Here is a 55,753-nt window from a genome sequence, read left to right on the forward strand (position 1 = left end):
GGCCTATTCCTATCGACGTTCGGGCGCCCCGGCGCCCGGCAAGGACAGTGGCGCGGTGTTGCGGGAACGTCCCTTCCTCGGCCACCTGGTGCTGCGCGGCGGAGCCATCGTCCTCGATGAGGCGCTGCGCTCGGTACTCGACATGCCGTTGCCTGGTGAACCGCAGGGGCTGGTCGTCGACGCCAGTGGCGAACGTAGTGTGCAGTGGATATCGCCCGACGAATGGCTGCTGATCGTGCCCGGCGGCGAGGAGTTCGAGCTGGAAAACCGCCTGCGTGAAGCCCTGGGCGATGCGCATTTCGCCATCGCCAATGTCGGCGGTGGTCAGACCCTGCTCGAACTGGAGGGGGCGGCGTCCAGCGAGTTGCTGATGAAATCGGTGATCTATGACGTACACCCGCGCCATTTTCCGGTGGGCAAGGCCGTGACCACGGTGTTTGCCAAGACCTCGGTGATCCTGCGTCGTCCTTCCGAGGAGCGCTGGGAGCTGGTAGTGCGGCGTAGCTTCGCCGACTACGTCTATCGTTGGCTGCTGGATGCCGGGGAAGAGTACGCCATCGGCGTCGAGCGTTAGGCAACGCGTGCGCGAGCCTGGTTCGACGTGCGCCGGACTGCCCTTCGTGCCGGGTCCCGTGAGGCTGGCACATTGTCCCGCGTGACGCTGGCATCAGTGTTTCCATCATCACGTCGTGATACGAGGCCGGGGCTTGCCCCGGCCTGTTTCGTCAGGAGATTTCACCATGAGCCGTAGCGCCGATACCTGGATCTTGACTGCCCAGTGCCCCAGCCGACTGGGCACCGTGGATGTGGTCACCCGTTTTCTCAAGGAAAGTCGCTGCTACATTACCGAGCAGCAATCCTTTGATGACAGCCTGGCTGAGCATTTCTTCATCCGCACCGAGTTTCGGCCTCTGGATGCCGATTTCGATCCCGAGGACTTCCATGCCCGTTTTGCGAATCGGGCGGCGGAGTTCGAGATGGCGTTCGACCTGACTGCGCCGGATAGCCGTGTGCCGGTGGTAATCATGGTCTCCAAGGCGGATCATTGTCTGAACGATCTGTTGTATCGCTATCGCACCGGGCAGTTGCCCATCGAGATTCGCGCGGTGGTGTCAAACCATCCGGACCTGAAGCCGCTCGCTGACTGGCATGGCCTGCCGTACCATCACTTGCCGGTCACGCCGGAGACCAAGGCCGAGCAGGAAGCGGAGGTCTGGCAGGTGATCGAGGAGACCGGCGCGGAGCTGGTCATCCTGGCGCGTTACATGCAGGTGCTCTCCAGCGAGCTCTGCGAGCGGCTCGCGGGGCGGGCGATCAACATCCATCACTCGCTGCTGCCCGGCTTCAAGGGCGCCAAGCCCTACCACCAGGCTTATGCCAAGGGCGTCAAGCTGGTCGGCGCTACCGCTCACTACATCAATGACGACCTGGACGAGGGGCCGATCATTACCCAGGGCGTGGAAACGGTCAGCCATGTCGACTACCCGGAGGATCTGGTCGAGAAGGGGCGTGATATCGAACGTCTGACCCTGGCGAGGGCGGTGGCGTACCACGTCGAGCGCCGAGTGTTTCTCAACGACCAGCGTACGGTGGTCTTCACGCGGTGAGGGGCTTTGTCTGGATTGATTCATGCGGGTAGTTACAAACTGTTACTGTTTTGTCTGAACTCGCCTGGATGGGTGGCGTCACAGGGAAGCGCAATCACGAAACGCACCCAATGAATGACTGGAGATCTTCATGCAACGACTCACTACCTTGCTGTCTGCCGCCGTACTCACCACCGGGTTGATGGCAGGCGTTGCCCAGGCTCAGGACTCCTCCACCGCGACCAATCAGGCGCAGACCCAGGCCCAGACTCAGACCCAGAACTTCTCCGATGAGCAGCTGCAGAAGTTCGCCGATGCCTCCAAGGACATCGCGGCGATCTCTCAGGATTACACCAAGCAGCTGCAGGGTGCTGAGGGTGAGGAAGCCCAGCAGTCCATCCGCGAGGAGGCCAACAGCAAGATGATCGAGGCAGTCGAAGGTAGTGGCCTCGAGGTGGAGACCTTCAACGCCATCGGTCAGGCGGTCCAGCAGGATCCCGAGCTGATGCAGCAGGTTCAGGAAATGACCCAGGGTCAGTGAACCGTGTGACATCCTTCCCGCAACGGCGGGGACCAGCGAATGGGCCACCTTCGGGTGGCCTTTTTTCGTAGGGTTGAAGACCCGTGCTTTACAGCGCATGCCAGGCCTTTCAGACTAACCAAACCTGTCTCTTGCGGAGTCTGGACATGGATGTGGAATTGCTGGAAATTCGCCAGCACATGGGGCGTTTTCCGCCCTTCGAGACGCTGTCCGACGCCTTGCTCGACGAGGTGGCGAGCCGAGTCGAAGTGTCGTACTTCAAGGCCGGCGAGGAGATTCTCGCCCTGGACCAGGAACTCCATGAGCTGTGTTACATCCGCAGCGGTGCGGTGGAGGTGTTCCGGCGCGGGGGAGAACTTCACAACCGGCTCGGCGAGGGCGATATCTTCGGCCAGCTGAGTCTGCTGCGTCATCATCGGGTGCGTTATCCGGCCAGGGCCATGGAAGACACCCTGATCTACTTCATTCCCGAGGATATGTTCCAGCGCCTTTGCGAGGACGACGACGAATTCGCCGATTTCGTCGAACTGCAACGGCCGCGCCTGGAAAGTGCGGTGGAACAGCAGCGGAAGAACAACGACATGATCATCACGCGGGTGCGCAAGCTGCTCACCCGTTATCCCGTGATGGTCGAGGCCTCCACCACCGTACAGGAGGCCGCCCGGCAGATTGGCGACTTCCAGGCATCGGCCGTGCTGGTACTGGACGAGCCCGGCGACAATCCCCGCTACACCTTCCGCGACAGCGAGGACCGTGCCTGGCAGGTGCGCGGTATCCTGACGGATAGCGATTTTCGTACCCGGGTGGTCGCCGAGGGGCGCTCACCGGATACTCCGGTGGGCGACGTGGTCGTCAACAAGATGATTGCCGTGCAGTCCGACGAATCGGTCCACGAGGCCATGCTGTGCATGCTGCGCAACAATATCCATCACCTGCCGGTCATGCATCGGCGCCGGCCGGTGGGCATCGTGCACCTCTCGGATATCATTCGCTACGAGACACAGAGCAGCCTCTATCTGGTCAGCAACATCTTTCACCAGCCCAATGCGGAAGGTCTGGCGCGCCTGGCGCCGGATGTCAGTGCCGCCTTCGTGAGGATGGTCGAGGAGGGGGCAGATTCCCGCATGGTCGGCAGTGCTCTGTCGACCATCGGGCGCAGCTTCACCCGCCGTCTGCTGGAACTGGCCGAGGAGACGCTCGGGCCGCCGCCGGTACCGTACTGCTTCATGGCCTTGGGCTCCATGGCCCGCAACGAGCAGTCGATCGTCACCGACCAGGACAATGCCCTGGTCCTGTCGGATGACTTCGACCCCGAGCAGCACGATGCGTACTTTCTGGAGATGGCGCGCATCGTCAGCGATGGTCTGGACGCGTGTGGTTATCCTTATTGCAAGGGTGACATCATGGCCACCAATGAGCAGTGGCGCCAACCGCTGGCGACCTGGAAACGCTATTTCAGTGAGTGGATCGAGGAGCCGAACCCCGAGCGCCTGCTGCACAGCTCGATCTTCTTCGATCTGGATAGCGTGCATGGCGATAATGTCATGGTCGAGCAGCTCCAGGATCTGGTGGCCGAGAAGGCGGCCCAGAGCCCGCTCTTCCTGGCGGCCATGGCCCGCAACGCCCTGAACCGCACGCCACCGCTGGGATTCTTCCGTACCTTCGTCATGGAGAAGGATGGCAAGCACAACAACTCGATCAACCTCAAGCGGCGTGGTACCGCGCCACTGGTCGATCTGATCAGAGTCCATGCCCTGGCCTGCGGCTCTCGTTCCCAGAACAGCTTCGATCGCCTCGATGATATCGACCGGACATCCCTGCTGGCGCCTGGCGTCAGCGACCGCTTGCGTTACTCCCTGGAACTGATGTCGATGTCGCGCATTCGTCATCAGGTCATCGACCTCGAGCATGAGCAACCGCCGGACAACAACATCGAGCCGGAGAATGTATCGAGCCAGGAACGCCACAACCTCAAGGAAGCCTTCCAGGCATTGAGCCATGCCCAGAAGTTTCTCAAGTTCCGTTATCCGATGCCGTCATCAAGGTCTCGCTAGATGACGATGCTCGTTCCCCGCCGCCCGCAGGTCCCCGATTGGCCCGCTTACCTGGCCGATCGGGCCGAAAAGGCGCGTGATCCAAGGCTTGCTCGTTTCTTTGCCGCCGGCACTGCATCACCCGACACGCCGATCGGCGAGGCGCCAATGGTGGCGCTGGACATGGAAACGACCGGGTTGGATGCACGTCGTCATGCCATCGTCAGCATCGGGGTCGTGCCGTTCACTCTGGGGCGCATCGCCTTGAGCGAGCGACGCTACTGGATCGTCAGACCCCAGCGCACCCTGCATGCCGAGTCGGTGACCTTTCACCACATCACGCACAGTGATATCGAACGGGCGCCCGAGTTCGGAGAGATTCTCGATGACTTGCTGGAAACGCTCGCCGGCCGGCTGGTGGTGGTGCATTACCGGCACATCGAGCGACTGTTCCTCGATGATTCGGTGAAGGCGCGTCTGGGCGAGGGGCTGATATTCCCGGTGATCGACACCATGGCGGTCGAGGCGCGCTTCCATCGTCAGTCCTGGCTGGCGCGGTTCAAGCGCTGGGTGGGGCGGCCGCCTGCCTCGATTCGTCTCTATGACAGTCGGGGCCGCTATGGCTTGCCGCTCTATCAAGGCCACCACGCCTTGACCGATGCCCTGGCCACGGCGGAACTGTTGCAGGCCCAGGTCGCCCATCATTATCAGCCGGAGATGCCGATCGGCCAGCTCTGGACCTGAGAGCCCTCAGTAGTCGATACCGCGTCGGGCCTGCAGCCCGGCGTTGAAGGCGTGGCGCACCTCGCGCATCTCGCTGACGGTATCCGCGGCATCGAGAAGCCGGCGGTGGGCGTTGCGCCCGGTGACGATCACCGTCTGCTCGGCCGGACGGTTGTCCAGGGCCGTGGTGACCTCGTCGATGTCCAGGTAGCCGAACTTGAGCATGTAGGTGATTTCGTCGAGCACCACGAGGTAGACGTTCGGATCGGCGAGCAGGCGTCGCGCTTCGGCCCAGACCGTCTGGCAGGCGCGGGTATCGGCGTCGCGGTTCTGGGTCTCCCAGGTAAAGCCGGTCCCCATGATCGCCACTTCGAGATTGGCATCCTCAATGAGTCGCTCGCGTTCGCCGCATTCCCAGGTGCCCTTGATGAACTGCACCACGCCGACACGGTAACCGTAGCCCAGCGCACGGGTCACGGTGCCCCAGGCGGCGGTGGTCTTGCCCTTGCCGTTGCCGGTGAAGACCAGTAATTGGCCCCGTTGTTCGTTGGCCTTGGCGATGCGCTCGTCGACATGGGACTTGAGCTTCTGCATGGCCTGGCGGTGGCGGTTGTCACGATCCGTCATGCGCGGTGTCCGAGCCTGGTAGGAAAGAGTTGGGAAAGGAAAGGCACGATAGAGGAAGTCAGGTTACGTGACGCGGCAGACAACGTCGATGCTTTCATGCAGCCTTCGAATTCCATGAACAACCTTCACGTCCGCATGGCTGACAGCGCCATGACGGCCCGCCACAATCTGGGCCAGAATTCTCGGACGCTACATCATGACACCGACCTTGCGCCTCGCCTCGGGCCATGACCTGCCTTCATTGTGCCAACTTGAACAAGTCGCCCTGAGTGGTGATCGCTTCAGCCGACGGCAATTTCACCATCTGCTGTATCGTGCTCATGCCCTGACGCTGGTAGCGGAGGGGGACGCCAGGCGCTTGCTGGGTTACGGGACCCTGCTGTTGCGGCGTAACAGCACCCAGGCCAGGCTCTATTCGTTCTGCGTGCATCCCGGCGCTCGGCGGCATGGCGTGGGGCGAGGCATGTTGCAGTGGCTGACCTCGGCGGCGATGGCGCGTGGCTGTGACCGGCTGGTGCTGGAAGTGCGCGTCGACAATCCTGTGGCGCTCGGGCTGTATCGCAGCGAAGGCTTCCTGCCCGACGCTTGGCTGACGGATTATTATGAGGATGGATGCGCCGCCTGGCGGATGACGAAGGAACTGAGCGCATCACCGGGCGGGTGAAGCGGTTTCCCATAGCCGTTTATGACCTGGCGTCATTGAGGATGTCGATTGGCAGTCCGCTTGGCGATGCGCTTCAATGGGAACATAGTCTTCACCGCCACAGGGAGTGAGCGCCGCATGTCACAAGCACGCCGTGTCGCCTTCATGACCCTGGCCGGTATCAGTTTCGTTCTCGGAGTGATCGGTGCCTTCCTGCCGATCATGCCGACGACCTGTTTCATGTTGCTGGCGGTCTGGTTCGCGTCGCGCAGTTCCCCGCGATTCGCCGCCTGGATTCGTCGCCATCCACGTTTCGGGCCCACGGTCACGGCCTGGGAAGCCGAGCGGGCGATTCCTCGCCATGCCAAGTGGCTGGCAGGTATCATGCTGATCGTGTCGATGGTGATACTGGCCTTCACCGTCAGCCTGATGTGGCTCAAGCTGCTGCTGATCCTGGGGCTGGCACTGCTCGGTGTCTGGATCCTGACGCGGCCGGAGCCGGTCACCAGTTCCGGAACCTGAACCGGACAGGGTCATCACGCTTTGAGGTTCGGGCTCGCCGAGCCGTACAATGGTTGGCAATTTTCGACAGGAGCCATCCTCGATGTCCCAACCTCAAGCGATTTACCTGAGCGACTATCGACCGCCCGCCTACCGCGTTACCCATACCGAGCTGACCTTCGATCTCGATCCTGCCGCCACCCGCGTCAAGGCGCGGCTACATGTCGAGCGTCACCCCGAGCGCGAGGCCGGCGAGGCCCTGGAACTCGATGGCGAGCAACTGACGCTCAAGTCCATCGCCATCGATGGTCAGCCGCTGGAGGAGGACGAGTACCAGCTCACCGAACAAGGGCTGCGGGTGGCACGGGTGCCGTCACGCTTCCTGCTGGATACCGAGGTGGAAATCGCCCCCGAGCGGAACACCGCCCTGGAAGGGCTCTATCGATCCGGCGGCATGTTCTGCACCCAGTGCGAGGCGGAAGGCTTTCGTCGCATCACCTTCTATCCGGACCGCCCGGACGTCATGGCCACCTTCTCGACCACGGTGATCGGTGATGCCGCCAGCTTGCCGGTGCTGCTTTCCAACGGCAATCCGGTGGAGAAGGGCGAGCTGCCGAATGGGCGTCATTTCGTCACCTGGGAGGATCCGCATCCCAAGCCCTGCTACCTGTTCGCCCTGGTCGCCGGCGATCTGAAGAAGGTCGAGGACCACTTCACGACCATGAGTGGCCGTGACGTCACCCTGCAGATCTGGGTCGAGGAGGAAAACCTCGGCAAGACCGACCATGCCATGGCCTCGCTGAAGCGCGCCATGCGCTGGGACGAGGAGACCTACGGTCGTGAGTACGATCTCGACCTGTTCATGATCGTGGCGGTCAACGACTTCAACATGGGCGCCATGGAGAACAAGGGCCTCAACATCTTCAACTCGGCCGCGGTGCTGACCCATCCCGATACTGCCACCGACGCCGCCTTCCAGCGGGTCGAAGGCATCGTCGCCCACGAGTATTTCCACAACTGGTCCGGCAATCGAGTGACCTGCCGTGACTGGTTTCAGCTCTCGCTCAAGGAAGGCTTCACCGTCTTCCGCGACCAGAGCTTTTCCGCCGATGTGAACTCGGCGCCGGTCAAGCGTATCGAGGACGTTTCCTTCTTCCGCACCGCCCAGTTCGCCGAGGATGCCGGCCCCACCGCGCACCCGGTGCGTCCGGATCACTACATCGAGATCGGCAATTTCTACACCCTGACGATCTACGAGAAGGGCGCCGAGATCGTGCGCATGTTGCGCAACCTGGTGGGCTGGGAAGCCTTCCGTCGTGGTTCGGATCTTTACTTTTCGCGCTTCGATGGTCAGGCGGTGACCATCGAGGACTTCGTTTCCTGCATGGCGGAGGCTTCCGGCCACAACCTGGATCAGTTCATGCTGTGGTACTCCCAGGCCGGCACCCCGGAAATCGATGCGCACGGCGAGTATGATTACGCCCGGGCCGAGTACCGGTTGATCCTGCGTCAGCGCACCCCGGCGACGCCGGGCCAGCCCGACAAACAGGCCTTGCACATTCCGATACGCCTGGGGCTGGTGGGCACCAAGTCCGGCCGCGACCTGGCGCTGACGCTGGACGGTGAATCCCTGGGCCGCGATGCGGTGATCCATCTGCGCGAAGACGAGCAGGAGTTCGTTTTCACCGATCTCGCCGAGGCGCCCGTGCCGTCGCTGGCCCGTGGTTTCTCGGCACCGATCAAGCTGAACTTCCCGTATTCCCGCGAGGACCTGGCCTTCCTGCTGGCCAACGACAGCGATGGCTTCAATCGTTGGGATGCCGGTCAGCGCCTGTCGCTGCTGGCGCTCGACGACCTGATCGCCGCGCATCGCAACGGGGTGGAAAAGGTCATGGACGGACGTGTCATCGAGGCCTTCCGCACCCTGTTGACCGGCGATACCGATGACAAGGCCGTGCTCGCGGAGATGCTGACGCTGCCGTCCGAGGCCTATATCGCCGAACAGCAGCCGCTGGTCGATGTGGATGCCATCCACGCGGCCCGACAATTCGTCAAGCAGTCCCTGGCCCGGACCCTGCGCGACGAATTCCTGGCGGTCTACCAGGCCAATCGCGACGACTCGCCCTATGCCCCCGAGCCCGACCAGATTGCCGCGCGCAGCCTGAAGAACGTGGCCTTGTCCTATCTGATGAGCATCGAGGACGAAGAGGGCGTGGAACTGGCTCAGCAACAGTTCGAGGCCGAGCACAACATGACCGATGTGCGCCATGCCCTGACGTTGCTGACGCACAGCAGTCGCGATGATCTGGCCGATCCCGCGCTCAAGGCATTTGGCCGGAAGTGGGCCCATGATCCGCTGGTCATGGACCAGTGGTTCAGCATCCAGGTCTCGCGTCCCCAGGCGGATGCCCTGGAGCGGGTCAAGTTCCTGATGGATCATCCGGCCTTCTCGCTGACCAATCCCAACAAGGTGCGTGCCCTGATCGGTGCCTTCGCCCAGAACCGCGTCAACTTCCACCGCCTGGACGGCGAGGGCTACAAGCTGCTGGCCGATGTGGTCATCGAGCTCAATCGTCTGAACCCGGAGATCGCCGCGCGCATGATCACGCCGTTGACGCGTTGGGCGCGTTATGACGAAACCCGCCAGGAGCTGATGAAGGCCGAACTGGAGCGCATTCGTGCCGAGGACCTGTCGCCGAATGTCTATGAGGTGGTAGAAAAAGCACTGGCGTGAGCCGATGTGAGTGCTGCAAACAGAAAGCGCCGCCCTGACGGGCGGCGCTTTTTTCGTGCGTTGCGCTGCTTGCTGAATGACGGTGATCTAGTTGATCAGCCAGCCGAGCACCAGCAGCCCCAACAGCCACCAGAAGAGGGTGGCGATGATGGCACGTTGCATCAATGCGCGCAGGCCGCGCCACAGCATCCAGAGGCCGAGCACCAGGATGGCCAGGCTGAGCAGTGACGGCGAGATGCCGAGCGAGCCGGACAGGCCGTTCAACAAGCCGTCGACGGCATCGTCGGCATGCGTGAACAGGCCGGTCAGGAGGTCGACGATCAGGCGAATGCCCTCGCCTATCAGGCTCCCGATGAGGGCAAAGAAGTCTTCCATGAGGATTCCGTCGCTGGTCTGAACCGGGCATCAGTATCGCGGTTCATGGGGGAGCGGGGCAAGGCGGCACGAGACGTCCGCCATCAGCCTAGCTGGCCGATCTTCGAATCGATGCCTGCCTCTTCGGCGGCGCTGTCGGCCAGTGCCCGACCGGCCTCGTCATAGACGTGGAAAACGGCGTGGGCGCCGAGTTCGCGGATCGGCTCGATCTCCTCGGGATACTCCACCACGGCGGTGATGTGGCCCGGGAATTGGCGCGAACGGAGCTGCTTCAGTGCCGCCAGGTTGCCGGCATGGTGGGGCATGGCCAGCACGACCATGCGTACCTCGGGGGACATCAGCAGCTTGTCCCAGAAATCGGAGTCCACGGCATCTCCTTCCAGTATGTTGAAACCGCGTTCGCTCAGCTGGGCAACGCTTCTGGGATTGCTGTCGATACCCAGTACCTGGAGACCATATTCCTTCTGAAGGCGACGGTAGGCGCTGCGTCCGATGCGCCCCATGCCCAGCACCACGGCCTCGGCATTCCCCACTTCGATAGGGCGGTCGCTGGGGGAAAGGGTATCGGTATCGATGGCCGGCAAGCGGGCTTCGATGTGACGGTAGAGACGCTCGTTGAACGCATTGAGCAGGGAGGACACGGCAAAACTCACGGCCACTGCCAGGGACAGGGTCACCAGCCACTTGGCAGGCAGCCAATCGGCGCCCACGGCGATGGCACCGACGATCAGGCCAAACTCCGAGTAGTTGGTCAGGCTCAGCGATGCCAGCAGGGACGTGCGGTGGCGCATGCGAAAGCGCATGAAGACCAACTGATAGAGGATGCCTTTCAGGGGCAGCAACAGGACCAGCAACATCGCCATGCCCATCTGTTCCCAGGTCGGCAGGGCCGTCAGTCCCAGGCTCAGGAAGAATCCCACCAGCAGGAGTTCCTTGAGACTGAACATGGAACGTGCCAGCGTCTGGGCCGCCGGATGAGGGGCCAGCAGCAGGCCGATGATCAGGGCGCCGAGATCGCCCTTGATGCCGACCGCCTCGAAAAGCGCATAGCCCAGCACCAAGGCCAGCAGGATGCCGAACAGCATCTGCATCTCTCCGTGGCCGAGCCGGTCGAGCAGGGCGCGCATGGCGGGTGCCAGAGGGATGAGCAGCACCAGGCCCAATGCCCAGAGGCTGGGCAGGGTGCCGCTGGAAAGGGTCAGGAAGGCGACCGCGAAGATGTCCTGCATGATCAGCACACCGATGGCCAGGCGACCATAGGCGGTCTGGGTCTCGCTACGTTTCTCCAGTACCTTCACCACGAATACCGTGCTGGAGAAGGACAGGGCAAAGGCCAGCAGCAGCAGAGTGGTTGGGGCGACCCCGGCCAGCAACGGCAATCCCAGTGCCTGGAGGGCCGTGAACATGGCCACCAGCATCAGTGTCGAGACAAGCATGTGCAAGCTGGCGCCGCCCCAGACATCCCGGCGCAGTAGCGTGCGGATGTCCAGCTTGAGTCCGATGCTGAACAGCAGCAGGGTCACGCCCACGTCGGCCAGAACACCGAGCAGCGGCGGTGGTGCGATGCCCAGAAAGTTGAGTGCGAAACCGCCGGCCAGAAAGCCCACCAGGGGAGGAAGGCGTAGGCTCAGGGCAACGAGACCACCGAGGAAGGCGGCGATGATGATGGCCGGGTCGATCATGAAGGCTCCGCGGTACCGGGAAGACGTGCAGGCAAATAGTGTAAGGAAGTCGTAAAGTGAATGGCATTCATCATTTCAGCGTAGCGGGACGTCGTGAAGCGAGCGTGACGTATCCAGGTGCCATCAAGGAGGTGGGGTGGGCATGACCAGGCTGATTCTCAATGGCCAGGCAGCGCAATTGCCGCAAGTGCGAGATGCCGTCTTCGCTAGCCGAGAGGCGGGTGCCGACCTGGAAGTGCATGTGACCTGGGAGGATGGGGATGCCGCCAGGCTGGCCGAGCAGGCCGGACGTGCCGGGCGGTCGCGAGTGATCGCCGGCGGTGGCGATGGCACGGTCAACGAGGTGGTCAATGGCCTGATGCGCCTGCCGCGCGAACGTCGCCCGGTCCTGGGCATCCTGCCGTTGGGTAGTGCCAACGACCTGGCGACCTCACTGGGCTTGCCCCTGATGCCCGCGGAGGCACTGGAGGCAGCGTTGTACCTGCCGTCGCATTCCGTTGACGTGGCGCGGCTGGATGATCGCTACTTCCTGAATATGACCACCGGCGGGTTCGGGGCTGAGGTCACGTCTTCCACACCCAAGAGTCTCAAGCGATTGTTGGGCGGTGGTGCCTATTCGTTGATCGGTGCGCTCAAGGCCTGGCAGTACCGCCCCTATCCCGGACGCCTGAGCTGGGCGGAGGGGCAGCGCGATGCCTCACTGTTCGTGCTGGCCATGGGCAATGGCATCCAGTCCGGCGGTGGCCAGCGCCTGACGCCGGAAGCTCGCCTCAACGATGGCCTGCTGGATATTCTGCTGGTACGCGATTTTACCTCGTTACGGGAAATGGTGACGATGCGCCGCGAGCTGCTGGACCGTCCCGCCAGGGGCGAGTTCGTCGAAACCTTTCGTACTTCCTGGGTGACGTTCGAGAGTGAAGGTGACCTTCCGCTGACGCTGGATGGCGAGCCGTTGCGTCGCCGGGGCTTCCATGTCGAGATCGATACCGGGGCTCTGGAACTCGCGGCACCGAGAGAGTGTCCTTTGCTCGAGCGTCATGCGCCAAGGGTGACGGAGTCGAGGACCACGCGGCATCATGAAGGAGTCGATGCCACCAATTCATAGAGGATCCATCATGCTGACGCCTTTTCATCTCGCCGTTCAGGTGCGCGACCTGGCCGAGGCCCGACGCTTCTATGGCGAGTTGCTGGGTTGCGACGAAGGCCGCTCCAGCGATACCTGGGTCGATTTCAATCTCTATGGGCACCAGTTCGTCTGCCATCTCAATCCTGCCCTGGGCGAGGATGCTGGGCTCGAGGGACATCGTAATCCCGTGGATGGTCATGGCGTTCCCGTGCCGCATTTCGGGGTAGTGCTGGAAATGGAAACTTGGGAAGCCTTGGTCGATCGCTTGACCGCGGCGGGTATCCGCTTCGAGATCGAACCCTACGTACGCTTTCAGGGAGAGCCCGGCGAGCAGGCCACCATGTTCTTCCGGGATCCCAGTGGCAATGCCATCGAGTTCAAGGCATTCCGAGACATTCAGGGACAACTGTTTGCGACATAGCTTGCGATGGGGCAGGGGCTCTGGTGCAATGTCGCTTCGTTTCTTGGGAGGCAACGATGGCGATGAAATTCTGTGTGCCGCTTGCACTGGCATTGGCGTTGGTGCTTGCCGGGTGTGGTGACGACAATGGCACGCCCGCGGGCGAAGAGAACGTGACGCAGGAAGCCGACGCGCCACAGCAGCAAGACACTGAAGCGGCCACCACGGACGACGAGGCGACGCAGAGCGAGCGGGTTGCGCGTGATGCCGAGAGTGCCGACCCGGAACAGGCAGCGAGCGAAGCCGCGTCTACGGAGAGCGCCGAGTCGTCGTCGGAGAATGGCGCCGAGTTCGCCGACGAACCATCGGCTCTCGAGTCCCCGCAGGACGGCAATGCTGCCGGCGTCCTGGAGGAGTCGGAAGCGATGCCCGGCGAGACCAGCAGTGACGACGTCGACGCCATCATCGAAGAGACCGAGCGGCGCTTCGAGGAAGCCAGCCAGAAGATCGACGAGCAGTTCAAGGAGGCCGAGCAGGAGACACCTGAGCCGACAGCGGCGCCGGAATCCGAGACCTCCGTGGATCTCGACACCGCGCTCGAGTCAGACGCCGGATTGCCCGAAGACGCTGCCACCCTGGAAGAGGCCAGTTCCGATCCGGAGGTCCAGGCGATCCTGGAGGAGACGGAGCGGCGCTTCGAGGAGGCCAGCCAGAAGATCGATCAGCAGTTCGAGCAGGCCGAACGTCGGGTGCCCGACGAAATCAGCGATGCGACCGAGGAGCCGGGCGGGGCAACGTCTTCCACGGACGATGACACCACGCCTTGACCGGCCATCAAAAAGGCCCACCTGCTGGTGGGCCTTCGAGAAGGTGTCGCGTCGGATGACGACGACGCCGGGGCGGAGGTCGTGGACCTCAGTCGGTGACCCGGACGTTGGAGGCCTGAAGGCCTTTCTTGCCCTGCGTGACCTCGAAGGAGACCTTCTGGCCGTCCTGCAGGGACTTGAAGCCTTCAGCCTGAATCTCGGAGAAGTGGACAAAGAGGTCATCGCCGCCGTCTTCCGGAGAGATGAAGCCATAGCCCTTGGTGTCGTTGAACCACTTGACAGTGCCAGTTGCCATTGTCGATTTCCTTAACTAGCTAAATGATGATGCTGGGTCGAACGGCCCTCAACCGCGCCGTGACCCAAGTGCGTGGGCAAGACAAGAAAGAAGTGCGCACTGGGTGTATCGAAGGGATCGACGTACAACTGACGACTTTTCTACTTGCTGACCAACGCAATGGATGGTGCACCAGCACCAAGGTTGCGTCAACAGAGTGCCGCGGGGAGACTGGTGCTTCCCACCCTTGGTCACTGTAGATCGAAAGCTCCGGGGCGTCCAGCGGCTCGGTGCAGTGCAACAGCTCAATGGCGAGACAGGCTCATGAACCATACGCACATTTCCTCGAAAGACACGCACAGCAAGCTGATCGGCTATCTGCTCTGGTTGTTCGGCTTTCTCGGGGCACACCGCTTCTACTATGGCAAGCCGGTCACCGGCACGATTTGGTTCTTCACGTTCGGCCTGCTGGGCATCGGCTGGTTGATCGACCTGTTCCTGATCCCCGCCATGGATCGTCAGGCGGACCTGCGCTTCCAGGCTGGTCCGATCAACTACTCCCTGGCCTGGTTGCTGCTGACTTTTCTGGGGGCCCTGGGCATTCATCGTTTCTACCAGGGCAAGTGGCTCACCGGTATCCTCTATCTCTGTACCCTGGGGTTGCTCGGTCTTGGCGTGCTGTACGATTTCTGGACCCTCAACGACCAGATATCCATGCGCCATACCGAGCGAGGCATCTTTGGCGGCTGAGGAACGGCGATGTTCTTCGATTCACAGTTCTGGCCCTTTCTGGTGGCGATTACCCTGCTCAGCATCACGCCGGGCGTCGATACTCTGCTGGTCATCCGCAATACCGCCCGCGGCGGGATTCGGGACGGCGTTCTGACCAGCCTGGCGATCTGCAGCGGGCTCTTCGTGCATGCTGCCGTCTCGGCCCTGGGCATTTCACTGATCCTGCTGCAGTCGGCCTGGGCGTTCGGCGCGCTCAAGCTGGCTGGTGCGGCCTATCTGGTCTGGCTGGGCATCAACAGTTTGATGGCGGCGCGGCGCGGCCAGGGACTGCCCGTGTCCGGCGTCGAGGAGGCAACCCGTTCGGTGCCCATGTGGCGGCCGTTGCGTGAGGGACTGCTTTCCAATGTTCTCAATCCCAAGACCGTGGTCTTCTACATGGCCTTCCTGCCGCAGTTCATCTCGCCGGGAGACCCGGCGCTGGCCAAGTCGCTGTGGTTGGCCGGCGTGCACTTCATCGTCGCCAATCTATGGCAGATCGGCGTGGTCTTGATGGTGGGCAGCGCCAGCCGCTGGCTGGCCAGCCCGGCCTTCTCGCGCTGGTTGAATGGCCTGACCGGCGGTGTCTTGATCGGCTTCGGCATCAAGCTCGCGTTGACACGAAGCCCCAGCTGACAGGGCTTATCCTCTTAAAGGCGCGGAGCGCCGTACTGCCCCCTTCTAGCGGCATTAGCCGCGCTTCAGCCCCCGGTGAAACCGGGGGCGTGCTTCTCTGTACTCAATTCCTCGCCTGCAGCGATCCATCATAACGCCCCTGGCGCTCCGCGGGGGTGAGCAGCGCCACACCGCGGGTGTCGCCGCCCTTGGCGAGGCTTTCGAAGATCACGCGGTATGTCATCACGGCCTGCACGTAATGGCGTGTCTCGCGGAAGGGGATGCTTTCGACGAAGAGGTCGAAGGCTTGGGGAGCGTCACGCAGCCAGCGGTCGACGCGATGCGGGCCGGCGTTGTAGGCGGCCGTGGCGGCCAGGCGGTTGCCGTGGTAGCGGTCGAGCATCTCGTCGATGTAGGTGCTGCCCAGGCGGATGTTGAGTGCAGGATCGAGCACGCCATAGGGCCCTGGGTCCGACAGGCCCAGCTTGCGGCTGACATTGGCCGCGGTGCCCGGCATCAGCTGCATCAGGCCTCGGGCGCCGGCCGGTGACAGGGCGTTGGGGTTGTAGGCGCTTTCGCGACGCGCAATGCCCATCAGCAGATAAGGGTCGACGCCGGTGCGCTCGCCCCAGTGCATGAACTGGTCGCGATAGGCCTCGGGGAATCGCCATGGCAGTGCATCCCACAGTTGGGCGGCGATGGTGGTTTGTACCAGGCGTGCATGCCAGCCGCGCTGGTGAGCGTAATCGGCCAGGGCGCGCGCTTCCTCGGTCGAGGCGCGGGCGGCGGCGGCGTACCACTCGCTGCTGGCCAGGCCGGGCTCGTCGATACGCAGCAGGGCTTCGGTACGGCGCACGGCTGGCCAGTTGGCGACGCGCTGACGCAGCCCCGGATCGACCTGGGTGGGAGCCATGTTGAGGGCATAGGGCTGGCCCAGGCGGTCGGCGGCGGCAAACCCATAGAAATCGCGTTCGGTGGCGGCACGCGCATAAGCGGCTCGGGCCGTGGTGTCGTCACCGAGTTGTGCATGGGCGCGGCCCAGCCAGTATTGCCAGCGTGCCTTGTGGCGTTGCTCGGCGGCCATGCTGTCGATCCAGCCGATCACGCCGCGCCAATCGCGATCCGCCAGGGCGACCCGGGTGCGCAATTCGAGCAGTTCGGCGTCGGCCAGACGCGGCAGGGCCTCGTCGACCCAGGCGCGATTCTGACGGATGTCGCGAACCAGCGAATAGAAGACAAGGTCGTGCTCGATCGAGCGTCGATGGGCCTCGTCGATCGACAGGTGTGGCGATATCCTGCGCCAAGCCTCCAGGGCTGCCTCGGTATCGGCTCGCGTGAAGCCGTGCATGCCTGCGGAGAACAGTGCACCGCTGCCTTGGCAGCCGGGGCCGATGCAGGTCGGTATCGTGGTAATGGCCGCGTAGTCGGCTTGCAGGCGCGCCATGGCGGCCTTGCCGTCGCCCCAGTCGGGACCGAGCATGCGGCCAAGGTATTTGGCGAGCCCCGTTTCCCCGTTGCGCCAGGCCAGCATCATGCGCTCCCAGATTTCCAGAGGGCCGATTTCGCCGCGGGCGCGCAGGGTATTGAACAGTGGATTGCAGGCCTCCGGCTGGGAATGTCCCTTGTGCCATAGCTCGCGCCCGCCTTGTGCCGCCGTGGCGGGTGCGGTATCAAGCAAGGCGGCATAATAGTGACATTGGCGCTCGGTACCGTCGGGAACGCCGTCGGCCACTGCCAGGAGATCGCCGTAGCGTCCTGCCTCGCCGTAGGCCGAGATAGCCTGGCCGCGCATCCAGCCGGCCAGTGGCGAATCACTGTGCGTCTCGATGAAGTGCAGTACGCGATCGGGGCTGGCCGCGGGGAGACGTGCCTTGAGGCGGTGGTAGTCGATGTAGCCGGCCAGGACGTGGTTCTCGATGGCGGCCTGGTCGATGGCGTGCCATTGCTGGCTCCGTGCTGCCTGCAGGGCGTCGTGCATGGCACGATCGTCGGCCGGGGCGGCCATTGGCCACCACAGCAGGGCCGCAGTCAGCAGGGCTTTCCAGTAGGCGAAGGACGGGGACCGGAGCATCTGAATATCTCGCTGGTTCGCCGGCGTGAGCCGAAAGTGAATGAAACGCATGATGGCCGCATCATATCGACGTCGTCGACAAGACCGGAGTGTCTCGTTGAGGATATCCTATCGTCTGGCCGTGTGCTGCTTCCTCAGGAGATCATGATGGCACTATTCAAAGGATTGTCGTTGTTCCAGCGCTTGAAGCACCGCTCCCGCGCCCTGGGGCGGATGGGCCGTGCCTTGCAGCTGTTCGTCCCGATGCTAGTCGACGTGGTACGTGGCCGCTACCGCCCCGTCCCCTGGAGCGCGATGGCGTGGATGCTGCTGGCGCTGGTCTATCTGGTGTCTCCGCTGGACTTGATTCCCGATTTTCTGATGCTGATTGGCCTGGTCGACGATGTGGTCGTGGTCGGCTGGCTGCTGACGAAGGTGGATCGCTCCCTCGACCCGTATCGGATCTGGAAGGAGGGGGAAGATATCGAGCAGGTCTGACGTATTGGCGGATGGGCGCGGAATGCGCTAGCTTGTTGATCAAACGTTTGTTCGTCATGAGTCAACCATGTCTTCCGATACTCCCGACGCTGCGGCCTGGCGGCGCGCCATCACACGCTTCGTCACGGTGATTCCTCATACACGAGGATTCGGCCTGACGGTGCTCGAGGCGGGGCCCGAAAGGGTGTTGCTGCGTCTGCCTTGGGACGATGATCTGCTCGGTGATTCGACGCGAGGCCTGTTGCATGGCGGCGTGGCCACCATGCTGCTGGATACGGCCTGTGGCTCGTCTGTGTTGCCGGCACTGCCCGAGCCTGAGGTGTGTCCGACTCTCGATCTGCGGGTCGACCACTACCGGCCCGGCGTGACAGGGCAGGATCTGCATGTCGAGGCTCGGGTGGTCTCGGTCACGGCTTCGGTGGTGTTCACCGAGGGACGGCTGTGGCAATGCGCCGAGCGACCGATAGCGCGAGGTATCGCCAATTTCATGCGTCTCGGCGCGCGCAATACGCCGCCGGGGTTCAAGCAGGCCCTGTTCGCCGCGGAGAACGACCATGACTGATGCCTTCCATGATGCTGAGTGGCTGGCGCGTACCCGACAGCAGGGCGATGTGACGGCCTGGCTGGAGCGGATGCCCTACGCTTGTCGGATCGGCGTATCCGTCGAGAGCGCGGAAGAGGGCGATGGCCTGCTGTTTCGTCTGGCCCCACGCGAGGACAACATCGGCAATGTGTTGCTGCCGGCCCTGCATGGCGGTGTGGTCTCGGCCTTCATGGAAACCGCCGCGACCCTGGACCTGATGCTGGCAGCGCGAGAACCGCGCTTGCCGCGTGTCGTCGATGTCTCCATCGACTATCTGAGCACGGCCAGGGTGGTACCGACGCTGGCTCGTTGCGAGTTACTGCGCGAGGGGCGGCGCATGGCCAATGTGCGTGTCTGGGCCTGGCAGTCGGACGAAGCGTCTCCAGTGGCCACGGCGCGTCTGCATTTCGCGTTGGCCGAGGTGTCGGCACAGGACGCTTGAAAAACGCGTGGCGAGCCCCATATCGACGACAGTTATCCGCTGGTGGCCGTTGCCACCGCCACCACTGTCATGTCGAGAAAGGGGTCCAAGATAGATGACCACTGCCACCCATGAGGAAACCCTTGGCTTCCAGACCGAAGTCAAGCAACTGTTGCACCTGATGATTCACTCCCTGTACTCCAACAGGGAGATTTTCCTGCGCGAGCTGATCTCCAACGCTGCCGATGCCTGCGACAAGCTGCGCTACGCGGCGCTGGACAACGATGCCATCTTCGAAGGCGACAGCGACCTGCGCATCGAGATCGAACATGATCAGGATGCCGGGACCATCACGCTGCGCGACAACGGCATCGGCATGAACCGCGACGAGGTGATCGAGAACCTCGGGACCATCGCGCGCAGTGGCACGTCCGAATTCCTCAAGCAGCTGTCCGGCGAGCAGCAGAAGGATGCCAAGCTGATCGGCCAGTTCGGTGTCGGCTTCTATTCTGGCTTCATCGTCGCCGACGACATCACGGTGCGCACCCGCAAGGCAGGCACCGATGCCAGCGATGGTGTCGAGTGGCGCTCCCAGGGCGAGGGCGAGTTCAGCGTGGCGGATATCGAGCTCGAGCGCCATGGCACCGAGATCGTACTGCACCTCAAGGAGGATGCTCGCGAATTCGCCGATGACTTCCGGCTCAAGAGCCTGGTACGCAAGTACTCCGATCACATCGACGTGCCGGTGCGCATGCCCAAGGTCGAGAAGGCCCACGACGAAGAGGGCAACGAGATCGAGGGCAGCGAGACCACGACCTGGGAGACCGTCAACGAGGCCACTGCACTCTGGGTTCGGCCCAAGTCGGAGATCGATGACGACGAGTACAAGGCCTTCTACAAGCATGTGGCCCATGACTTTTCCGATCCGCTGACCTGGAGCCACAACAAGGTCGAGGGCAAGCTCGAGTACACCAGCCTGCTGTATGTGCCGGGTCGCGCGCCCTTCGACCTTTACGAGCGCGATGGCGCCCGGGGCGTGAAGCTCTACGTGCAGCGCGTCTTCATCATGGACGACGCCGAGCAGTTCCTGCCGCTCTACCTGCGCTTCATCAAGGGGGTGCTGGATACGCGTGATCTGTCGCTCAACGTCTCCCGCGAGCTGCTGCAGCAGGATCCCCAGGTCGACAAGATCAAGTCGGCGCTGACCAAACGTTCTCTGGACATGCTCAAGAAGCTGGCCAAGGACGACGAGGCCTATCAGACGTTCTGGAATACCTTCGGCAGCGTGCTCAAGGAAGGTCCGGCGGAGGATCACGCCAATCGCGAGAAGATCGCCGGTCTGCTGCGCTTCTCCACCACCCATACCGACAGCGCTACCCAGGATCAGTCCCTGGCCGATTACATCGGGCGCATGAAGGAAGGCCAGGAGAAGATCTACTACATCGTCGCCGACGGCTTCAATGCGGCCAAGAACAGCCCGCACCTGGAGATCTTCCGCAAGAAGGGCGTCGAGGTTCTGTTGCTCCACGACCGCATCGATGAGTGGCTGATGAGCCATCTCACCGAGTTCGAGGGCAAGTCCTTCGTCGACGTGGCCAAGGGCGAGCTCGATCTCGGCGAGGTCGAGGACGAGGAAGAGAAGAAGGCCCAGGAAGAGACCGCAAAGGCCAAGGAAGACCTGGTCAAGCGTGTCAAGGAGGCGCTGGGCGAGGCAGTGCAGGAGGTCAAGGTGACCCACCGCCTCACCGACTCCCCGGCCTGCGTGGTGCTGCCCGAACACGAGATGGGCTACCAGATGCGGCGCATCATGGAAGCCGCCGGTCAGCCGTTGCCCGAGGTGAAGCCGATCCTCGAGCTCAATCCCGAGCATGCCCTGGTGACGCGCCTGGAGGGTGCCGACGATGCGGCCTTCGGGGACCTGGCGCACATCCTGCTCGATCAGGCGATCATCGCCGAGGGTGGCCATCTCGACGATCCGGCAGCTTACGTCAAGCGACTCAATGCCTTGCTGAGTGCTTGACGTCCACGTCAAGCTAGAAAATTTTCAGCCATGCACGACCCCGCCTCGGCGGGGTCGTGTCGTGTCTGGACGGCGGTTAGAGCGATCATTCGGAAGCGTCGTCGACGATGGCATCGGCGGCATGCGCCTTGAGAAAGGTTCCCGTCTCAGGTAAAGATAGCCGGTTCGAGTCGTGGATAACGATAAACCTGCAAGGGGAGATCCAACGTGAAGATTGGTGCACCCAAGGAGTGCGCTGAAGGGGAAGCGCGTGTCGCGCTGACCCCGGAGAGCGCCCAGCATCTCCAGAAGCTTGGACACGAATGTTTGGTAGAAGCCGGTGCCGGAACGGCGGCCGGGTTCGACGATACGGCCTATCGCGAGGCCGGCGTCGAGGTGATTGAAGGAGCCGAGGCGTTATGGGACGCGGCTGATGTCGTCATCAAGGTGCGCGAGCCTTCCGATGAGGAAGCCGGGCGCCTGCGGCAGGGCAAGACGCTGATTTCCTTCTTCTGGCCGGCCCAGAACGAGGAACTGCTGGAGCGTTGCCGGGCGACCGGCGCCAATGTCATCGCCATGGACATGGTGCCGCGGATTTCCCGTGCCCAGAAGATGGACGCTCTGTCTTCCACCGCCAATATTGCCGGTTATCGAGCGGTGATCGAGGCGGGTAACCAGTTCGGACGCTTCTTCACCGGTCAGGTGACCGCGGCCGGCAAGGTACCGCCGGCCAAGGTGCTGGTGATCGGTGCAGGCGTGGCGGGGCTCGCGGCCATCGGTACCGCGACCAGCCTGGGGGCGGTGGTACGTGCCTTCGACGTGCGGCCCGAAGTGGCCGAGCAGATCGAGTCGATGGGGGCCGAGTTCCTGTTCCTCGATTTCGACGATGCTGAAGACGGCTCGGAAAGCGGTGGCTATGCCAAGCCTTCCAGTCCCGAGTTTCGCGAGAAGCAGTTGGCGCTGTTCCGTGAGCAGGCACCGGATGTGGATATCGTCATCACCACGGCTCTGATTCCGGGCAAGCCGGCGCCCAAGCTTTGGCTGGACGACATGGTCAAGGCCATGAAGCCGGGCTCCGTGATCGTCGACCTGGCTGCCGAGCGGGGCGGCAACTGCGATCTTACCGAGCCCGATCAGCGCATCGTGACGGACAATGGCGTGGTCATTGTCGGCTATACCGACTTCCCCTCGCGGATGGCGACGCAGGCTTCGCTGCTCTATGCCACCAACGTTCGCCACATGCTTGCCGACCTCACGCCGGAGAAGGATGGCCAGCTCCATCACGATATGGAGGACGATGTCATCCGCGGGGCTACGGTTGCCTACGAAGGCGAGATCACTTTCCCGCCGCCGCCGCCCAAGGTACAGGCCATCGGCGCGGCCAAGCCGAAGCCCAAGGAGAAGGAGCCGACACCGGAGGAGAAAAAGGCTGCCGAGCATGCCGCCTTCGTCGGCCAGACCAAGCGCCAGGTGGGCATGCTCGCCGTTGGCGGCGCCTTGATGCTGCTGCTCGGCCAGGTGGCGCCGGCGTCCTTCATGCAGCACTTCATCGTCTTCGTGCTGGCCTGCTTCGTCGGCTTCCAGGTCATCTGGGGGGTGAGTCACTCCTTGCATACGCCGCTGATGGCGGTGACCAACGCGATCTCGGGCATCATCGTGCTAGGTGCGATATTGCAGATCGGCTCGGGGAGCTTCCTGGTGGGGCTGCTGGCGGCGATCTCGGTACTGATCGCGACCATCAATATCGTGGGTGGCTTCCTGGTGACACGCCGGATGCTGGCCATGTTCCAGAAGTCCTGAACCGCGGGGAGACACTATGTTGAGTCAAGGATTCGTGTCCGCCGCGGCGATCGCGGCGAGTGTGTTGTTCATCCTCTCTCTCGGGGGACTGAGCAATCAGGAGAAGGCCAAGCGAGCCGTCTGGTACGGCATCGTCGGCATGGCCGTGGCCGTGCTGTTCACCGCCTTCGGGCCGGGGATCGGCGGCTACTGGTGGATGGTGCCGATGATGATCATCGGGGCCGTGGTCGGCGTCTATCTGGCGAAAAAGGTCGACATGACCGAGATGCCCCAGCTGGTGGCCGCGTTGCACAGCTTCGTCGGCCTGGCAGCGGTGTTCGTCGGCTTCAATGCCGACCTGGAACGCCGTCGCGTGCTGGCCGCCGAAGGCAGCCAAGAAGGGTTCTCGGCATTCGCTGCCCTGGTTGCCGAAAAGACCCCGGCAGAGTTGACCTTTTTGCAGATCGAAGTGGTGCTTGGGGTGTTCATCGGCGCGGTGACCTTCACCGGGTCGGTGATCGCCTTCGGCAAGCTGGCCGGCAAGGTCGATGGCAAACCTCGCCAGCTGCCTGGCGGGCATCTGCTCAATGCCGGCGCGGCTGCGCTGTCGCTGCTGCTGGCCATTCTCTATCTGAACGGTGCCGGCTTCTGGACGCTGTTGCTGCTGGCGGTGCTGGCCTTGTTCATCGGCTATCACCTGATCATGGGCATCGGTGGTGCCGACATGCCGGTGGTGGTATCGATGCTCAACAGCTACTCCGGCTGGGCGGCGGCGGCCATCGGCTTCACGCTCTCCAATGACCTGTTGATCGTCACCGGCGCCCTGGTGGGCTCCTCGGGTGCCATCCTCTCCTACATCATGTGCAAGGCGATGAACCGCAACTTCATCAACGTGATTCTGGGAGGCTTCGGTGGCAGCCAGGGGCCGGCCGCTGAGATTGAAGGCGAGCAGGTGGCGATCGACACCGGTGGCGTGGCCAGTGCCTTGAACGATGCCGACCGGGTGATCATCGTGCCGGGCTATGGCATGGCGGTGGCTCAGGCGCAGAATGCGGTGAGCGAGCTGACTCGCAAGCTGCGCAGCGCCGGCAAGGACGTGCGGTTTGGCATCCATCCGGTGGCGGGCCGTCTGCCGGGGCACATGAACGTGCTGCTGGCCGAGGCCAAGGTGCCCTACGACATCGTGCTGGAGATGGACGAGATCAACGACGACTTCGCCGAGACTGATGTGGTGATCGTCATCGGTTCCAACGATATCGTCAATCCGGCTGCCCAGGAGGATCCCAACAGCCCCATTGCCGGCATGCCGGTGCTGCGGGTCTGGGAGGCCAAGCAGGTCTTCGTCTGCAAGCGCGGTCAGGGCACCGGTTATTCCGGTATCGAGAATCCGCTGTTCTTCAAGGAAAACACGCGAATGCTCTATGGCGATGCCCGTTCGAGCATCGATACTCTGGTTCCGCTGATCGAGTGAGTCGTCGGGCCGGCATTGGCCGGCCCGATTCAGCATGCTATCAAACGCCCCGAACCGGGGCGTTTTTCGTTACAATTTCCCCATCATTCTCAGGCTCGGGGCGACCATGTCCGACGATTGCAACAGGGTGGCGGTACTCGGCGGCGGCAGTTTTGGTACCGCGCTTGCCAGCATCGCCGCTGACAACGGCTTCGAGGTGCGTCAGTGGCTGCGTGATCCCGAACTCGCCGCGCAGATCAATCGTGAACACCGCAATGGCCGTTACCTGCCCGATTACGACATCAATCCTGCGGTATCGGCACATACACGGCTGAGCGACGCACTGGACGGCGCCGGCCTGGTATTGGTGTCGATTCCGTCCAAGGGCTTTCGCGATGTGGTGCGTCAGGCGCGCCCCTGGCTGGACCCTGAGCGCATCCTGGTCAGTACCACCAAGGGGATCCAGGAAGAAGGCTTCAAACTGATGAGCCAGATTCTGGAAGAGGAAACCGGTGGCCGGCACATCGGGGTGCTCTCGGGGCCCAACCTGGCCTCCGAGGTCGCCGAGCGCCAACTGACTGCCACAGTGATCGCCAGCCATGATCCCGTGACCCGAACCCGGGTCCAGACCGCGCTGGGATGCGACTACTTTCGCGTCTATGCCAGCAACGACCGCTATGGCGTGGAGCTCGGGGGTGCCCTGAAGAATATCTACGCCATTGCCGCGGGAATGGCGGCAGCACTGGGCATGGGCGAGAATACTCGCAGCATGTTGATGACGCGCGCGCTCGCCGAGATGAGCCGCTTTGCCGTGGCCCAGGGGGCCAATCCCATGACCTTCCTCGGCCTTGCCGGCGTGGGCGATCTCATCGTCACCTGCTCGTCGAGCCTGTCGCGCAACTATCGCGTGGGTTTTGCTCTCGGCGAGGGACGAAGCCTCGATGAGGCGATCGAATCGCTCGGCCAGGTGGCCGAGGGCGTCAACACGGTGAGGTTGGTACGCGACATGGCGCGCCATGAAGGCGTCTACATGCCGCTTGCCGAAGGACTCTATCAGGTGCTGTTCCGCGAGGTTCCGGCCAGGGAAATGGCGCGCTTGCTGATGCTGGGGGAACAAAGCAGCGACGTCGAGTTCGTGTTGTCACGGGAGAACGTGCAGCGCGATCACCGGGACTCGGGAGGCGAAAATGGCTGAAACCCTGTTGATCATGCGTCATGGCGAGGCAGGAGCCGGGTCGCCCGATGCCGCACGGGAATTGACGCCTCGGGGGCACCGCGAGGCGACCCGCATGGCGACCTGGCTGGCCGGTCGCGATGATCTGGAACTGTCGAGACTGCGCCTGCTGGCGAGTCCGTATCAGCGTGCCCAGCAGACGGCCGCACACATTGCCGAGGCACTGGGCCTGACCGTGGAACCCCTGTCGCTGATCACGCCCGACGATCCTCCCGGCGCGGTGCTCGACTGGCTGCTGGAGGCATCACCCGAAGCGCCCGTCATGCTGGTCAGCCACATGCCGCTGGTCGGCGCCCTGACTGGCCTGCTGGTGGAAGGGCGCAGCGATCATGGCCTTGGGCTGCCCACCGCCGCCATTGCCGAACTGGAAGCCGAGGTGCCGGCGGCGGGCTGCGCACGACTGACGCGTTTCACCACGCCAGACGATCTACCCGACCCTGGAGTTAGCCGACCATGAGCTTCATCGTCAATAACCGTGTCCACGTAAATCCTGGTTACGAGACCGAATTCGAGGAGCGCTTCCGTGCCCGGGCCGGGGAGATCGACAAGCAGCCCGGTTTCATTGCCATGCGGGTGTTGCGCCCGCAGGGCAACCAGGCGCCCTATGTCGTCGAGACCGAGTGGGAAAGCCAGGAGGCCTTTCGTGCCTGGGTGGGCAGCGACGACTTCAAGCGGGCTCATGCCAACCCGATGCCGCCGGAGGCCACCGGTGAAGGTGGCGGCCTCGAGCAGTTCGAGGTGGTGGAGGGCACCGATACGACCGCGGGTATCGGTACTTAGATCAGCCCTGCCACCCGCAGGGCGAAGACCCCGGCAGTGATCGTGATGCTCGCCATCAAGGTAGTCAGCGCAATGATGTTGGCGGTAAGCGTTTCATCGCCCCCCATGGCTTTGGCCATGACGAAGGCCGCCGCTGCCGTGGGGCTGGCGAAGAATAGGAACATCACGCCCAGTTCGCGTCCCTCGAAGCCGATCAACCAGGCGGTTGCGGTCGCCAGAAAGGGAATGCTGACCATCTTCCAGGTGCTGGCGCCCAGTGCCGGCCCATAGCCCCTTTTCAGGGCACGGGTCGACAGGGTGCCGCCAATGCAGATCAGGGCCAGCGGGAGCGTCAGGGAGGCGAAATAGTCACCGGTGGTGGCCAACCAGATCGGTAATCGTACCTCGAAAAGCGCCAGGGGCGTGGCGGCCAGGACGGCCAGGATCAGAGGGTTGGTCAGGATATGCTTGGCGATGCTTCGCCACTGAGCGAGTCTCGAGCCTTTATCCCGTGGCCGATAAAAGCTGAGCACGACCACTGACAGAATGTTGTAGGTCAGAATCACCACGCCGAGCAGCAGCCCGCCGATGGACAGTCCCGCCTCACCGTACATGCCATGGGCCAGGGCCATGCCGACGATGCCGCAGTTGCCGCGAAAGCCCCCCTGGACATAGACGCCACGCAGATGTCGGGGCATGCGCCAGCCGGCCCAGGCCCAGCACAAGAAGAAACTGGCCAGGGTTGCCAGGGCGAAGTAGAGCAGCAGCCAAGGGTTGAAGGTGTTTCCCAGGTCAGCGCCGATCAGGCTCAGGAAGATCAGGGTCGGCAGGGTGCCGCGGAAGACCAGCCGGGAGGCGGTGTTGACGAAGTTCTGATCGATCCAGCCCAGGCGCTTCAGGCCGATGCCGATGAACACCATGGCAAATACCGGCAGGGTGATGCCGAGGGTGCCGAGGAAAATATCGGTCAGTGACATGCGGACATCCTGTGTCGGCTCTGAACCCTCGGGGTATCGTCATCTTGCGACCAGGCACACGGGGTCGCCGAGGCAATATCGAGAGCTAAAACTTTAGTTCAATTTTACCATGCGGGCGCTTGTCAGTCATCGATGGGCCGTTTAGCTTGTCATTCATATGATGTATTACATTAAGTGGCGTAAGGCTTCATGTCATCGCGAGACATAACAAGGGGACGAACAAGTGCGTTTTACACATGACGATGTCAAAAAAGCGATCAGTGATGGACTGCTGTCCTTCCCGGTGACCGATTTCGACACCGAGGGACGTTTCGATGCCGAGAGCTATCGGCAGCGTCTGGAATGGTTCATCAGCCACGAGATCTCGGCGGTGTTCGTTGCCGGGGGGACCGGGGAGTTCTTCAACCTCTCCCAGGATGAGTTCCGCGAGGTCGTGCGCCTGGCGGTGCAGGTGGTCGACGGCAAGTTGCCGGTAATCGCCAGTGCGGGCCTGAGCGTGGCCACGGGCAGTGCCTTTGCGAAGATCGCCGAGGAAGAGGGCGCCGATGGCATCCTGCTGATGCCGCCGTACCTGACCGAATGTCCCCAGGATGGACTGGTGGAATATGCGCGTCAGATCTGCGATTCCACCTCCATCAGCGTGATCTACTACAACCGTGGCAACGGCGTGATGACGCCCTCATCGGTCAAGCGCCTGGCCGAGGCCTGCCCTAACCTGGTGGGGCTAAAGGATGGCAAGGGCGACATGCAGGCCTTGAACCGCATCATCAAGAGCGTTGGCGAGCGCCTGGCCTACGTGGGCGGCGTGCCCACCGCGGAGATCATGGCCGAAGCGTATCTGGCCGTTGGCGTGAACACCTATTCCAGCGCTGTCTTCAACTTCGTGCCGGACATGGCGGTGACCTTCTACAAGGCGCTGCGGGCCGGCGACAGCGACACGGTGCGACGCATCTCTCGGGAGTTCTTCCTGCCGTTCGTCGACCTGCGCGACAACAAGTCCGGCTATGCGGTCAGCCTGATCAAGGCCGGCACCGAGATCATCGGGCGTCCCGCCGGTAGCGTTCGCGCGCCGCTGGAGATGCCGAATGCCGATGAGCGGGTGCAGTTGGAAACTCTGGTCGAGAAAGCCAAGCGTTTCTGATCCCGTCTTTCACCCATACCCAATAATGACAGTGAAGAGGTGATCCAATGAGCATGCCCAGCATCATCAAGACACTGGGAACCTCCGTGATGGTGGCCGGCATGGCCTTCGGCAGCTCCGCCGTTGCCGCCGATGCCCAGCTACCCGGTAATGTTCGCGTGGTGATCGGTTCGACCTCGACCGGAGGCGATACCTATCAGAACTCCAGCATCGTCGCCGATGCCCTGGCCGAGCATCTCGACATCAACATGAAGGTGGACGCCGTCGGGGCGAGCTCCGCCTTCCGCTTCCTGGATCGCGATCCGCGTGGCAACACCCTGATGATCTTCCACGATCAGTCCTACCTCGGCCACCTGTACGGTGTCCAGGGGTATGACGACATCTTCGAGAAATACACCATCGGCCCGACCGTTGCCATCAATCCGGGCAACGCCTATCTGGTACCCAAGGATTCGCCCTACCAGACCCTGAACGATGTGATCGAAGCGGTCGGCAATGGCGAGGAGGTGCGCGTTGCCATCCAGCCCGGCGGTGTGTCCGAGATTGGCTTCAGCGCCTTGAAGAACGCCATCTCGCTTGAGCATCCGGGCATGGAGGACAATCTGGTAGCCGTCAATACTGGCTCCCAGGCCGACAAGAACCAGCAGCTCTTCAACGATCAGGCCGACATGATCAACGGCACCGTGCAGGCCAACGAACAGTACACTCGCCTGCCGGAAGACGATCAGAAGGCCATGCGCTTCCTGTGGCTGACCGCACGCCAGGGCACCATCGAGCAGGCGCCGGAAGACGGCCTCGGGCAAACGAGCCGCGAGCAATTGCTGCAGTACGTTGCGCCCAATGTCTCCGTGCCCATGGGCAATGGCGACGACTTCACCTTCGATAAGGAATTCTTCTTCCTTTACAACAAGGACATGGATCAGGCCATCGTCGATCAGATCGACCAGGCGCTCACCGAGATCTATGACGAGGGTGAGATTCAGCAGACCCAGAAGACGTCTTTCTTCATTCCCAATTTCAAGCCGTCCGATGAGGCCGCCGAGTATCTGGAAACCAAAATGTCCGTCTACGAGGACATCATCACCAACATCCAGTGAGGCAAGATCGCCGGCGGGAAGCCTCCCGCCGGCTCTCGCGGCTGCTGCTTCATCCTTTGTAACGATTGAAAGGCCAACCTGACGAGAGCCTTCACCGGAGCCGCCATGGAATCAGGACTGTCATCCCTGTTGAGCGTCTCGATCGATTTCGAGACCTCCCATCTGTTCTTCCCCCACATCATTCACTGGGTGCTGGGCGTTCTCTTTGCCCTGGTCCTGGTGTTCAACGTGGTTCCCTTCCTCGCCGCTGTCAGGCGGGGGGAGCGGTCGCTGCCGATCCTGGGCGAATCCATGGACAAGTTTCGCTTTTTCGGAACCCTGGTGCTGATCGTCGCCTATTTCCAAACGATGTCGATGGTCGGCAACTTCTTTCCCTACACAGGCTACGGCTTTCTGTTCGTGTCGATGGTCTTCCTGTTCTTGATGTCGCTGATGTACATGCACACCAGAACCAGGCGCAAGGTCCTCACGGCCGCCATCAACGCGCTCGTGGCACCGACGCTGGCGTGGTTCATCCTCGCCAGGCTGTTCCAGATAACCCTGCCGTAGCGGAGTCACTTCCATGCTCGATATCCTGTCGCTACTCGATATCACTTTCTTCCTGTTGGCGGCCCTGGGCGCCCTGGTCGGGATCATCTTCGGGGCCATCCCGGGGATGACCGCCACCATGGCCGTCGCCGTGTGTCTGCCGTTGACCTATGCACTCGGCCTCAATCACGGGTTGGCGCTACTGCTGGGGCTTTACGTGGGGGGCATTTCCGGTGGCATGGTGCCGGCAGTGTTGCTCAACATTCCCGGCACGCCATCGTCGATCACCACCACTTTCGACGGCTTTCCCATGGCCCAGAAAGGTGAGGGCGAACGTGCCCTGCGGGTCTGCGTGGTAGCGTCGGTGATCGGTGGCCTCATCAGCGCCATCGTGCTGTTCCTGTTCGCGCCGCTGCTGGCCGAGTTCTCGATCAAGTTCTCCTACGTCGAGAAGTTCCTGATCATCCTGCTGGCGCTGACCGTCATCGCGTCCATGTCGCGCAACATGCTGGTTGGCATCTTCAGCGGCGTGATCGGCATCTGGCTGAGCCTGATCGGCACCTACAGCATCTCCGATGGTGGCAATGGCAAGACACGCCTGATGTTCGACTTCCTCGAGCCCTACCTGTTCGAAGGCTTCTCCCTGCTGCCGGTGCTGATCGGTATCTTCGGTATCGCCACCATCCTGCTCGAGGCCGAGGAGGGGATAAAGAGTGGTCTGGCCAGCCAGAATATCAAGTTCGGCAAGGGCGGCGGTTTCTCCTTCGGCATCTTCAGGGGCCGGCTGACCAATCTGGTGCGTTCTTCCTTCATCGGTACCTTCGTCGGCATGTTGCCGGGGGTCGGCGGCAGCGCCGCCTCGGTACTGGCCTATACCCAGGAGAAGAACCTGTCCCGCGATTCCAGCGAGATGGGCAAGGGCGCCCCCCAAGGGCTGATGGCCTCCGAGTCGGCCAATAATGCCCTGACCGGCGGTGCTCTGATTCCGCTGCTGTCGCTGGGTATCCCCGGCGATTCCACCACCGCGGTGCTGATCGGCGCCTTCACTCTGCAAGGCATCCAGGTCGGGCCGCTATTCATCCCGGAGAACGCCGACACCTGGTACGTGATGATGACCGCCCTGGTGTTCGCCAACATCGTGATGTTCTTTTTGATGTTCTATGCCATCAAGCACATTGCCAAGGTGGTGCTGGTGCCCAAGTACATCCTCTATCCGATCATCGTGATGATGTGTGTGGTCGGTGCCTACGCCATCAACTACGGCATCATGTTCGATGTCTGGACGCTGCTGATCTTCGGCGTGCTGGGCTATCTGATCCAGAAGGTCGGGCTCGAGGTCGCTCCCTTGATAATCGGCTTCATCCTCGGTGGCCAAGCGGAGGTCTACTTCGTGAAGAGTCTGGAGTCAGCCGGCAGCTATGGCATCTTCTTCACCAAGAGCCCCATTGCCCTGGTGCTCTGGGGGCTGATCGCCGCCTCTGTGATCTTCTCGGTGGTGATGGGCTTGAAGAGCCAGGCCAAGCGTCAGGTGGAGGCGTCCTGATGAGTATGTCGACGCAGGCGCCGCGGGTGATCCGTATTCACCCTCGTGACAATGTCGCCGTGGTCGTCGGCCGGGGAGGCCTGACCGTCGGCGAGCGACTCGATGATGGTGTCGAGCTCCAGGCCAATGTGCCCCAGGGGCACAAGGTGGCGCTGGTGGCGCTGGCGGAGGGGGACAAGGTGATCCGCTACGGTGAGGTCATCGGCACGGCTGCCATGGCCATCCCTCGGGGCGGTCACGTCAACGAGTCCAATCTGCACATGCCCACGCCGCCGGCGCTGGAGGACCTGCCGCTGGCGACGCGCCCGGCGCCGTCGACGGAGCCGCTGGAAGGTTACACCTTCGAGGGATTTCGCAATGCCGATGGGAGCGTGGGTACCAAGAACGTGCTCGGTATCACCACCAGCGTGCAGTGCGTGGCGGGCACCGTCGATCATGTGGTGCAGCGCATCAAGCGCGAGCTGCTGCCACGCTTTCCCAATGTCGACGATGTGGTGGGGCTCAATCACAGCTATGGCTGCGGCGTGGCGATCAATGCGCCGGCGTCGGTAGTCCCGATCCGTTCGCTCAAGAACCTGGCGATGAATCCCAATTTCGGCAATGAGGTGATGGTCATCGGGTTGGGCTGCGAGAAGTTGCAGCCCTCGACCCTGGTCGAAGATCAGCCGGTCAGGATCTACGAGCACACCGACGCCGCCGATTCCGGGGCCAACGTGCTGAGCCTGCAGGACGAGTCCTTCGAAGGCTTCGGTGAGATGGTCGACGGCATCATGGCCATGGCCGAGCGTCACCTGGAGCGCCTCGATCGTCGCCGCCGCGAGACCTGTCCCGTCACTGACCTGGCAGTAGGCATGCAATGTGGCGGCAGCGATGCCTTCTCGGGGCTGACGGCCAATCCGGCGGTCGGATTCGCCACTGACCTGATCGTGCGTGCCGGGGGCAGTGTCATGTTCTCCGAGGTCACCGAGGTACGTGATGCCATCCATCTGCTGACGCCGCGCGCCGTGGATCGTTCGGTCGGCCAGGCGCTGATCGATCAGATGGCCTGGTACGACGACTACCTGTCCCAGGGCCAGGCGGATCGCAGTGCCAACACCTCGCCCGGCAACAAGAAGGGCGGGCTGTCCAATATCGTCGAGAAGGCGCTGGGGTCGGTGATCAAGTCCGGCAACTCGCCGATCGTCGATGTCATCGGCCCCGGCGAACGACTTCGCAAGCGCGGTCTTACCTTCGCCGCCACCCCGGCCAGCGACTTCATCTGTGGCACCCTGCAGGCCGCCGCGGGCATGAACCTGCAGGTCTTCACCACCGGGCGCGGCACGCCTTACAACCTGCCGATGACGCCCGTCATCAAGGTTTCCAGCAATTCCACGCTGGGACAGCGCTGGCACGACCTGATCGATCTCGATGCCGGACGAATCGCGACCGGCGAGGCGTCCATCGAGGAAATGGGGTGGGAACTGTTCCACCTGATCCTGGAGGTCGCCAGCGGCCGCCGCCAAGTCGCCGCCGACCGGCTGGACCTGTACAACGATCTGGTGCTGTTCAACCCGGCGCCGGTGACCTGATTCCCTTTCGTTGGTGCTTTCGATTATGACCAGAGGCAATGCCATGTTTCCCAAGATCACCAAGATGAACATCGTGCCGGTCGCCGGCGAGGACGGCTTTTTGCTGAACCTGAGCGGCGGCCACGCGCCCTGGTTCATCCGTTGTGTGCTGGTGCTGGAAGACGAGTCCGGCAACCGTGGCGTTGGCGAGATCCCCTCCAGCGAAGGCATCCTGAAAGGACTGGAAAAGTGCCGCGAGCTGGTGGACGGTGCGCGAGTCAACGAGGTCAAGCAGGTGCTGAGCCGGGCCCGCGACCTGCTGGCTCAAGGCGGCCCCGAGGAACGCGGACGCCAGACCTTCGACTTGCGGGTGGCCGTGCATGTCATCACCGCCATCGAGTCGGCATTGTTCGACCTCTTCGGCCAGGCGCTGGGCATGCCGGTGGCAGATCTGCTGGGCCAGTACGGTCGCCAGCGCGATGAGGTCGAGGCACTCGGTTACCTGTTCCTGCTTGGTGATCCAGACAAGACCGACCTGCCGTATCCGCGTGTCGCCGATCCCGTCGATGCCTGGGATGAGGTGCGCTACCGCGAAGCCATGACGCCCGAGGCCGTCTCCAACCTGGCCAAGGCCGCCTACGAGCGCTATGGCTTCCGTGATTTCAAGCTCAAGGGCGGTGTGCTGCGCGGCGAAGAAGAGGCCGATTGCATCCGCGCGCTCCACGAGGCCTTCCCTGAAGCCCGCCTGACACTGGACCCCAATGGTGCGTGGACGCTGGACGAGGCGGTGCGCGTGCTGGAGCCGATCAAGCACCTGCTCAGCTACGCTGAGGATCCTTGCGGCCAGGAAGGTGGCTTTTCCGGCCGCGAGACCATGGCGGAATTCAAGAAGCGTACCGGGCTGCCTACCGCCACCAACATGATCGCCACCGACTACAAGCAACTGCAGCTTGCGGTGCAACTCAACGCGGTGGATATCCCGCTGGCCGACTGCCACTTCTGGACCATGCAGGGCGCCGTGGCCGTCGGCGAGCTATGCCACGAGTGGGGCATGACCTGGGGGTCGCACAGCAACAACCACTTCGACATCTCGCTGGCGATGATGACCCATGTGGCGGCGGCTTGCCCGGGTGAGATCACGGCCATCGATACCCACTGGATCTGGCAGGACGGTCAGCGCATCACCACCGATCCCTTTCAGATTCGCGACGGCAAGCTCCAGGTGCCGTCCTCGCCGGGGCTTGGTGTCGAGCTGGATGACGACAAGCTCATGGAGGCTCACGAAAAATACAAGCGCCTCGATGTCACCCAGCGCGACGACGCCATGGCCATGCAATATCTGATCAAGGGCTGGGAGTTCGATCCCAAGCGCCCGGCGCTGGTGCGCTGAAGTCGCCTCACGCCATCCGGCGGATCGGATGAACATCCACCGCCGGGCTCACTACCGGTGGTATGGCCATGCCGGCGATATCACCGCTTCCCGCGACAGGAGAAAGATGATGACACTCGAAGGCAAGCAACTGATTGGTGCCCAGGCCGTCTCGGCCGATGGCGCTGTGATCCAGGCAGTGAATCCCGCCACCAACGAGCGTCTCGACCCGGGCTATTCCGCCGGTGGCAAGGCCGAAGTCGAGCGGGCCTGCGAACTGGCCTGGGCGGCCTTTGATACCTATCGCGAGACCGGCCTCGAAGCCCGCGCGACCTTCCTCGAAACCATTGCCGATGAGATCGAGGCCATCGGCGAGCCGCTGATCGAGCGTGCCGTGGCGGAATCGGGGCTGCCGCAAGCGCGCCTCCAGGGCGAGCGGGGCCGGACGTGTGGCCAACTGCGCCTGTTCGCCAATGTCGTGCGTGCCGGCGAATGGCTCGACGTGCGCATCGACCCGGCATTGCCGGACCGCCAACCGATGCCGCGGGTCGACCTGCGCCAGCGCCACGTTGCCCTGGGCCCTGTCGCGGTGTTCGGTGCCTCGAACTTTCCGCTGGCGTTCTCGGTGGCCGGTGGCGATACCGCCTCGGCGCTGGCCGCCGGTTGCCCGGTGGTGGTCAAGGCTCATTCCGCGCATCCGGGGACTTCCGAGCTGGTCGGCCGTGCCATTCAGCGCGCGGTGCAGAAGTGCGAGCTGCCGGAAGGCGTCTTCTCCCTGCTGTATGGCTCCGGGCGCGAAGTGGGGCAGGGCTTGGTGAAGGATTCCCGCATCAAGGCCGTGGGCTTCACTGGTTCGCGTTCCGGCGGCACCGCGCTGATGGCCGCCGCCCAGGCGCGTCCCGAGCCGATCCCGGTCTATGCCGAAATGAGCTCGATCAACCCCGTGTTCCTGCTGCCTGAAGCGCTGAAATCCCGGGCCGCGGCGCTGGGTGAGGCCTTCGTCGGCTCGCTGACCATGGGCGCCGGCCAGTTCTGCACCAACCCCGGCCTGGTCATCGCCGAAAAAAGCGAGGGCCTCGATGCCTTCGTGGCGGCTGCCGGCGAGGCAGTGAAGGGGGCGGCGGCCCAGACCATGCTCACCCCGGGGATTCATGACGCCTACAGCAAGGGGGTCGATAGCCTGGTGGCCAGCGACAAGGCTCGCGAGGTGGCTCGGGGACCTGCCGGTAACGGTCCCAATGCCTGTCAGGCCGGGCTGTTCGTGGCCTCCGCCGAGGACTTCCTGACCGACGAGGCCCTGCAGGCCGAGGTCTTCGGTGCCACCTCGCTGGTCGTCGAGTGTGCCGATCAGGACGAGGTCAAGCGCGTGGCAGAACACCTGGAAGGTCAGCTGACCGCCACCCTGCAGATGGATGACGCCGATGCCGAAACGGCCCGTGGCCTGCTGCCGATCCTCGAGCGCCGCGCCGGCCGCGTGATGGCCAATGGCTGGCCCACCGGGGTCGAGGTGTGCCACGCCATGGTCCATGGCGGCCCGTATCCGGCCACCTCGGACAGCCGTACCACCTCGGTGGGCAGTGCCGCCATCCACCGCTTCCTGCGTCCGGTGTGCTACCAGAACCTGCCCGAGGCCCTGTTGCCCGAGGCGCTCAAGGACGGCAACCCGGCCGGCGTCAGCCGTCTGGTCGATGGCAAGCGCGAAGCCTGAGAGCCAGACATTCAACTTGGCAAGCAGTCAGCATTGGGCGGCCTTCGGGCCGCCTTTTTTATGCGTCTGTCTGATGGAATCTTCTGGGGAATGTCGTTCTGTTTTCATGAACGTTCTTTCAGCGCTCGAAGAGGTAACGCTGGACGTTGTCGTAGCAGACCGCGCGTACCAGCTCGCCAACTCGATCGAGGTCATTGGGCAACTCGCCTCTCACCATCTGCTGGCCGAGCATCTGGCAGAAGATGCGACGGAAGTAGTCGTGGCGGGAGAAGGACAGCAGGCTTCGCGAATCGGTGAGCATACCCACGAAATGGCGCAATAGTCCGAACTGCATCTGGGTGGTGAGCTGACGCTCCATGCCGTCACGCTGGTCGTTGAACCACCAGGCCGCGCCGAACTGTACCTTGCCGGGAATGCCATCGCTTCGGAAGCTTCCGGCAAGGCTGGCGAGCAGCTCGTTGTCGCGTGGGTTGAGGTTGTACAGTACGGTCCTGGGCAGTACTTGGTTGCGGTCGAGAGCGTCGAGCAGCGCGGCCAGGGGTTCACCGTAGGTCGCGTCGCCGATCGCGTCGAAGCCACTGTTGGGGCCGATTTCGGCCAGCCCCCGTTGGCTGACGTTACGGTGCGCGCCCAGATGCAACTGCATGACCCAACCACGCTCGGCGTATTGCTGGCCCAGCCAGAGCAGTAGAGCCGTGGTGAAACCTGCCGCCTGTTCGGCGTCGAGGGCATCGCCTCGGCGCCGGCGCTCGAGCTGTCGGTCCAGTTCGGCGGTGGGTGGCGGCGCGGCGAAGGCTGGTTTCTCGAGGCTATGGTCGGAGAGGCAACAGCCGTGGGCGGCGAAGTGATCGAGCCGTTGATGCAGGGCGGCAAGAAGGTCGTCGTAGCGATGGATGGCCACGCCACTGGCCGCTTCGAGAGCCTCCAGATAATCAACGAATCCGGGCTGCTCGATCTTGAGCACGGTATCGGGCCTGAAGGTCGGCAGCATGGCCACCTGAGCATCTCCCTGGGCATGGCGTCGGTGAAGCGCCAGATCGTCGCAGGGATCGTCGGTGGTACAGACAGTACGTACGTCGAAGCTGTCGAGAATACCTTGAGCGCGCAGCGCTGGCGTCGCCAGCCGCTCTTGGCTACGGGTCCAGATCTCTTCGGCGGTGTCCGGTGAGAGGAGGGTATTCTCGATACCGAGGGGGTGGCGCAGCTCGAGGTGCGTCCAGTGATAGAGGGGATTACCCAGACAGTCGGGCACCGTCTCGGCCCAGGCCTGGAAGCGTTCGCGGTCGCTGGCGTTGCCGGTAATGCGGTGCTCATCGATGCCCGCAGCGCGCATTGCTCGCCACTTGTAGTGATCGCCGTGCAGCCACAGTTGGGCCAGGTTGTCGAATTGCCGGTTGTCGGCGATTTCCTGGGGACTCAGGTGCGAGTGATAGTCGCAGATTGGCATGACGGCTGCGTGGTCATGATAGAGCCGTCGGGCGGCTTCGGATTCCAGCAGGAAGTCCGGCCCCATGAAATCCAGCTTGTCAGTAAGACTCATGACGTCATCCCATCAAGTAGTTGGGTAGGAAGAGCACGATATCGGGGAATAATATGATGCCGAGCACTACCGCGAAGACGGCGATAGCGAAGGGCACCATCTCCCGGCTGTAGGCGGTGAAGGGGCAGCGCAGGATGCCGCAGACGGTGTACATGGAAATCCCCACGGGTGGGGTCATGCCACCGAAGGTCACCAGCGTCATCATCAGCAGGCCAAAATGGACGGGATCGACGCCGGCCGCTTCGATGACGGGAACCAGGATCGGGGTCAGAAGCATGACCACCACCGTCGCTTCGAGCAGCATGCCGAGGAAGATCAGCAATACCGCCAGGGTCAGCAATAGTGCGGTCGGGCTGGCAAAGACGCCCAGGGTCAGTTCGGCGATGGTCTGAGGCACGCGCTCGAAGGACACCACATAACCGATGACCCCGGAGAACATGATGATCAGCATGATCATGCCGATGTCCCGGACACTGGCGCGCATTGACTCGATGATCTCCTTCACGCCCATCTCGCGATGGATCAGGCAGCCCACCACCAAGGCATAGACCACGGCGAAGGCTCCGGCCTCGGAAGGCGTGAACAGGCCATAGCGGATCCCGACCAGCAGCCACACCGGGAACAATAGCGCCCAGATGCTGCCGCGGGCGGCGCTCAGCACTTCACCGAACCGTGGGGGACGCTCTCGGACCGGAACATAGCCGCGCTTTCTGGCCATGATGCCAGTGGTGATCATCAGCGCGATCATCAGCAGCACGCCGGGCACGATGCCGGCGATGAACAGCCGGCCGATCGATACCTCGCCGAGGTAGCCGTAGAGGATCAAGCCGATGCTTGGCGGAATGGTGGCAGTGATCAGCCCCCCGATGGAGAGAACAGCCCCGGCGAAGCCGGGTGTATAGCCATCCTTGATCATTCCTCGACCCAGCACCCGGGACTGCATGGCGGCATCGGCCACTGCCGAGCCGGAGACGCCCCCCATCAGCGTACTCAGCACCAGGCTGGCCTGGGCCAGGCCGCCGCTCATCCAGCCTGCCAGGAGCGTCGACAGACGTAGCAGTCGTGGTGTGATGCCGCTGGCATTCATCAGGTGGCCGATGAAGATGAATAATGGCACTGCCAGAAGAGGGAAAGACTGGGTGGCCGAGACGATCCGCTGAGGTCCGATGTTCACCGGCAGGAAGGTCTCGGGCATCAGGAAATAAAGAAAGCCTGCGATGCCGATCGCGAAGGCGACGGGCATGCCGATGGCCATCAGAAGCAGTCCGAGTCCGAGCAACAGGGCAGTCGTCATAGGGTTTCCTCCGCGACGTCATCGTCGGGGTCGAGGCTCTTCAGGATGCCCTTGTCGAGCACGCGGCGAATCAGCGAAATGAACATCAGCACAGCGCCCACCGGCAGGGCGAGGGTGACATAGCCATAGCTCAACCCGGCCACCCCCATGGGACGCTGCCAGTTCGAGATCGCCAGCGGGAAGCCATGCCATGCCAGCAGGCCCAGAAAGCTCAGCATCAGCAACAGGCAGGTGACGGTTACGCCTCGCTGCATCATGACCGGCATACGCACGGTGAGCGCGTCGATACGCACCTGGCCGCCGCGCCGCAGGGTGATGTCGGCTCCCAGCACAGCCGTCCAGATGAACAGGAACTGGGCCAGCTCGGCCCCTCCGCTGAAGGGATGACCTATCGCCCGCATGGTGGCGCTGGCCAGAATGACGAGAGCCGTTGCTCCGAGCAGGGTGATGGCCAAGGCGTCTTCGATTCGATCGAACCAGCGCCACATGGAGACTCCTCGAGCCTTGCCGGCGGCTCGCTTGCCGCGGGTTGGGGAGAGGGAGGGGCGAGCTACCCCTCCTTTTACGTTGCTACCGCTGGAAGCAGAAGAACGGATACCCATGGTTAGTCACCGATCTCGGAAACCAGTTGGTCGCGGTATTCGTCGTAGCCAAGCTCTTCATAGACGGTATCGACGCGTTCGCGGAACAGACTGGTATCCACCTCGGTAAAGGTGACGCCTTCCTGCTCCATCTTCTCGCGCACGGCGTCCTGTGCGTCCACGGTAGCTTGACTGGCCTCGTTGCCGGCTTCCTTGAGCTCTTCATCGAGGATGGTGCGCAGTTCATCCGGCAGTGACTGGAACCACTGCTCCGAAGTGGCGATCCCCGTCATCAACTGGATATGGTGGGTCAGGGCAACGTGATCGATGACCTCCTGGAGGCGCTGTCCATCGGCGGCGGTCAACTGAGCCTCAGCGGCATCAATCGATCCCAGCTGCAGGGCCGAATAGACCTCGGACCAGGGCAGCGGCGCGGGCGTGGCCCCCATGGCCTCGATGGTCTTGAGCCAGACCGGCGAGTTGATGGTGCGTGTACGAACCCCCTGCAGATCTTCCGGGGTTTCGATCGGGGTCTGGGTAAGCATTTCCCGCGAGCCCTGGAACCAGTTGTAGTTCAGCAGCCTCAGGCCACTGTTGTCGGCCAGATCCTCCACCCAGCCCCGGTAGAGGTCGGTGTCGGTGATGGCCTCGTATTGGGTGTGATCCTCGACCAGATAGGGCGCAGCCAGGATGCCCAGCTCGGGTTGATACTCTGACAACCTGCCGGCATCGATGAGGATGGCGATATTGGCACCGCTGCGAATTTGCTCGACCACATCTTCGTCGGAGCCAAGCTGGCTGTTGGGAAACACATTGAGCCGCAATTCGCCCTCGGAGCGCTCCTCTATTTCGTGTTTGGCCTCTTCCATGGCTTTCACGATGGGATCCTGACCACTCAAGGCCGTGGATAGATTCAGCTCATAGTCGGCGTGGGCAAGATTGCCCGCGAGAGCCAGTGCTGCAACAGGGAGGGTCAGTGTTGTTTTCATGGTATCTCCTGGCGTGTTTCATGGGAGTTTGAGATGAGGCCATGACGCCATCACAGTGTCGGGATTACCCGAGTGCTGTGTGGATGGCCCGGGAGGTGGCTGTTGTCTCCTGGAACATGTCGGGGAAGCGGTCCACGAGATCGGGTAGCGATTGCAGGATCTCGTTCTGATGGATGCGCATGGCATCAGCCGCCGCGTCTACATCGTGCTGCTCGATGGCATCGACGATGGCCGCATGCTGCTCGATCAACTTATCGATGGGGGTGCTGGCCGGGATACTCAGGTAGCGCACCCGATCGAGTTGCGCCTTGACCTCCTCGATCACTTTCCAGGCGGTTTGCTGACCGACACCCAGCGATAGGGTGCGATGGAAGGCTTCGTCGAGCAGAAAGAACCGGTCGTGATCGGCCGGTTCGATGCAAAGCCGCTGGTGATCGATCAACTCACGGAGCTCGGCGAGCACCTGTTGCGCCAGTCCCTGAGTCGCGGCTTCACGAGCCACGGCCACTTCAACCGCTTCGCGCACAAAGCGTGCCTCGAGCACTGCCTGCTGCGAGATCTTGACCACGAAGGTGCCACGTTGGGGTCGCACCTTGACCAGACCCGCTTCCGAAAGCCGGATGAAGGCCTCACGGACCGGCTGACGGCTTACCGAAAAGGTATCGGCGAGCTCCTTTTCCGATAAGGCCTGCCCCGGTGCCAGCACCATGCGAATGATGGACTGGCGTAATACCTGATGGAGCCGCTGGCGCACCGAGTCGCTATCACGGGTTTCTTGCCATAGTGCTTGAAGTGTCGCGTGCATGAGATTCACCTCATTTCGCCGCCATGGAGCCGGCTGGCGACCTATTCGATAAAGCTAGTATGGTAGTATGGCAATGAAACAGAAAGTCTCTGTCCCTTAGACATTAGTGCTATGCGCACGGTGTCAGGCGACGCTTGCTTAAGCGTATTGTTCAATACCGGTAATGTGCGGATTGGAGGTGAGTGCGTCAGAACTCGCTGTTTCGTAATGGGGCGTGCTGGTGACTCAGCATGGTTCTTGGGCCACACTGTGTCGCCATTTCCCGATGTAATGCTGTTACGCTATGTTGCAATGTCTTGTGTGACGCTCCAGGGATATTGATCGTCACTTTCGGAATAGGAGAAACAGAACTTCTTGCCTGTCGGTACGAGATTATTTGTATGATATATTATAAATATGGATGTCGAACCCATCTGCTGCCGGTATCATGGCAGCATTGATAGTCGAATATATGTGGCAGAGGGTCGTGAGATGGCGGTTTCGAATTCTTGGGGCGTCAAGCGCATCACTCGCGAGGGCAGTCTGTCCCAGGCGGTGCTGGAACAGCTCGAGCGACGGATCACCTCAGGGGATACGCCGGTGGGCAGCAAGCTGCCTACCGAGAGCGAGCTGTGCGATGCCTTTGGCGTGAGTCGCACGGTGATTCGTGAAGCGATCACTCATCTCAAGTCGCTTGGCCTGGTCGAGACTCGCCGTGGCGTCGGGACGACAGTGTTGCGCACCGATGTGGTCGAGCCGCGTCCGGCGGTGCACATCAGTCCCCAGACCGTCGAGGATATTCTGCAGGTCCTGGAGTTGAGGTTGACGCTGGAACCCAGCGCCGCCGAGTTGGCCGCGTTACGCCATGACGCAGAAGACCGAGCGCGCCTTGAAGCGCGGCATGCGGAATTTTCGGCGGTTCAGGCCAGTCAGTCTCAGGCCCGTCGGGAGGATTTCGCCTTTCATCATGCCATCGTCAAGGCAACCCACAACGTATTCTTCGAACGCTTCTACGAGCCGTTGAGCGACAGCATGATTCCTCGCTCCAAGCTGCTCAGCGTCGACATCGACCCGAGTTCCTCGGCGCGCTATCTCGAACTGGTGCATGAGGAGCATACCCGGATCCTGGAGACCATCCTCAACCGAGACGGTCCTGCCGCACGCCAGGCGATGCATGAGCATCTCAGCCGCTCCAGGGATATGTACGCACGTTATCGGGACGAGTAAATCCGGCGCCGGGGTGGCGGATAGCGGTTAGCGCGCCATCCAGAGTCCGATGACGATGGCGATGGCCACGGTGGTGAAGAAGATGCGGTTGCGCAGACGGGTGTCTCGGCGAGGCTTGTCGGGGCGATGTGTCACGACGACTCCAGGTCTTGGGTGAATGGGGCGAAAGGCGACTTGGCGCATCATGGTATTCCCGTTAGCCTGCTATCACCAGACGGCCCGCCAAACCGGAAGACGCCATGCCCCAGCCCGAAACCGACTCCCTTCTTGTCTTCGCCCATGCCAACGGCTTTCCCGGCCGTAGTTATCGCAGCTTTCTGGCGCCGCTCGAGGCGCGTTTCGATGTACGCCCCGTGGAGCAGCTCGGCCATCATCCCGACTTTCCCGTAGGGCACAACTGGCTTGCCTTGCGTGACGAGCTGCTTGCACAGCTGCAAGCGTTTTCCAGGCCGATCATCGGTGTCGGGCATTCCATGGGCGGGGTGCTGATGGCCATGGCAGCCGAACAGGCACCGGAACGTTTCCGTTGTGTCGTGATGCTCGATCCTCCCTTGATGCTGGGCATCGATGCCATGGCCATGAAAGCGGCCAAGCGTCTCGGCTTCGTCGATCGGATCACCCCGGCGGGGCGGACCCTGGGACGCCGCTCGCGTTGGTCGGATCGCGCGGCGATGCGCGATTACCTGCGTCGCCGAGGGTTGTTTCGCCGCTTCACCGAGCAGGCGCTGGACGACTATATCGAAGGCGGTACCCAGGAACTCAAGTCGGGAGAGGTGGTGCTGCGCTACGATCCCGATATCGAAGTGGATGTCTTCCGCCATCTGCCCGATCACCTGAACGATCTACCCGAGGACGTGAGAGTGCCGCTGGGCGTGCTGGCCGGCAGCGATTCCGACTTGCTCACGCCGCGGCGGCGACGCAGGCTGAAGCGCCGAGGCATTCGCGTCGCCGAGGTGCCCGGTGGTCACATGTTTCCCATGGAGCATCCTGAAGCGACGCGCGCGGCCTTGCTGACCATGCTCGATGCGCTGATGTGCGGAGATGGACGATGAGCTCGGGGGAAGCCTTGCGTCTTGCCGACGGTCGCCTGGCTGCCCTGTCCTGGGGCGAGGCTCGGGCGCCGACCTGGCTCGCCCTGCATGGCTGGCTGGATAACGCGGCCAGTTTCTCGCGCCTCGCGCCGCGTCTTGTGTCGCGTTTGGGGATCCGGGTCGTGGCGCTCGACTTTGCGGGGCATGGACACTCGCATTATCTGGCCGGGGACGGGGACTATGCCCTCTGGGACTACTGTCATGATGTCCTCGATGCGCTCGACGCCCTGGGGCTCGAGCGTGCCCCGCTGATGGCGCATTCCATGGGCGCCGGAGTGGCGTGCCTGCTGGCGGCCGGCCTGCCGGAACGCGTCGAGAGGCTGACCCTGATCGACGGTCTCGGCGCGGTGACCACCGATTTCCCGGCCGCGCCGCGGCAGCTCCGCAAGGGGCTGATGGCGCGTCGGCGGCCAGGGGCGACGGCGCCACGCTATGCTGATATCGAGAGCGCTGTTACGGCGCGGGTCGCCGGCAGTGCCACGCCGATCGACTCGGCCACTGCCAGGCCCCTGGTCGAACGTAACCTGGAAGCCCTGGCATGGGGGGAGTGGCGGCTGCGCAGCGATCCCCGCTTGCGCTGGGCTTCGCCGGTGCGACTCTCTTCCGATCAGATGCTGGCCATGCTGGAGGCCATTCGCTGTGACGTGCTCTTGGTCGAGGGGGAAGACGGCATTCTCTCCGAGCGGGAGGGCATGGCGCAGAGACGGGCCGCGGTTGCTGAACTGACGAGGCGGGTGCTGGCGGGTGGCCACCACCTGCATCTGGAACCGGGACGGGTGAATGCCGTGGCGGAAGCGATCGCGACGCATGTTCACGGCATCGGTCGAAGCTGAGGGAGACAACGACGATGACCGAACGACATTCCGATGATGCCGCCGGCCGACGTGTCGTGCTGGCGCTGGGCAGCGGTGGGGCGCGTGGCTATGCGCACATCGGCGTCATCGAGGAGCTCGAGGCGCGCGGCTATGAGGTCGTGGCGCTGTCGGGCTGTTCCATGGGAGCACTGGTGGCCGGAATTTATGCGGCGGGTGAGCTGAGTGCCTATCGCGACTGGGTCTGTCGCCTGGATTACTTCGATGTACTGCGCCTGGTGGATGTCACCTGGAGTCCGATGGGGGCCATGAAGGCCAGCAAGGTGATGAGCAAGCTGGAGGAGCTGGTCGGCGACAGCCTGATCGAGGACTTGTCGATTCCGGTGACCACCGTGGCCACCGACCTGACTCGCCAGCGGGAGGTGTGGTTCCAGTCCGGCTCGTTGCTACAGGCCATTCGCGCCTCCATTGCGGTGCCGGGGGTGATCACGCCCGTCTATCGAGGCGCCCAGGTGCTGGTGGATGGTGGCCTGCTCAACCCCTTGCCGGTGATGCCGGCGGTGGGCGTGAGTGCGGATTTCCTCATGGCGGTCAATGCGACTGCCCACACCTCGCGGCCGGTGACGCTGGAATCCTTGCTGCCACCTAAGGAAGCCGCCGAGGAACAGGCGCGCGAGAAGGAGCGCGACCGCTCGGGGGCGGTCGATTTCGCCGGCTGGATGGAGGGCGTTCGAGGCGCCACTCGCCGGCTCTTCGATGGCTTCGGCGGCGGTGACGGCGATGATGACGCCGAACAGGGCAAGCTCGAGCGTGGACGCCATGCCTGGGGGCGTCTCGACATGATGCTGGCATCCTTCGACATTGCCCAGGGGGCGATTGCCAAGTACAAGCTGGCAGGCTATCCGCCGGATGTGCTGGTCGAGATCCCCAAGACGGTCTGCGGCGCCTATGAGTTCCACCGCGCCGAGGCACTGATATGCCTGGGGCGGCATCTGGCCCGGGAGGCGCTGGATCGGCGCGAGCGCGAGCTCAACGTGGGGCTGACCTCGGAGCGGTGAGCGAGTCGCGACAACGGCCGTGTTGCCCGCTCGCCCTGGAGCAGCCTAACGTTGACGTCGCAACAGCACGTACACCGCGCCGGTGCCGCCATCGACGTCGGTGGCTGAACAGAAGGCCAGGACACTCGGCCATTCGCGCAGCCAGGCGTTGACGTGGCTCTTGATCACCGGGTAATCGGAGGTGGTGCCCCAGGCCTTGCCATGCACGACCAGTACGCAACGTGCTCGCTCGGCCTCGGCATCGCGCAGGAAGGTCTCGAGCTCGATTCGGGCTTCATTGACGGTATGGCCGTGCAGGTCCAGCCCCGCTTCCCAGGCGATCCGGCCGCGCTTGAGCTGGCTGCGGGTGCGATAGGGCAGATCGGGCAGTGCGAAATCGAGATAGGCCGAGGGCCGGACCGCCTCGACGCGGCCATCGGAGGAGCGCCCGGTGGCATTGTCCGAGCCGGCGTCGGTGGCCGCGGCGCGACGTGCTCGCGCGGCTTCGTCTTCCCGACGCGGACGACCGGGATCGGCGCGGTTGCTTTGCAGCGGACGCACGCCGGCCTTGCTCAGCGCCTGACGGAAGGCGTTGATGTCATCGGCGTCCGGCTGATAGCGGCGTCGGCTCATGTCGTTCGTGGCTCGCGTGGACCTGAAAAGGGGCCAGTATACCGGCCCTGACGTGGCTGTGAACCGCCGCCGAGGGTACAATCGGGGCTCAGCCGCCTCCCATGCAATCGTCGAACAGGATGCCCCGTGGCCGATTCCGTCTGCTCTTCATCGACTTCCACTCTGACGCTCGACGACGCCGAGCTTGCCGAGGGATTGATTACCCTGCGAGACTGCCTGCGCTGGGCCGCCAGCGAATTTCATCTGGCCGGCCTGCATTATGGCCATGGCACCGACTCCGCCTGGGACGAGGCGGTGGCCCTGACGCTGGGGGCCTTGCACCTGCCGTGGAACGTCGATCCTGGCGTGCTCGACGCACGTCTGCTGCCCATGGAGCGCCGTCGTATCGTCGGGCTCGCCAGGGAGCGAATCGAGAGTCGTCGCCCCTTGCCTTATCTGCTGGGCGAGGCCTTCTTCGCCGGCGTGCCCTTCAGCGTCGACGAACGGGTACTGATTCCACGCTCGCCCATCGCCGAGCTGATCGAGCAAGGCTTCGGCGCCTGGTTCCCCATCGAACCGCCATCGCGGGTGCTGGACCTGTGCGCCGGCTCCGGCTGCATCGGCATCGCCACCGCCCTGCACCTGCCTACCTGCGAGGTCGATCTGGCCGACGTCAGCGCCGACGCCTTGGAGGTGTCGCGCCTCAACATCACCCGTCACGATGTCGGCGGCCGTGTCCGGGCCGTTGCCTCGGATCTCTTCGCTGCCCTCGAAGGGCGGCGCTATGACGTGATCGTCTCCAATCCGCCCTATGTCGATGCCCGGGACCTGGCTACCATGCCTGCCGAGTTTCGCCACGAGCCGGGTCTGGCGCTGGGGGCCGGCCCCGATGGCCTGGATATCGTACGGCGTATCCTGCGTGAGGCTCGCGAGCATCTGACCGACGACGGCGTGCTGATCGTCGAGGTCGGCAACTCCGATCACCACCTGGAAGCGGCCTTTCCCGAGGTTCCCTTCCTGTGGCTGGAATTCGAGCGCGGTGGCCAGGGCGTGTTCGCGCTGACCGCCGCGGAACTCGACGCCCATGCGGCGTCCTTCGCCTGATTCGTCATTGAGGAACGCCCATGTCCGGCAACACCTTCGGCAAGCTGTTCACCGTCACCACCTTCGGCGAGAGCCATGGCCCGGCGCTGGGTGCCATCGTCGATGGCTGCCCGCCGGGCGTGCCGATCAACGAGCAGGTCATTCAGCGCGACCTTGACCGTCGCCGGCCGGGTTCCTCGCGGCATACCACCCAGCGCCGCGAGCCCGACCGGGTACGTCTGCTTTCCGGCGTCTTCGAGGGCGTGACCACCGGGACGTCCATTGGCCTGCTGATCGAGAATACCGACCAGCGCTCCAAGGACTATTCGCGGATCAAGGACCAGTTTCGCCCGGCCCACGCCGACTACACCTATCATCACAAGTACGGGGTTCGCGACTACCGTGGTGGTGGCCGTTCCAGCGCCCGGGAAACCGCCATGCGGGTGGCTGCCGGCGCTATTGCCAAGCAATACCTGGCCAGTCAGGGCATCCGGGTGCGCGGCTACATGAGCCAGCTCGGCCCCATCGCCATCGAGTTTCGTGACTGGGCGGCGGTGGACGCCAATCCATTCTTCTGTCCCGACCCGGAAAAAGTGCCTGAGCTCGAAGCCTTCATGGATCAGTTGCGGCGCGATCAGGACTCGGTGGGCGCGCGGATCTCGGTGGTCGCCGAGGGCGTGCCGCCTGGCCTTGGCGAGCCGGTCTTCGATCGTCTCGATGCCGAGCTGGCGCATGGCCTGATGAGCATCAACGCCGTGAAGGGCGTGGAGATCGGTGACGGTTTTGCCTCGGTGGCCCAGCGGGGCAGCGAGCATCGCGATGAAATGACGCCCGAGGGCTTTCTGTCCAATCATGCCGGCGGTGTTCTGGGCGGCATTTCCAGCGGCCAGACGATCATCGCGCACCTGGCGCTCAAGCCGACCTCCAGCATCACCACGCCGGGGCGTTCCATCGACATCACCGGCGCGCCGGTGGAGGTGGTCACCCGGGGGCGTCACGACCCCTGTGTCGGTATTCGCGCCACGCCCATCGCCGAGGCGATGATGGCGCTGACCCTGATGGATCATCTGCTGCGCCACCGTGGGCAGAATCAGGATGTCGAGGTGTCGACGCCCAGACTGTCCTGAGCCGCATGTCCTGAACGGCCGGGCTGCTACACTGGGGAAGTATCACCTCACTCACATTGGCCAGGCGAGGCGCCCATGAAGATCAACGTCGAGTTCGATTTGACGCCCGATGAATTCCGCCGGGCACTCGGGCTGCCCGATGTGGAAGCCTTTCAGCAGGAGTTGCTGGAACGTATCCAGAAGCAGATGGAGTCCGGCGTCGAGGGCTATGATCCCATGAGCCTGATGCAGCCCTTCCTCCAGCAACCGCTCTTCCAGCAGGGCATGGCCAACGTCGGCAACTATCAGCAGATGATGATGGACATGCTGAGTCGCGCCGCCTCCGGGGCTGCCCGAAGCCAGGAAAACGACCCGGATGAACCGCCCTCCGGGACATCCGGACAAGGCGCCGGCAAGGCCTCCTCGGCCAGCGCCCAGTCTCGGAGTCGGCGCAAGAGCTGAGGCACTGCTCTCGGGTGGGCGTGCATCGTCATCATCTTGCAACGGGCTGCATGCCAGACTAGTCTTTGTGCAGTGCAGCACGGATGTCATCCGCATTCCTCGAGGAGGGTCAGGCCATGCAGGACAAGATGATCGATGCGTTCAACGAGCAGGCTCGCGAGTTCTTCACGCCGATGCGCAAGCTCAATGCCTTGATGCTGGACAACATGGAGCGTGTGACCCAGTACCAGCTGGAGGCCATGAAGCGATACAGCCAGATGGGTACCTCGCGTCTGCGAGATGCCTCCGATGTCAGCGATGCCGAGAGCATGCGTGACTTCGGCACGCGCCAGGTCGAGATGATGACGGAGCTCTCCAATCTGATGCTCGAGGACGCACGGGCCATGAGCGAGATGAGCCTGCGCTTCAAGAGCGAACTGGAGCGCCTCTATGGCGAATCCGGCCAGACGCCCGAGGCGATGAGCGAGGAGGCCGGGACATCCGGGGACGCCGGGCCGGCCAAGGCCACCAGCCAGGCGTCGCGCAAGCGTAGCTGAACGGCTTTCATGCCATCGCCGGGCATTGTCCGACCAGGCGACGTGCGCAGTCACCTTTCCGACCAATGCCCGGAGCCGCCACCACCCGCTGGACGAGAGGGTGGGGGCGTGTGTCCAGATTGCGGGAGGGAATGATGCAGCCAGGGAATCACGCACCGTCGCAGGCCGAACTCGAGGCATGGGGCGAGCAGGTCAAGCTGATCGGCGAACAGTATCGGGCCTTGCTCGAGGATGTGCTGCCCCGCCTGGTGCCGGATGTCGCCGCCGAGTCTGTCTATGCCGACATGCACGACAGCTTTCGTGCCGGTGCCGAGGCGCTGAATCGGGATCCCTCCCTGTTGTGGCAGACGCAGGCGCGCCTGATGGAAGACCAATACCGGCTTTGGCAGCACGGCCTCAAGGCGCTGGCCGGCGAGTCGGTGACGCCTCTGGTTACGCCGGCGAAGGGAGACCGGCGTTTTCAGGACGAGGCCTGGCACAGCGATCCCTTCTACATGTCGATCATGCAGCAGTACCTGCTGTTTGCCCATCGGGTCGAGGCGCTGGTGGAAAGCCTCGAGGGGCTGTCGGATGATCATCGGCGCAATCTCGCCTTCTATGCGCGGCAATTGGTCAATGCCATGTCGCCGACCAACTTCGTTACCACCAATCCCGAAGTGATGCGCCGCACCCTGGAGACACGAGGCCAGAACCTGGTGGATGGGCTGGCCCGGCTGCGCGAGGACCTCGCCAATTCGGTCGAGGGTCTCAATGTCACCATGACCGATCGCGGGGCCTTCGAGGTCGGCGAGAACATTGCCGTCACGCCGGGGGCGGTGGTCTTCGAGAACGAGCTGATGCAACTGATCCAGTATGCACCCAGCACCGAGAAGGTCTTCAAGACGCCGTTGCTGGTGATCCCGCCCTGGATCAACAAGTACTACGTGCTCGACCTTCGCCAGGAGAACTCGCTGGTCAAGTGGCTGGTGGATCAGGGGCACAGCGTCTTTCTGATTTCGTGGCGCAATCCGGGCCCCGAACAGCGCGACCTGACCTGGGCCGATTACATGCAGATGGGTCCCATCGCCAGCATGGAGGCCATCGAGCAGGCCGTCGGCGAAAAGTCGGTCAACCTGATGAGCTATTGCGTCGGCGGCACCCTGGCCGCTTCCACGGTAGCCTATCTGACCAGTACCCGGCGCGGTCGCAAGGTTCGCTCGGTTACCTACATGGCGACCCTGCAGGACTTCCGCGACCCCGGCGAGCTGGGTGTCTTCCTCACCGAGCCGGTGCTCAAGGGCATCGAGGAGACGCTCGAGCGGGATGGCTACCTGGACGGCCGAGTCATGGCCTACTCCTTCAACCTGCTGCGCGAGAACGACCTCTTCTGGTCGTTCTACATCAACAACTACCTCAAGGGCGACGCGCCGGCTCCCTTCGATCTGTTGTACTGGAATACCGACGGCACCAACCTGCCGGCAGGTACCCATGGCTGGTACCTGCGGCACCTTTATCGAGAGAACCGCCTGGTCGAGCCGGATGGCATTGAGCTCGACGGCGTGAAGATCGACCTGCGCAAGATCTCGGCTCCCAGCTACTTCATTTCCACGCGCGAGGACCACATCGCCAAGTGGAACAGCACCTATTATGGCGCCTTGCTCCCCAAGGGCCCCGTTACCTTCGTGCTGGGTGGCTCGGGGCATATCGCCGGTATCGTCAATCCGCCGCACAAGAACAAGTACGGCTTCTGGACCAACGAGGAACTGCCGGACGACCATGAGGCCTGGCTCGAGGGAGCCGAGGCGCACGAAGGCTCCTGGTGGCCGCATTGGCAGGCCTGGATGACCGACAACGGCTATGCCGACCCCGCCAAGCTCGTGCCGGCTCGCCAGCCAGGGGAAGGCCAGCTCGATATCCTCGAGCCGGCACCGGGGCGCTACGTGAAGATGACGATTCCCGAGGTGCTGGGCGACATCGAGGCATGAAGCTGGAAGAGCCGGGCTTCGCCCGGAGCTGGAAGAACGCTCGCTTCGCGGGCTTAAGCTGGAAGCTTGAAGAAAACCCTTGACCTCATGATGGCGGGGTTCATGCTGCCTTCCAGCTTACGGCTCCTGGCGGCGGCGTAGCCGCAGTCCTGGCAGTACCATCAACGCCGCGAGGAGCCAGATCGGCCAGCTACCGGTGCGGGTGAAGGGTGTGAGGCCCTCCATGGGCGTGTATTCCCCGACCAGCGTGGCCGCTTCGAACTGGGGCAGGCGCCCGGTGACACTTCCTTGCGGATCGATGATGGCGGTGACGCCATTGCTGGTGGCCCTGACCACGTAGCGACCGTTCTCCAGCGCGCGCAGACGGGCCATCTGCAGGTGCTGCTGCGGGCCCAGGGAGTCGCCGAACCAGGTGTCGTTGGAAAGGGTCAGCAGGACATCGGATTGGCGTGCTTGCCGGGCCACCAGATCGGCATAGATGATCTCGTAGCAGATGGCATTGCCGATGCGAGTGCCGGCGGCCACCATCGGTGCCTGGCCATCGGGGCCTGGCGTCATTGCCGGCATCGGCAGATCGAAGAAGGCAATGGCGCCGCGCAGCAGGCTCTCCAGTGGCAGATATTCGCCGAAGGGAACCAGGTGGCGCTTGCGATATTCGCCCTGTACACCGTTCAGCCCGACCACGCTGTTGTAGAAATTGCCCTCTTCGTCGCGCTGCAAAATGCCGGTGAGCAACTGGGTCTCGTCGGGGAGGCCCGCCTGGGCGCGCTCCAGCACCGGCCGTGCCTGGTCCTCGAACATCGGCAGCGCCGCTTCCGGCCAGATCACCAGGTCGAGCGGCGTATTGTCCAACTCCCGGGTCAAGCGCCGATAGGTATCGATGGCGGTGCGTTGCCCCTCAGGGGTCCACTTGATCAGCTGCGACAGGTTGCCCTGCAACAGGGCGACACGCACGGGCTCGCCGGCCGGGTGGGTCCACTGCTGGGGCAATGCCAGGGGCGCCAGCCATAGTCCGGCCAGGGGCAGGGCGGCCCACCAGCGCCGGCGCAGCAGTTCCACACCCAGGGCGCCGGTCAGGGCGGTGACCAGCGACAGCAGATAGACGCCTCCCACCGGCGCCCAGGGCGCCAGCGGCGAATCTACCTGACCACTGCCCAGCAGCAGCCAGGGAAACCCGGTGAACAGCCAGGTGCGCAGAGCCTCGCCCAGCACCCAGGCGCCGGCGAAGGTGAGCACGGCGAAGCGGGGGCCGGCAAGGCGTCGATAGAGCCAGAGCGTGACGGCGAAGAACAGTGCCAGAGCGGCCACGAACAGGGCGGTCAAGGTCACGGCCAGGGGGATGCCGGTATAGCCGTAGTCGTGGATCGAGACGTAGACCCAGGATACGCCGGTGCCGAACAGGCCCAGACCGTAGCACCAGCCCCGCCAGGCCGCCTGACGCGGCGACAGGGCGGGCAGGCCCGCATAGAGCAGGCCGGCGGCCACCGGGGCGAGCCACCAGAGCATGAAGGGGGCGGCGGAGAGCGTGGTCAGCACGCCGGCCACCACGGCGGCCAGGCAACCGATGAGTGGGGAGCGAAAGGCAGGCATGGTTCCGTCCATGGTTCGTCGTCAAGGCTAGTGGACGAGGGCCGTCACTGGTCGTCGGCGTCGTGGGTATCCTGCTCGGCCTCCAGCAGTCGGATGCGGCGGTTGTCGGCATTGAGCACGGTGAAGCGCCAGCCGCCGATCACGGTGTGCTCGCCGCGTCCGGGGAGATGGCCGAAACGCTGCATGACCAGACCGCCCAGAGTATCGAACTCTTCGTCGGAGAGCCGGGTGCCGAAGTGCTCGTTGAAGTCCTCGATGGGCGTCAGGGCGCGAATGGCATAGCGACCGTTGCCCAGATCCCGGATGTCCGCTTCTTCGTCGGTATCGTGTTCGTCTTCGATATCGCCGACGATCTCCTCGAGAATGTCCTCGATGGTCACGATGCCGGCGGTGCCGCCGTATTCATCCACCACCACGGCCATGTGGTTGTGGGTGTCGCGAAATTCCTTGAGCAGGCTGTTGAGCCGCTTGGATTCCGGCACGAACATCGCCGGGCGCAGCACTTCCTCGAGCTGGAAGGCATGGCCATTGTCCTGCCCGTTGCGCAGCAGCGGCAGCAAGTCCTTGACCAGCAGGATACCCTTGACCTCGTCGAGGTTCTCGCCGATGACCGGATAGCGGGAATGGCCGGTCTCGAGAATCACCGGCAGGTATTCCTCCAGTGGCTGGTCGAGGTCGATCGCGTTGACCTGAGAGCGCGGGATAAGCACTTCGCGAACCTGCTGGTCGCTGATGTTCAGGGCGCCTTCGATGATCATCATGGCGTCCTGCTCCAGCTTGAGACGGGTCGCCGCCTGGCGCAGAAATTCCAGGAGCTCGTCTCGGGAGCTGGGTTCGTCGCTGTCGCTGGAAAGGGCGCTGAACAATTTATCGAGCCAGGACTTGTTGCCCTGGCTACTCGATCGGTCTTCGCTCATGCGTCGGCTCTCTCGTCCTCGGTATCGATGTCGCGCGGGGGAGGGCTGGGGGTGACATAGGGGTCGGCGATGCCCAGCCCAGCGAGTATGTCTCGTTCGAGGGCTTCCATGACCTCTGCCTCATCGTCCTCGATATGATCGTAACCCAACAGGTGCAGCGTGCCATGCACGACCATGTGGGCATAGTGATCGGTCAGGGACTTGTGCTGTTGCCTGGCTTCGTCGACGACCACCGGATGGCAGATCACCAGGTCGCCGAGCAGAGGCACGGCCACCGTCGGCGGGCATTCGAAGGGAAAGGAGAGCACATTGGTCGGACGGTCGCGATCGCGATAGTCGCGGTTCAGGGTCCGACTCTCCTCGGCATCGACGAAGCGGATCGTCAGCTCCTGGCGTGTCTCGTCGGGGTGGCGAGACAGCACGCCGGCCACCCAGGCCTCGAGATCCGCCTGTTGCGGCAGGTCCTCGGCTTCCAGGGCGACCTGGCGATCGATATCCGGTGAGCTCATGTATTCTCGGTGTCGCCGTTGTCGCGGCGCTCCTGTCGCTGTTGACGCTGTGCCTCGCGTTCCTGCTCACGGGCTTCCCGCTTGGCCCTGGCTTCGGCTTCCTGCTCGGCCTCGAAGACATCGTAGGCCTCGATGATGCGTTGTACCAGGGGATGGCGCACCACGTCCTTGGCGGCGAAGTGCGTCATGCCGATGCCGGGGGTGTCCTTGAGCACATCGAGGACCTGGATCAAGCCCGAGGTCTGGCCGCGCGGCAGGTCGACCTGGGTGATGTCGCCGGTAATCACGGCGGTGGAGCCGAAGCCGATGCGCGTCAGGAACATCTTCATCTGCTCACGAGTGGTGTTCTGGCTCTCGTCGAGAATGATGAAGGCATTGTTGAGCGTGCGGCCTCGCATGTAGGCCAGCGGTGCGATCTCGATGATCTGACGCTCGATGAGCTTGGCGACCTGTTCGAAGCCGATCATTTCGTAGAGGGCATCGTAGAGCGGTCGCAGATAGGGGTCGATCTTCTGGGCCAGGTCGCCGGGCAGAAAGCCGAGCTTCTCGCCGGCCTCGACGGCCGGGCGCACCAGCAGGATGCGGCGCACTTCCTGCTGGTTGAGCGCTTCCACGGCGGCGGCGACGGCCAGGTAAGTCTTGCCGGTACCGGCCGGGCCGATGCCGAAATTGATGTCATGGCCACGGATGCTCGAGACGTAGCCCTGTTGGTTGAAGCCGCGAGGCTTGATCAGCGCCTTGGGGGTGCGAATCAGCACGTCGTCCCCGCCGTTCGAGCCCGCTTCCTCTTCTTCCAGCGCCTCGAGCCCCGATTCTTGAAGGAACAGGTGAACGGTGTCCGGGGTCAGCTCGCTGGCCTCGGCCTCGCGATAGAGGTGCTCGACGACATTGGATGCGGCCTTGACCCGGTGCTCCGGTCCGGCCAGCTGAAAGGTGTTGCCGCGATTGCGCAGCGTGACGCCGAGCCGCGCCTCGATCAGTTTGAGGTGCTCGTCGCGTTGCCCGCAGAGGTTGGCCAGGCGTTGCGGGTCGTTGGGCTCGAGATTGAGCGTGATGATGCGATTGGCCGGTGTGGATGACTGGCTCAAGACAGGCGGGTCCATGGTTTGATGAGTGATCGCGGTCAGCTTACTGCCACCTTGGGTGCCGGAGCAACGGTGGTCTGCCCGGGGGCAGGCTGCGCACCGAAGCGGGCAAGCCCAGCGGTGCCAGGCGAGCGCCGACGGCGCACCGGATCAAGCGGCCGAAGCCATCTCCCGGTGCTGTCGACGCCCGATGCCGAGCGCCGACAGCGCCTGGCAACCTTGGTCGGGTCAGAAACGCTCCGGGGATGCCAGGTCACCACGCAGTGAGTTGGGCAGCGCCTCGGTGATTTCCACGTCGACGAAGTAGCCGATCAGCTCGGTGGGATTGGGGGCGCGGAAGTTGACCACCCGATTGTTTTCGGTGCGCCCGGAGAGCTGACCCGGGTCCTTGGGCGA

At 63.2% G+C, this 55,753-nt stretch carries 55 protein-coding genes (2 of these 55 cut by a window edge); 38 read left to right on the forward strand and 17 right to left on the reverse strand.

The features are described 5' to 3' along the window. The 5 genes from HSDC_RS07030 to HSDC_RS07050 form a co-directional block, all read left to right on the forward strand. Positions 1 to 574, forward strand: the 3' portion of a protein-coding gene (locus HSDC_RS07030; RefSeq protein WP_064699230.1) for a sarcosine oxidase subunit gamma. The gene continues 77 nt to the left of window position 1, outside the view; 574 of the gene's 651 nt are visible here — the last part of the coding sequence; its start codon lies beyond the left edge, outside the window; its stop codon occupies positions 572 to 574. A 166-nt stretch (positions 575 to 740) separates the two neighbouring features. Continuing rightward, positions 741 to 1,607, forward strand: a complete 867-nt coding sequence (purU, locus tag HSDC_RS07035; RefSeq protein ID WP_064699231.1) for a formyltetrahydrofolate deformylase — start codon at positions 741 to 743, stop codon at positions 1,605 to 1,607. Positions 1,608 to 1,737: 130 nt separating this feature from the next. Further along, positions 1,738 to 2,127 carry a DUF4168 domain-containing protein gene (locus tag HSDC_RS07040; protein WP_064699232.1) on the forward strand — a complete coding sequence of 130 codons (390 nt, stop codon included), beginning with the start codon at positions 1,738 to 1,740 and terminating at the stop codon, positions 2,125 to 2,127. Positions 2,128 to 2,273: 146 nt separating this feature from the next. Further along, positions 2,274 to 4,181, forward strand: coding sequence for a DUF294 nucleotidyltransferase-like domain-containing protein (locus tag HSDC_RS07045; protein ID WP_064699233.1), 1,908 nt, complete (start codon positions 2,274 to 2,276; stop codon positions 4,179 to 4,181). Next, positions 4,182 to 4,904 carry a 3'-5' exonuclease gene (locus HSDC_RS07050; RefSeq protein ID WP_064699234.1) on the forward strand — a complete coding sequence of 241 codons (723 nt, stop codon included), beginning with the start codon at positions 4,182 to 4,184 and terminating at the stop codon, positions 4,902 to 4,904. It begins immediately after the preceding gene. Between the two features lie 6 nt (positions 4,905 to 4,910). Here HSDC_RS07050 and cobO read toward each other — a convergent pair whose 3' ends face one another. Further along, positions 4,911 to 5,510: a cob(I)yrinic acid a,c-diamide adenosyltransferase gene (cobO, locus tag HSDC_RS07055; protein WP_064699235.1), complete on the reverse strand. Its 600-nt coding sequence runs from the start codon at positions 5,508 to 5,510 to the stop codon at positions 4,911 to 4,913. Positions 5,511 to 5,706: 196 nt separating this feature from the next. Between cobO and HSDC_RS07060 the strand changes: the two genes are divergently transcribed. From HSDC_RS07060 to pepN, 3 genes are all read left to right on the forward strand, one after another. Next, entirely contained in the window at positions 5,707 to 6,174 is a 468-nt protein-coding gene (locus HSDC_RS07060; RefSeq protein ID WP_064699236.1) for a GNAT family N-acetyltransferase, read from the forward strand. A 117-nt stretch (positions 6,175 to 6,291) separates the two neighbouring features. After that, positions 6,292 to 6,675, forward strand: coding sequence for a YbaN family protein (locus HSDC_RS07065; RefSeq protein ID WP_064699237.1), 384 nt, complete (start codon positions 6,292 to 6,294; stop codon positions 6,673 to 6,675). Between the two features lie 82 nt (positions 6,676 to 6,757). Further along, complete coding sequence (gene pepN, locus HSDC_RS07070) at positions 6,758 to 9,388, forward strand: aminopeptidase N (protein ID WP_064699238.1); 2,631 nt, start codon at positions 6,758 to 6,760, stop codon at positions 9,386 to 9,388. Between the two features lie 87 nt (positions 9,389 to 9,475). Here the strand turns inward: pepN and HSDC_RS07075 are convergent, their stop codons facing one another. Continuing rightward, positions 9,476 to 9,763, reverse strand: a complete 288-nt coding sequence (locus HSDC_RS07075) for a hypothetical protein (RefSeq protein ID WP_082919974.1) — start codon at positions 9,761 to 9,763, stop codon at positions 9,476 to 9,478. An 83-nt stretch (positions 9,764 to 9,846) separates the two neighbouring features. Further along, positions 9,847 to 11,445 carry a cation:proton antiporter domain-containing protein gene (locus HSDC_RS07080; protein ID WP_170862771.1) on the reverse strand — a complete coding sequence of 533 codons (1,599 nt, stop codon included), beginning with the start codon at positions 11,443 to 11,445 and terminating at the stop codon, positions 9,847 to 9,849. 142 nt (positions 11,446 to 11,587) lie between these two features. Between HSDC_RS07080 and yegS the strand changes: the two genes are divergently transcribed. The 3 genes from yegS to HSDC_RS07095 are packed head-to-tail and all read left to right on the forward strand — an operon-like array spanning position 11,588 to position 13,798. Then, entirely contained in the window at positions 11,588 to 12,550 is a 963-nt protein-coding gene (gene yegS / locus HSDC_RS07085) for a lipid kinase YegS (RefSeq protein WP_082919975.1), read from the forward strand. Positions 12,551 to 12,560: 10 nt separating this feature from the next. Continuing rightward, a complete protein-coding gene (locus tag HSDC_RS07090) occupies positions 12,561 to 12,992 on the forward strand; it encodes a VOC family protein (protein ID WP_064699240.1) in 432 nt (143 codons plus the stop codon). 56 nt (positions 12,993 to 13,048) lie between these two features. Next, positions 13,049 to 13,798, forward strand: a complete 750-nt coding sequence (locus tag HSDC_RS07095; RefSeq protein WP_064701102.1) for a hypothetical protein — start codon at positions 13,049 to 13,051, stop codon at positions 13,796 to 13,798. An 88-nt stretch (positions 13,799 to 13,886) separates the two neighbouring features. Here HSDC_RS07095 and HSDC_RS07100 read toward each other — a convergent pair whose 3' ends face one another. After that, positions 13,887 to 14,093: a cold-shock protein gene (locus HSDC_RS07100; protein WP_013333187.1), complete on the reverse strand. Its 207-nt coding sequence runs from the start codon at positions 14,091 to 14,093 to the stop codon at positions 13,887 to 13,889. Between the two features lie 303 nt (positions 14,094 to 14,396). Here HSDC_RS07100 and HSDC_RS07105 point away from each other — a divergent pair, with 303 nt between their 5' ends. Both HSDC_RS07105 and HSDC_RS07110 read left to right on the forward strand, forming a co-directional pair. Further along, positions 14,397 to 14,822, forward strand: coding sequence for a TM2 domain-containing protein (locus HSDC_RS07105; RefSeq protein WP_064699242.1), 426 nt, complete (start codon positions 14,397 to 14,399; stop codon positions 14,820 to 14,822). A 9-nt stretch (positions 14,823 to 14,831) separates the two neighbouring features. Further along, positions 14,832 to 15,476 carry a LysE family translocator gene (locus HSDC_RS07110; protein WP_064699243.1) on the forward strand — a complete coding sequence of 215 codons (645 nt, stop codon included), beginning with the start codon at positions 14,832 to 14,834 and terminating at the stop codon, positions 15,474 to 15,476. Between the two features lie 103 nt (positions 15,477 to 15,579). Here the strand turns inward: HSDC_RS07110 and HSDC_RS07115 are convergent, their stop codons facing one another. Beyond that, positions 15,580 to 17,526, reverse strand: a complete 1,947-nt coding sequence (locus tag HSDC_RS07115; protein WP_064699362.1) for a transglycosylase SLT domain-containing protein — start codon at positions 17,524 to 17,526, stop codon at positions 15,580 to 15,582. A 147-nt stretch (positions 17,527 to 17,673) separates the two neighbouring features. On the opposite strand from HSDC_RS07115, the gene HSDC_RS07120 reads away from it, so the two are divergent. The 9 genes from HSDC_RS07120 to HSDC_RS07160 all read left to right on the forward strand — a co-directional run bounded on the left by HSDC_RS07120 (position 17,674) and on the right by HSDC_RS07160 (position 26,249). Next, positions 17,674 to 18,003 (forward strand): YkvA family protein, encoded by a 330-nt coding sequence (locus HSDC_RS07120; protein WP_064699244.1) that lies wholly within the window; start codon positions 17,674 to 17,676, stop codon positions 18,001 to 18,003. A 67-nt stretch (positions 18,004 to 18,070) separates the two neighbouring features. After that, positions 18,071 to 18,565, forward strand: a complete 495-nt coding sequence (locus HSDC_RS07125; protein WP_064699245.1) for a PaaI family thioesterase — start codon at positions 18,071 to 18,073, stop codon at positions 18,563 to 18,565. Continuing rightward, positions 18,558 to 19,028, forward strand: coding sequence for a PaaI family thioesterase (locus HSDC_RS07130; RefSeq protein WP_064699246.1), 471 nt, complete (start codon positions 18,558 to 18,560; stop codon positions 19,026 to 19,028). The genes HSDC_RS07125 and HSDC_RS07130 overlap by 8 nt, the downstream gene beginning before the upstream one ends. A 94-nt stretch (positions 19,029 to 19,122) precedes the next feature. Continuing rightward, on the forward strand, positions 19,123 to 21,027 hold the full coding sequence (gene htpG / locus HSDC_RS07135) for a molecular chaperone HtpG (protein ID WP_064699247.1): 1,905 nt from the start codon (positions 19,123 to 19,125) through the stop codon (positions 21,025 to 21,027). A 207-nt stretch (positions 21,028 to 21,234) separates the two neighbouring features. Further along, positions 21,235 to 22,806, forward strand: coding sequence for a Re/Si-specific NAD(P)(+) transhydrogenase subunit alpha (locus HSDC_RS07140; RefSeq protein ID WP_064699248.1), 1,572 nt, complete (start codon positions 21,235 to 21,237; stop codon positions 22,804 to 22,806). Between the two features lie 16 nt (positions 22,807 to 22,822). Then, a complete protein-coding gene (locus HSDC_RS07145; protein ID WP_064699249.1) occupies positions 22,823 to 24,256 on the forward strand; it encodes an NAD(P)(+) transhydrogenase (Re/Si-specific) subunit beta in 1,434 nt (477 codons plus the stop codon). A gap of 106 nt (positions 24,257 to 24,362) precedes the next feature. Then, entirely contained in the window at positions 24,363 to 25,430 is a 1,068-nt protein-coding gene (locus HSDC_RS07150) for an NAD(P)H-dependent glycerol-3-phosphate dehydrogenase (RefSeq protein WP_064699250.1), read from the forward strand. Further along, positions 25,423 to 25,926, forward strand: a complete 504-nt coding sequence (gene sixA, locus HSDC_RS07155; RefSeq protein WP_064699251.1) for a phosphohistidine phosphatase SixA — start codon at positions 25,423 to 25,425, stop codon at positions 25,924 to 25,926. Before HSDC_RS07150 ends, sixA begins: the two co-directional genes overlap by 8 nt. Next, positions 25,923 to 26,249 carry an antibiotic biosynthesis monooxygenase family protein gene (locus HSDC_RS07160; protein WP_064699252.1) on the forward strand — a complete coding sequence of 109 codons (327 nt, stop codon included), beginning with the start codon at positions 25,923 to 25,925 and terminating at the stop codon, positions 26,247 to 26,249. The genes sixA and HSDC_RS07160 overlap by 4 nt, the downstream gene beginning before the upstream one ends. On the opposite strand, the gene HSDC_RS07165 is transcribed toward HSDC_RS07160, so the two are convergent. Then, positions 26,246 to 27,205, reverse strand: a complete 960-nt coding sequence (locus HSDC_RS07165) for an AEC family transporter (RefSeq protein WP_064699253.1) — start codon at positions 27,203 to 27,205, stop codon at positions 26,246 to 26,248. The two genes, HSDC_RS07160 and HSDC_RS07165, sit on opposite strands and share 4 nt — an antisense overlap. Before the next feature lie 223 nt (positions 27,206 to 27,428). Here HSDC_RS07165 and kdgD point away from each other — a divergent pair, with 223 nt between their 5' ends. From kdgD to HSDC_RS07200, 7 genes are all read left to right on the forward strand, one after another. Continuing rightward, positions 27,429 to 28,346 (forward strand): 5-dehydro-4-deoxyglucarate dehydratase, encoded by a 918-nt coding sequence (kdgD, locus tag HSDC_RS07170; RefSeq protein ID WP_064699254.1) that lies wholly within the window; start codon positions 27,429 to 27,431, stop codon positions 28,344 to 28,346. Positions 28,347 to 28,393: 47 nt separating this feature from the next. Continuing rightward, positions 28,394 to 29,443, forward strand: coding sequence for a hypothetical protein (locus tag HSDC_RS07175; protein ID WP_064699255.1), 1,050 nt, complete (start codon positions 28,394 to 28,396; stop codon positions 29,441 to 29,443). Positions 29,444 to 29,572: 129 nt separating this feature from the next. After that, the gene (locus tag HSDC_RS07180) at positions 29,573 to 29,992 is read left to right on the forward strand and encodes a tripartite tricarboxylate transporter TctB family protein (protein ID WP_244534449.1); all 420 of its coding nucleotides are present in this window, start codon (positions 29,573 to 29,575) and stop codon (positions 29,990 to 29,992) included. A 13-nt stretch (positions 29,993 to 30,005) separates the two neighbouring features. Then, entirely contained in the window at positions 30,006 to 31,514 is a 1,509-nt protein-coding gene (locus HSDC_RS07185) for a tripartite tricarboxylate transporter permease (RefSeq protein ID WP_064699257.1), read from the forward strand. Continuing rightward, positions 31,514 to 33,082: a galactarate dehydratase gene (gene garD, locus HSDC_RS07190; RefSeq protein WP_064699258.1), complete on the forward strand. Its 1,569-nt coding sequence runs from the start codon at positions 31,514 to 31,516 to the stop codon at positions 33,080 to 33,082. The genes HSDC_RS07185 and garD overlap by 1 nt, the downstream gene beginning before the upstream one ends. A gap of 43 nt (positions 33,083 to 33,125) precedes the next feature. Beyond that, positions 33,126 to 34,451, forward strand: a complete 1,326-nt coding sequence (locus HSDC_RS07195; protein WP_064699259.1) for an enolase C-terminal domain-like protein — start codon at positions 33,126 to 33,128, stop codon at positions 34,449 to 34,451. A gap of 109 nt (positions 34,452 to 34,560) precedes the next feature. Then, a complete protein-coding gene (locus HSDC_RS07200) occupies positions 34,561 to 36,138 on the forward strand; it encodes an aldehyde dehydrogenase (NADP(+)) (RefSeq protein ID WP_064699260.1) in 1,578 nt (525 codons plus the stop codon). Between the two features lie 118 nt (positions 36,139 to 36,256). Here the strand turns inward: HSDC_RS07200 and uxaC are convergent, their stop codons facing one another. From uxaC to HSDC_RS07225, 5 genes are all read right to left on the reverse strand, one after another. Beyond that, complete coding sequence (gene uxaC / locus HSDC_RS07205; RefSeq protein WP_064699261.1) at positions 36,257 to 37,678, reverse strand: glucuronate isomerase; 1,422 nt, start codon at positions 37,676 to 37,678, stop codon at positions 36,257 to 36,259. A gap of 4 nt (positions 37,679 to 37,682) precedes the next feature. Beyond that, positions 37,683 to 38,972 (reverse strand): TRAP transporter large permease, encoded by a 1,290-nt coding sequence (locus HSDC_RS07210; RefSeq protein ID WP_064699262.1) that lies wholly within the window; start codon positions 38,970 to 38,972, stop codon positions 37,683 to 37,685. Beyond that, the gene (locus HSDC_RS07215; RefSeq protein WP_064699263.1) at positions 38,969 to 39,460 is read right to left on the reverse strand and encodes a TRAP transporter small permease; all 492 of its coding nucleotides are present in this window, start codon (positions 39,458 to 39,460) and stop codon (positions 38,969 to 38,971) included. The genes HSDC_RS07210 and HSDC_RS07215 overlap by 4 nt, the downstream gene beginning before the upstream one ends. A gap of 116 nt (positions 39,461 to 39,576) precedes the next feature. Then, positions 39,577 to 40,542, reverse strand: coding sequence for a C4-dicarboxylate TRAP transporter substrate-binding protein (locus tag HSDC_RS07220; protein ID WP_064699264.1), 966 nt, complete (start codon positions 40,540 to 40,542; stop codon positions 39,577 to 39,579). A 64-nt stretch (positions 40,543 to 40,606) separates the two neighbouring features. Then, positions 40,607 to 41,347: a GntR family transcriptional regulator gene (locus tag HSDC_RS07225; RefSeq protein ID WP_064699265.1), complete on the reverse strand. Its 741-nt coding sequence runs from the start codon at positions 41,345 to 41,347 to the stop codon at positions 40,607 to 40,609. 471 nt (positions 41,348 to 41,818) lie between these two features. Between HSDC_RS07225 and HSDC_RS07230 the strand changes: the two genes are divergently transcribed. The 4 genes from HSDC_RS07230 (at position 41,819) to HSDC_RS07245 (ending at position 45,514) form a co-directional block, all read left to right on the forward strand. Then, entirely contained in the window at positions 41,819 to 42,553 is a 735-nt protein-coding gene (locus HSDC_RS07230; protein ID WP_064699266.1) for a FadR/GntR family transcriptional regulator, read from the forward strand. 239 nt (positions 42,554 to 42,792) lie between these two features. Continuing rightward, the gene (locus tag HSDC_RS07235) at positions 42,793 to 43,605 is read left to right on the forward strand and encodes an alpha/beta fold hydrolase (RefSeq protein ID WP_064699267.1); all 813 of its coding nucleotides are present in this window, start codon (positions 42,793 to 42,795) and stop codon (positions 43,603 to 43,605) included. Beyond that, positions 43,602 to 44,477 carry an alpha/beta fold hydrolase gene (locus tag HSDC_RS07240; RefSeq protein ID WP_064699268.1) on the forward strand — a complete coding sequence of 292 codons (876 nt, stop codon included), beginning with the start codon at positions 43,602 to 43,604 and terminating at the stop codon, positions 44,475 to 44,477. The genes HSDC_RS07235 and HSDC_RS07240 overlap by 4 nt, the downstream gene beginning before the upstream one ends. 14 nt (positions 44,478 to 44,491) lie before the next feature. Beyond that, positions 44,492 to 45,514, forward strand: a complete 1,023-nt coding sequence (locus HSDC_RS07245) for a patatin-like phospholipase family protein (protein ID WP_064699269.1) — start codon at positions 44,492 to 44,494, stop codon at positions 45,512 to 45,514. A 45-nt stretch (positions 45,515 to 45,559) separates the two neighbouring features. Here HSDC_RS07245 and HSDC_RS07250 read toward each other — a convergent pair whose 3' ends face one another. Continuing rightward, entirely contained in the window at positions 45,560 to 46,126 is a 567-nt protein-coding gene (locus HSDC_RS07250) for a Smr/MutS family protein (RefSeq protein ID WP_064699270.1), read from the reverse strand. 126 nt (positions 46,127 to 46,252) lie between these two features. On the opposite strand from HSDC_RS07250, the gene prmB reads away from it, so the two are divergent. The 5 genes from prmB (at position 46,253) to phaC (ending at position 51,256) form a co-directional block, all read left to right on the forward strand. Further along, positions 46,253 to 47,209 (forward strand): 50S ribosomal protein L3 N(5)-glutamine methyltransferase, encoded by a 957-nt coding sequence (gene prmB, locus HSDC_RS07255; RefSeq protein ID WP_064699271.1) that lies wholly within the window; start codon positions 46,253 to 46,255, stop codon positions 47,207 to 47,209. 20 nt (positions 47,210 to 47,229) lie between these two features. Next, positions 47,230 to 48,315 (forward strand): chorismate synthase, encoded by a 1,086-nt coding sequence (gene aroC, locus HSDC_RS07260; protein ID WP_064699272.1) that lies wholly within the window; start codon positions 47,230 to 47,232, stop codon positions 48,313 to 48,315. A gap of 75 nt (positions 48,316 to 48,390) precedes the next feature. Further along, positions 48,391 to 48,756: a DUF6489 family protein gene (locus HSDC_RS07265; protein ID WP_064699273.1), complete on the forward strand. Its 366-nt coding sequence runs from the start codon at positions 48,391 to 48,393 to the stop codon at positions 48,754 to 48,756. A gap of 116 nt (positions 48,757 to 48,872) precedes the next feature. Continuing rightward, a complete protein-coding gene (locus HSDC_RS07270) occupies positions 48,873 to 49,292 on the forward strand; it encodes a phasin family protein (RefSeq protein ID WP_064699274.1) in 420 nt (139 codons plus the stop codon). Between the two features lie 134 nt (positions 49,293 to 49,426). After that, the gene (phaC, locus tag HSDC_RS07275; RefSeq protein WP_064699275.1) at positions 49,427 to 51,256 is read left to right on the forward strand and encodes a class I poly(R)-hydroxyalkanoic acid synthase; all 1,830 of its coding nucleotides are present in this window, start codon (positions 49,427 to 49,429) and stop codon (positions 51,254 to 51,256) included. Between the two features lie 117 nt (positions 51,257 to 51,373). On the opposite strand, the gene lnt is transcribed toward phaC, so the two are convergent. From lnt to miaB, 5 genes are all read right to left on the reverse strand, one after another. Further along, on the reverse strand, positions 51,374 to 52,846 hold the full coding sequence (gene lnt, locus HSDC_RS07280; RefSeq protein WP_244534450.1) for an apolipoprotein N-acyltransferase: 1,473 nt from the start codon (positions 52,844 to 52,846) through the stop codon (positions 51,374 to 51,376). 44 nt (positions 52,847 to 52,890) lie between these two features. Beyond that, positions 52,891 to 53,763: a CorC family transporter gene (locus tag HSDC_RS07285; protein WP_064699277.1), complete on the reverse strand. Its 873-nt coding sequence runs from the start codon at positions 53,761 to 53,763 to the stop codon at positions 52,891 to 52,893. Then, positions 53,760 to 54,272: an rRNA maturation RNase YbeY gene (gene ybeY / locus HSDC_RS07290; protein ID WP_064699278.1), complete on the reverse strand. Its 513-nt coding sequence runs from the start codon at positions 54,270 to 54,272 to the stop codon at positions 53,760 to 53,762. Before ybeY ends, HSDC_RS07285 begins: the two co-directional genes overlap by 4 nt. After that, positions 54,269 to 55,375: a PhoH family protein gene (locus HSDC_RS07295; RefSeq protein WP_425292854.1), complete on the reverse strand. Its 1,107-nt coding sequence runs from the start codon at positions 55,373 to 55,375 to the stop codon at positions 54,269 to 54,271. Before HSDC_RS07295 ends, ybeY begins: the two co-directional genes overlap by 4 nt. 210 nt (positions 55,376 to 55,585) lie before the next feature. After that, positions 55,586 to 55,753, reverse strand: the 3' portion of a protein-coding gene (gene miaB, locus HSDC_RS07300) for a tRNA (N6-isopentenyl adenosine(37)-C2)-methylthiotransferase MiaB (protein WP_064699279.1). 1,176 nt of this gene lie beyond the right edge of the window; only the last 168 of its 1,344 coding nucleotides appear in the window; the start codon falls outside the window, past its right edge — the gene reads right to left on this strand; it ends in the stop codon at positions 55,586 to 55,588.

Source organism: Halomonas caseinilytica (genome assembly GCF_001662285.1).
In the GTDB taxonomy this organism is placed as follows: Bacteria; Pseudomonadota; Gammaproteobacteria; order Pseudomonadales; family Halomonadaceae; genus Halomonas; species Halomonas caseinilytica.

Bases quoted from the DNA above. Each gene is read 5' to 3' on its own strand.
- purU (WP_064699231.1), top strand. From the start codon at position 741: ATGAGCCGTAGCGCCGATACCTGGATCTTGACTGCCCAGTGCCCCAGC.
- HSDC_RS07040 (WP_064699232.1), top strand. From the start codon at position 1,738: ATGCAACGACTCACTACCTTGCTGTCTGCCGCCGTACTCACCACCGGG.
- HSDC_RS07045 (WP_064699233.1), top strand. From the start codon at position 2,274: ATGGATGTGGAATTGCTGGAAATTCGCCAGCACATGGGGCGTTTTCCG.
- HSDC_RS07050 (WP_064699234.1), top strand. From the start codon at position 4,182: ATGACGATGCTCGTTCCCCGCCGCCCGCAGGTCCCCGATTGGCCCGCT.
- cobO (WP_064699235.1), bottom strand. From the start codon at position 5,510: ATGACGGATCGTGACAACCGCCACCGCCAGGCCATGCAGAAGCTCAAG.
- HSDC_RS07060 (WP_064699236.1), top strand. From the start codon at position 5,707: ATGACACCGACCTTGCGCCTCGCCTCGGGCCATGACCTGCCTTCATTG.
- HSDC_RS07065 (WP_064699237.1), top strand. From the start codon at position 6,292: ATGTCACAAGCACGCCGTGTCGCCTTCATGACCCTGGCCGGTATCAGT.
- pepN (WP_064699238.1), top strand. From the start codon at position 6,758: ATGTCCCAACCTCAAGCGATTTACCTGAGCGACTATCGACCGCCCGCC.
- HSDC_RS07075 (WP_082919974.1), bottom strand. From the start codon at position 9,763: ATGGAAGACTTCTTTGCCCTCATCGGGAGCCTGATAGGCGAGGGCATT.
- HSDC_RS07080 (WP_170862771.1), bottom strand. From the start codon at position 11,445: ATGATCGACCCGGCCATCATCATCGCCGCCTTCCTCGGTGGTCTCGTT.
- yegS (WP_082919975.1), top strand. From the start codon at position 11,588: ATGACCAGGCTGATTCTCAATGGCCAGGCAGCGCAATTGCCGCAAGTG.
- HSDC_RS07090 (WP_064699240.1), top strand. From the start codon at position 12,561: ATGCTGACGCCTTTTCATCTCGCCGTTCAGGTGCGCGACCTGGCCGAG.
- HSDC_RS07095 (WP_064701102.1), top strand. From the start codon at position 13,049: ATGGCGATGAAATTCTGTGTGCCGCTTGCACTGGCATTGGCGTTGGTG.
- HSDC_RS07100 (WP_013333187.1), bottom strand. From the start codon at position 14,093: ATGGCAACTGGCACTGTCAAGTGGTTCAACGACACCAAGGGCTATGGC.
- HSDC_RS07105 (WP_064699242.1), top strand. From the start codon at position 14,397: ATGAACCATACGCACATTTCCTCGAAAGACACGCACAGCAAGCTGATC.
- HSDC_RS07110 (WP_064699243.1), top strand. From the start codon at position 14,832: ATGTTCTTCGATTCACAGTTCTGGCCCTTTCTGGTGGCGATTACCCTG.
- HSDC_RS07115 (WP_064699362.1), bottom strand. From the start codon at position 17,526: ATGCTCCGGTCCCCGTCCTTCGCCTACTGGAAAGCCCTGCTGACTGCG.
- HSDC_RS07120 (WP_064699244.1), top strand. From the start codon at position 17,674: ATGGCACTATTCAAAGGATTGTCGTTGTTCCAGCGCTTGAAGCACCGC.
- HSDC_RS07125 (WP_064699245.1), top strand. From the start codon at position 18,071: ATGTCTTCCGATACTCCCGACGCTGCGGCCTGGCGGCGCGCCATCACA.
- HSDC_RS07130 (WP_064699246.1), top strand. From the start codon at position 18,558: ATGACTGATGCCTTCCATGATGCTGAGTGGCTGGCGCGTACCCGACAG.
- htpG (WP_064699247.1), top strand. From the start codon at position 19,123: ATGACCACTGCCACCCATGAGGAAACCCTTGGCTTCCAGACCGAAGTC.
- HSDC_RS07145 (WP_064699249.1), top strand. From the start codon at position 22,823: ATGTTGAGTCAAGGATTCGTGTCCGCCGCGGCGATCGCGGCGAGTGTG.
- HSDC_RS07150 (WP_064699250.1), top strand. From the start codon at position 24,363: ATGTCCGACGATTGCAACAGGGTGGCGGTACTCGGCGGCGGCAGTTTT.
- sixA (WP_064699251.1), top strand. From the start codon at position 25,423: ATGGCTGAAACCCTGTTGATCATGCGTCATGGCGAGGCAGGAGCCGGG.
- HSDC_RS07160 (WP_064699252.1), top strand. From the start codon at position 25,923: ATGAGCTTCATCGTCAATAACCGTGTCCACGTAAATCCTGGTTACGAG.
- HSDC_RS07165 (WP_064699253.1), bottom strand. From the start codon at position 27,205: ATGTCACTGACCGATATTTTCCTCGGCACCCTCGGCATCACCCTGCCG.
- HSDC_RS07175 (WP_064699255.1), top strand. From the start codon at position 28,394: ATGAGCATGCCCAGCATCATCAAGACACTGGGAACCTCCGTGATGGTG.
- HSDC_RS07185 (WP_064699257.1), top strand. From the start codon at position 30,006: ATGCTCGATATCCTGTCGCTACTCGATATCACTTTCTTCCTGTTGGCG.
- garD (WP_064699258.1), top strand. From the start codon at position 31,514: ATGAGTATGTCGACGCAGGCGCCGCGGGTGATCCGTATTCACCCTCGT.
- HSDC_RS07195 (WP_064699259.1), top strand. From the start codon at position 33,126: ATGTTTCCCAAGATCACCAAGATGAACATCGTGCCGGTCGCCGGCGAG.
- HSDC_RS07200 (WP_064699260.1), top strand. From the start codon at position 34,561: ATGACACTCGAAGGCAAGCAACTGATTGGTGCCCAGGCCGTCTCGGCC.
- uxaC (WP_064699261.1), bottom strand. From the start codon at position 37,678: ATGAGTCTTACTGACAAGCTGGATTTCATGGGGCCGGACTTCCTGCTG.
- HSDC_RS07210 (WP_064699262.1), bottom strand. From the start codon at position 38,972: ATGACGACTGCCCTGTTGCTCGGACTCGGACTGCTTCTGATGGCCATC.
- HSDC_RS07215 (WP_064699263.1), bottom strand. From the start codon at position 39,460: ATGTGGCGCTGGTTCGATCGAATCGAAGACGCCTTGGCCATCACCCTG.
- HSDC_RS07220 (WP_064699264.1), bottom strand. From the start codon at position 40,542: ATGAAAACAACACTGACCCTCCCTGTTGCAGCACTGGCTCTCGCGGGC.
- HSDC_RS07225 (WP_064699265.1), bottom strand. From the start codon at position 41,347: ATGCACGCGACACTTCAAGCACTATGGCAAGAAACCCGTGATAGCGAC.
- HSDC_RS07230 (WP_064699266.1), top strand. From the start codon at position 41,819: ATGGCGGTTTCGAATTCTTGGGGCGTCAAGCGCATCACTCGCGAGGGC.
- HSDC_RS07235 (WP_064699267.1), top strand. From the start codon at position 42,793: ATGCCCCAGCCCGAAACCGACTCCCTTCTTGTCTTCGCCCATGCCAAC.
- HSDC_RS07240 (WP_064699268.1), top strand. From the start codon at position 43,602: ATGAGCTCGGGGGAAGCCTTGCGTCTTGCCGACGGTCGCCTGGCTGCC.
- HSDC_RS07245 (WP_064699269.1), top strand. From the start codon at position 44,492: ATGACCGAACGACATTCCGATGATGCCGCCGGCCGACGTGTCGTGCTG.
- HSDC_RS07250 (WP_064699270.1), bottom strand. From the start codon at position 46,126: ATGAGCCGACGCCGCTATCAGCCGGACGCCGATGACATCAACGCCTTC.
- aroC (WP_064699272.1), top strand. From the start codon at position 47,230: ATGTCCGGCAACACCTTCGGCAAGCTGTTCACCGTCACCACCTTCGGC.
- HSDC_RS07265 (WP_064699273.1), top strand. From the start codon at position 48,391: ATGAAGATCAACGTCGAGTTCGATTTGACGCCCGATGAATTCCGCCGG.
- HSDC_RS07270 (WP_064699274.1), top strand. From the start codon at position 48,873: ATGCAGGACAAGATGATCGATGCGTTCAACGAGCAGGCTCGCGAGTTC.
- phaC (WP_064699275.1), top strand. From the start codon at position 49,427: ATGCAGCCAGGGAATCACGCACCGTCGCAGGCCGAACTCGAGGCATGG.
- lnt (WP_244534450.1), bottom strand. From the start codon at position 52,846: ATGCCTGCCTTTCGCTCCCCACTCATCGGTTGCCTGGCCGCCGTGGTG.
- HSDC_RS07285 (WP_064699277.1), bottom strand. From the start codon at position 53,763: ATGAGCGAAGACCGATCGAGTAGCCAGGGCAACAAGTCCTGGCTCGAT.
- ybeY (WP_064699278.1), bottom strand. From the start codon at position 54,272: ATGAGCTCACCGGATATCGATCGCCAGGTCGCCCTGGAAGCCGAGGAC.
- HSDC_RS07295 (WP_425292854.1), bottom strand. From the start codon at position 55,375: ATGGACCCGCCTGTCTTGAGCCAGTCATCCACACCGGCCAATCGCATC.